Source organism: Streptomyces sp. NPDC001231 (assembly GCF_042896885.1).
Taxonomy (GTDB): domain Bacteria; phylum Actinomycetota; class Actinomycetes; order Streptomycetales; family Streptomycetaceae; genus Streptomyces.
Window position 1 is genome coordinate 1 of sequence record NZ_JBIAXS010000021.1, and the last position, 47,019, is coordinate 47,019.

A 47,019-nucleotide genomic window follows, 5' to 3' on the forward strand; every position below is an offset into this window, starting at 1 on the left:
GAGTCACACACTCCCAACGCCACACCGGCCCAGAAGGACACGCACCACCACACCCGACCTGACCAAGCCCTACTAGTGCTGTGACCGGAAAGGTTTGCCGGGAAGCTCGCGGCGTCCGGTGCGGTACATCGCAGGGCGGAGCATGACCCGCGTACTGGATGTACTCGGGTGATGCGCAACGCGGCGAGGTGCCGTGCCGGGCGTCGCGAGCCGGTGAACCTTTCCGGTCACAGCACTAGCAGGTCCTGTCGTCACCTCCTCTCACCGGTGCGTGGGCCGCGTCACAGGTCGGCTTCAGTCCCGCCGCGACAGCGTCCGCGATCCGTGTGTGTCCGTGGCGGCTCGTAGACTCGCCTGCGTGGATACGAGCCTTCAGGACCCTCTCGTCGGGCAGGTGCTCGACGGCCGTTATCGCGTCGACGCGCGGATCGCCGTCGGCGGGATGGCCACGGTCTACCGGGCCCTGGACACCCGCCTGGACCGGGTCCTCGCGCTCAAGGTGATGCACCCCTCGCTCGCGGCCGACGGCTCGTTCGTGGAGCGGTTCATCCGGGAGGCCAAGTCGGTCGCGCGGCTGGCCCACCCGAACGTCGTGCAGGTCTTCGACCAGGGCACGGACGGGTCGTACGTGTACCTGGCCATGGAGTACGTGGCCGGCTGCACCCTGCGCGACGTGCTGCGCGAGCGCGGGGCGCTCCAGCCGCGCGCGGCGCTGGACATCCTGGAGCCGGTGCTCGCCGCGCTGGGGGCCGCGCACCGGGCCGGGTTCGTGCACCGCGACATGAAGCCGGAGAACGTCCTGATAGGGGACGACGGCCGGGTCAAGGTCGCCGACTTCGGGTTGGTGCGGTCCGTGGACACGGTGACGAACACCACCGGTGCCGTCCTCGGCACCGTCTCCTACCTGGCGCCGGAGCAGATCGAGCGCGGCACCGCCGACCCCCGGGTCGACGTGTACGCGTGCGGGGTCGTGCTGTACGAGATGCTGACCGGCGGCAAGCCCCACCAGGGGGAGTCCCCCGCCCAGGTGCTGTACCAGCACCTCCACGAGGACGTACCGGCCCCGTCGGCCGTCGTGCCGGGACTCGCCTTCGAGCTGGACGAACTGGTCGCGGAGGCCACCGCGCGCACCCCGGACATCCGGCCGCACGACGCGGTCGCGCTGCTCGCGCGGGTCCGCGAGGCGCGGTCCGCGCTCGGCCAGGACCAGCTGGACGCACTGCCGCCGCAGGCCCTCACCGCGGAGCACGACAACGCGGAGGACCGTACGAGCGTCATCCCGCGCGCGCTGACGACGCGGATCCGCGGCGGGGACGGCGGGACCGGTGGGGACGGCGCGCGGTCCGAGGCCGCCCTCAACCGCACCAGCCGTCTTCAGGCTCCCCCGCCCCCACAGCCACCGGCCGGCGCGCCGCGTCCCGGGCGGCCCCGGCGCACGCTGCTCACGGTGGTCGTCGCCGTCCTGCTGGTCCTCGGGGCCGGCGGGGGCGTGTGGTACATCAACTCCGGCCAGTTCACGAAGGTCCCGCCGCTGCTGGCGAAGACCGAGGCGCAGGCCAGGGAGCAGCTCAAGGAGGCCGGTCTCGGCGTCGACCGGGTCGAGCACGCCTACAGCGACACGGTCGGGCGCGGCACGGTCATCAGCACCGACCCGCAGGCGGGCGCGCGGATCCGCAGCCACGACTCGGTGACGCTCACGGTCTCCGACGGGCCCGAGACCGTGCGGGTGCCCGATCTGAAGGGCCACCGGCTGGGCGAGGCGCGAACCCTGCTGAAGAAGGAGGGCCTGGAGCCGGGCATGGTGAGCCGGGAATTCAGCGACGACGTCCCCCGCGACGTCGTGATCGGCACGGACCCCGAGGCGGGCACCGAGCGGCGGGCCGGCTCGGCGATCGCGCTCACCGTCAGCAACGGCCGCGCGGTGGACGTGCCGGACGTCACCGGCGACGACCTGGACGAGGCACGGTCCGAGCTTCAGGACGCCGGCCTGAAGGTGCGGATCTCCTCGGAGCAGGTCAACTCCGATTACGACAAGGGCCGGGTCGCCCGGCAGAGCCCGGAGGGCGACAGCCAGGCCGCCAAGGGCGACACGGTCACGCTGACGCTGTCCAAGGGCCCGGTGATGGTCGAGGTGCCGGACGTGACCGGCAACAGCGTCGGCGACGCGAAGAACACCCTCCAGAAGGCCGGCTTCCAGGTGCGGGAGGACCGCGGGCTGCTCGGTCTGTTCGGCGACACCGTCAAGAAGCAGTCGGTGAAGGGCGGAGACCGGGCGCCGAAGGGCTCGACGATAACGATCACCATCCGGTGACGGCCGCCCGGCGGCCACCGGCCGCCGGGCACGTGACACCCTGAACGGGTGAGCAGTCAGCGGTCCCGCCCCCTCCCCGGCCCCTCCCGCAACCCGATCGGCGGCCATGTGCCCGTCGCCGGCGGGCTGCACTCCGTGGGCCTGTCCTACGCCCGTGACCTCGGCGCCGAGACCGTGCAGGTCTTCGTCGCCAATCCGCGCGGCTGGGCCACGCCCGCGGGCAACCCGCGGCAGGACGAGCAGTTCCGGGCGGCCTGCGCGGAGCAGTCGGTTCCGGCGTACGTCCACGCCCCGTACCTGATCAACTTCGGCTCGCACACCGAGGCGACCGTGGAGCGGTCGGTGGAGTCGCTGCGGCACTCGCTGCGGCGCGGCCGGGAGATCGGCGCGCTGGGCGTCGTCGTGCACACCGGGAGCGCGACCGGCGGCCGGGACCGGTCCGTCGCCCTGAAGCAGGTGCGGGAGCACATGCTGCCGCTGCTCGACGAGCTCACCCACGACGACGACCCGTATCTGCTCCTGGAGTCCACCGCCGGCCAGGGTGCCTCGCTGTGCTCGCGCACCTGGGACTTCGGGCCGTACTTCGAGGCGCTGGACGCCCACCCGAGGCTGGGCGTGTGCCTGGACACCTGCCACATATTCGCGGCCGGGCACGACCTGACCGGCCCGGACGGCATGCACCGGACGCTGGACCTGCTGGTGGAGACGGTCGGCGAGGGCCGGCTGCGGCTGATCCACGCCAACGACTCCAAGGACGTGGCCGGCGCGCACAAGGACCGGCACGAGAACATCGGCGCCGGCCACATCGGCGAGGACCCCTTCCGCGCCCTGATGACCCACCCCGCCACCGAGGGCGTCCCGCTGATCATCGAGACCCCGGGCGGCAAGGAGGGACACATGGCGGACGTGGAGCGCCTGAAGCGGCTCAGGGACGGATGACGAAGGTGTGAGCAGGCACCGGGACGGCCGCCGGGGCGGGCGTCAGAGTTCCGGCCCGTCTCCCGGTTCCTCCTGGTAGGAGTATCGCTGTTCCTTCCAGGGGTCGCCGAGGTTGTGGTAGCCGCGCTCCTCCCAGAAGCCGCGGCGGTCGGCGGTCATGTACTCCACGCCGCGGACCCACTTGGGGCCCTTCCAGGCGTACAGGTGGGGGACGATCAGGCGGAGCGGGAAGCCGTGCTCGGCGGTGAGCAGTTCGCCGTCCTTGTGGGTGGCGAAGAGGGTGTGCTCCGAGGTGAAGTCGGACAGGCGCAGATTGGAGCTGAACCCGTACTCCGCCCACACCATCACGTGGGTGACGTTCGCCGCGGGCGGGGCGATGTCCAGGACGGTGCGCGCGGGGATGCCGCCCCACTCTGCGCCGACCATGCTGTACTTCGTGACGCAGTGCAGGTCGGCCACCACGGTGGTGTACGGCAGGGCCGTGAACTCCTCGTGGGTCCAGCAGTGCTTCTCGCCGTCGGCGGTGGCGCCGAACACCCGGAAGTCCCAGCGCTCGGGCCGGAACTTGGGCACCGGCCCGTAGTGCGTGACCGGCCAGCCGCGCTGGAGCCGCTGTCCCGGCGGAAGTTCCGGCTGTGCCGCTCCCGTCGGCACTGCTCCAGACGCGTCCCCTGACGCGCGTTCCACCGGCTGACCCATGACTCCATCCTGACAGACCGGAGAGGGTGCACATGACCAACCGGGGGACCATTCGGACAACTCGTACTAAGCATGCACTTACTGGACGGCCGTGTGTGCCGGTGCAATCATGCGCGAGATCGGCCCAGAGACGTCCGGAAGGAGCCCCGCCGCCATGCAAGGCGACCCCGAGGTGATCGAACTGCTCAACGAGCAGCTGACCGCCGAGCTCACCGCGATCAACCAGTACTTCCTGCACTCCAAGATCCAGGACCACAAGGGCTGGACGAAGCTCGCCAAGTACACCCGCGACGAGTCGTTCGACGAGATGCGGCACGCGGAGCTCCTGACCGACCGGATCCTGCTGCTGGACGGCCTGCCGAACTACCAGCGCCTCTTCCACGTCCAGGTCGGGCAGACGGTGGCCGAGATGTTCCGGGCCGACCGGCAGATCGAGGTCGAGGCCATCGACCGGCTGCGCCGCGGCGTGGAACTGATGCGCGACAAGGACGACATCACGTCGGCGAACATCTTCGAGGCGATCCTCGCCGACGAGGAGCACCACATCGACTACCTGGACACCCAGCTGGAACTGGTCGACAAGCTGGGTGAGGCGCTCTACCTCTCGACCCTCGTCGAGCAGAGCCAGCCGGACCCGTCGGGCCCCGGAACGCACGGCTTCTCCAGCCCCTGAGGCGACCGCCGACGGCCTTCACACCCCTAGGCGGCGTCGCCCAGCTCCTTCGGGTGGGCGCCGGCAGCCCCGCCCGTGAGCGGCGCGAGCGCCGGGCCGCCCTGGTCGATCAGCTCGCGCCGCGGGCAGGTGCCGCGGCCGAGCAGCGCCTGGATGCGACGTACGCACCCGCCGCAGTCCGTGCCCGCCTTGCAGGCGGAGGCGATCTTGCGGGGAGTGCAGGCGCCGTTGTCCGCGTGCTGCTTGACCTGCTGCTCGGTGACACCGAAGCAACTGCACACGTACACGCGGTTCACCTCCCGCCGGGATCGGTTTCAGTAGTGCCGCCCCGACTTCTCGGTGAGGCAAACCTAACCTTACTCACCGCACGAATGCCCGAAAAGGGGATGGGGCGCGGATCCCATGTGATCCGCGCCCCACTTCGCGTTCACGCTCCCGCGAGGGGCGCGCGCCTCACTGGTCCCGGTACATCTCCGCGACCAGGAACGCCAGGTCCAGGGACTGGCTGCGGTTCAGACGCGGGTCGCAGGCCGTCTCGTAGCGCTGGTGCAGGTCGTCGACGAAGATCTCGTCGCCGCCGCCGACGCACTCGGTGACGTCGTCGCCGGTCAGCTCCACATGGATGCCGCCGGGGTGCGTGCCGAGCCCCTTGTGCACCTCGAAGAAGCCCTTGACCTCGTCGAGCACGTCGTCGAAGCGGCGGGTCTTGTGACCGGAGGCCGCCTCGAAGGTGTTGCCGTGCATCGGGTCGGTCACCCAGGCCACCACCGCGCCCGAGGCCGTGACCTTCTCCACCAGCTCCGGGAGCCGGTCGCGGATCTTGTCGGCGCCCATGCGGACGATGAACGTCAGCCGGCCCGGCTCCCGCTCGGGGTCGAGGCGGTCGATGTACCGCAGCGCCTCCTCGGGCGTGGTCGTCGGGCCCAGCTTGATGCCGATCGGGTTGCGGATGCGCGAGGCGAACTCGATGTGCGCGTGGTCCAGCTGCCGGGTGCGCTCGCCGATCCACACCATGTGCCCGGAGACGTCGTACAGCTGCCCGGTGCGCGAGTCGACTCGGGTCAGCGCCGACTCGTAGTCGAGCAGCAGCGCCTCGTGCGAGGAGAAGAACTCGACGGTCTTGAACTCCTCCGGGTCCGTGCCGCAGGCCCGCATGAAGTTCAGCGCGTTGTCGATCTCGCGCGCGAGCTGCTCGTAGCGCTGGCCGGACGGGGAGGACTTCACGAAGTCCTGGTTCCAGGCGTGCACCTGGCGCAGGTCGGCGTAGCCGCCGGTGGTGAAGGCGCGCACCAGGTTCAGCGTGGAGGCGGACGCGTGGTACATCCGCTTCAGCCGCTCGGGGTCCGGGACGCGGTCGGCCTCGGTGAACTCGAAGCCGTTGACGGAGTCGCCGCGGTAGGTCGGCAGGGTCACGCCGTCGCGGGTCTCGGTCGGCTTGGAGCGCGGCTTGGAGTACTGGCCGGCGATCCGGCCGACCTTGACCACCGGCACCGAGGCGGCGTACGTCAGCACGGCGCCCATCTGGAGCAGGGTCTTGAGCTTGTTGCGGATGTGGTCGGCGGACACCGCGTCGAACGCCTCGGCGCAGTCGCCGCCCTGGAGGAGGAACGCCTCTCCCTTGGCGACGGCCGCCATCCGGGCGCGCAGCTGGTCGCACTCGCCCGCGAAGACGAGCGGCGGATACGACTCGAGGTCCGCGATCACTGCGCGCAGAGCCTCGGTGTCGGGGTACTCGGGCTGCTGCGCCGCGGGCAGGTCTCGCCAGGTGTTGCCAGCGCTCGCGCTGGTCTTAGCGTTCACGGTCACCCCACCAAGATTACGGGGTCGCCAGGCGGGTCCCTTTCTCCGTTCATCCAATGAGACGGACGGCGCCCGGTCGCGGGACGTCCCGCCCGGCGCCGTTCAGGCGCCGGTGCCGACGTCCAGCTGGTCGCGGTCGATGTTGATGGTCACCGCGCCGTAGGTCTCGGTCCTGTTGCCCGCGTACTGGTGGATGCGCTGGTGACCGGCCCACAGGTCGGCCGGGATGGCGGTGTGGTGGGTGGTGTTCTCGCCGTTCCAGTGCGCGAAGTGGATCACGTCGGGCAGGGTGACCTTCCCGGCGTTGCCGACCAGGTCGGCGACCAGGGACGAGACGCTGCCGTACGCGCCGGACCGGTAGCCCAGTTCGTGCAGCCGCTCGGTCCAGGCCTCCAGATAGCCGAGTACGCGCGTGGTGAGGGTGCCGCCCGTCGCGTACTGCTCCAGGTCGTTGTAGAGCACCGACCCCTCGGCGAAGCCGAGCGCCACCGCCTGGGCGACCGCGTCCTCCGCGGCCTCCTTGCCCTGCGGCACCGGATCGGTGATCGACGCGCAGGAGTTCCGGCAGCTGCCGGCGCCGGAGGAGGGCTGCGGGCCGACGTAGAGCGGGAAGAAGCGCCACCCGTTCGCGTACTGCGTGCGCACCCACTCGGAGGTCAGCCTCGCCTGGGCACAGGCGCGGTTGACCCCGCCGATGTAGACGCCGACAGCCCCGTACGGCGAGCCGGTCCTCCAGGCGTTCATGGCCGTCCGGCTCGGGGCTGTGCAGGTGTCGAAGCCCCTGCCCCGGTACGCGGTCGCGTCGGCGGGCACGGCGCCCGCGGTCGGCGCCCGGGCGGGCTCCCCGACGCGGGCGGTGGCGACGGGCAGTCCGGCGCTGCGCAGCACCCGCTGGATCTCCGCGCGGTCCTCGCCGTACGGGGCCGTGATGGAGACTCCCTCGTTGGTGGCGGTCGCCCGGTAGACGCGGGACGTGCGGTCCTCGGTCACCAAGGACTTCGTCGCCACCGCGGGCTGTACCCAGAGACCCTCGGTGCGCCCGACGGCACGGGCCGGGCAGTCCTGCTGCTCGCCGGGGGTGCCGAGGTAGACGGCGTGCCGGTCGAAGCGGACGCAGGCGGTCGGCTCCTGGTCGAGGTCGACGACGGGCCAGCCGGCCGGGACGGTGAACGTGTGACCGCGGTAGCTGACGGTCTTCGTCGCGTCGTCGGCCACCGGCCGCGCGGCGGCCGGCGCGGCGGCGGCGAGCACCGCGCAGGCGCTCAGCGCGGTCAGCGCACGCCTCATGCGGGGGCGGGGCCGCGCCGGGTGGGGCGATCGTGGTGCGGGAATGGCGTACTCCTCGTTCGGGCACGAGCGCGCGGCGAACGCCGGGCCCGAGCGGCACACGGTCGACGCGGACCCTCTTTCCACCCCGCACGGCCGCCGGAAACCGGCCTGTGCTGCGTACGGGCGACACGGCCGCGAGGGCCGGACGGGGCCGCGTGGCGGCCCGATGCGGTAGGGTGCCGGGCATGTTCGCGCACTCGACCCAGAACCAGAACTGGTGGTGGACCGCTCCTCCGGCGGCCCGCTGACTGCGCGTATCCCACACTTCGCGAAGGCCGCCCGAGGGGCGGCCTTCGGCGTTTCCGGCGCCTTGGCCGTTCCTCACCGACATCGACCGCTATCCACCGGCATCGACCGGCATCGACGGAAGAGGAACCCATGGACCTGGCACGGCTGCTGCACGACCCCCGCCCCTTCGCCCTGCTGCGCCGCCGTACCCCGGGGCACGACCAGGACCTGGTCGAGGTGCTGCTCGGCCCGGTGACCGCCCGCGACCGCCTGGCCGACCTGCCCGACGAGGGCCTGGCGCTCGTACCGTTCCGGCAGATCCGCGAGCGCGGCTTCGACGTCCGCGACGACGGCACCCCGCTGCTGGTGCTGACGCCCGAGGAGACGGGCACGGTCCCGCTCGCCGAGGCCCTGGCGCAGCTCCCCGCGCACCAGGTGCGCGTCGAGGGCGGCACCTTCGACGTCGGCGACGAGGAGTACGCGGAGATCGTCGGGCGGGTGCTGCGCGAGGAGATCGGCGCGGGCGAGGGCGCGAACTTCGTGATCCGGCGGACGTACGAGGGGGCGGTCCCGGGCTTCGGGCGGGCCGACGCGCTGGCGCTGTTCCGGCGGCTGCTGGAGGGCGAGCGGGGGGCGTACTGGACGTTCGTCGTGCACACCGGGGACCGGACACTGGTGGGCGCCAGCCCCGAGGTGCACGTGCGCATGTCCGGCGGGACGGTCGTGATGAACCCGATCAGCGGGACGTACCGCTACCCGGCCGAGGGGCCGACGCCCGAGCACCTGCTGGGCTTCCTCGCCGACGGCAAGGAGATCGAGGAGCTGTCGATGGTCGTCGACGAGGAGCTCAAGATGATGTGCACCGTCGGCGACATGGGCGGGGTGGTCGTCGGCCCGCGCCTGAAGGAGATGGCGCACCTCGCGCACACCGAGTACGAGTTGCGCGGCCGGTCCTCCCTGGACGTGCGCGAGGTGCTCAAGGAGACCATGTTCGCCGCGACCGTCACCGGGTCGCCGGTGCAGAACGCCTGCCGGGTCGTCGAACGCCACGAGACCGGCGGGCGCGGCTACTACGCCGGCGCCCTCGCCCTCCTCGGCCGCGACTCCGGCGGCGCCCAGACCCTGGACTCCCCCATCCTCATCCGCACGGCCGACATCGACGCCGGCGGTCGGCTGCGCGTGCCGGTCGGCGCCACCCTCGTCCGCGGCTCGGACCCGGCGGGCGAGGTCGCCGAGACGCACGCGAAGGCGGCGGGCGTGCTGGCGGCGCTGGGCGTACGGCCCGCACGGCCGCGCGCGGAGCGGTCGCGGCCCCGGCTCGCCGACGACCCCCGGGTGCGGGCGGCGCTGGACGGGCGGCGCGCCCTGCTCGCGCCGTTCTGGCTGCGGATGCAGAACGGGGTCTCCGCCGCACAGACGCGGTCGGAGGCCGGGGGAAGCGCGCCGGGACTCACCGGGCACACCCTGGTCGTGGACGGCGAGGACACCTTCACCGCGATGCTCGCGCACGTGCTGCGGTCGTCGGGGCTGACCGTCACCGTGCGTCGCTACGACGAGCCCGGACTGCGCGCGGCCGTGCTCGCGCACCAGGGGCCGGTCGTCCTCGGCCCGGGTCCCGGCGACCCGTGCGATCCGGACGACCCGAAGATGCGGCTGCTGCGCGCGCTGACCGCGGAGGTGCTCACCGGGCACCGGCACGGCGTTCTCGGGGTCTGCCTCGGGCACGAGCTGATCGCGGCCGAACTCGGCCTGGACATCGTCCGCAAGGAGGTGCCCCACCAGGGCGCCCAGACCGGGATCGACCTGTTCGGCCGGGCCGAGACCGTGGGCTTCTACAACAGCTACGTGGCGCGCTGCGACGACGAGGCGCACGCCGAGCTGTCGGCGCACGGAATCGAGGTCAGCCGGAGCGCGTCCGGTGAGGTGCACGCGTTGCGCTCCGCGAGGTTCGCGTCGGTGCAGTTCCACCCCGAGTCCGTGCTGACGCTGAACGGCCAGGCGATCGTCCGCGCGCTGCTGGCCGAGCAGTTGCGCGGCACCGGCACGCGCTCCGAGCCGCGGCCCGTCCGGTAGCCGGGTACGCGCGCGCCGAGGGCGCCGCCGGTCAGGTCGACGGCGCCCTCGGTGCGGTCCGCGGGAGGCCGGTGGCGGGTCAGCCGAAGAAGACCCCGACCTCCTCGTACAGCTTCGGGTCGACCGTCTTCAGCTTGACGGTGGCCTCCGCGATCGGGACGCGGACGATGTCGGTGCCGCGCAGGGCGACCATCTTGCCGAAGTCGCCGTCGCGGACGCAGTCGACGGCGTGCAGCCCGAACCGGGTGGCCAGCCAGCGGTCGAAGGCGCTGGGCGTGCCGCCGCGCTGGATGTGCCCGAGAACGGTGGTCCGGGCCTCCTTCCCGGTGCGTGCCTCGATCTCCTTGGCCAGCCACTCGCCGACCCCGGACAGCCGCACATGCCCGAAGGAGTCGAGCGAGGCGTCCTTCAGGACCATGTCGCCGTCCTTGGGCATGGCGCCCTCGGCGACGACGACGATCGGGGCGTACGACGCCTTGAAACGGGAGGTGATCCAGGCGCACACCTGGTCGACGTCGAAACGCTGCTCGGGGATGAGGATGACGTTCGCGCCGCCGGCGAGGCCGGAGTGCAGGGCGATCCAGCCGGCGTGACGGCCCATCACCTCGCAGACCAGGACCCGCATATGGGACTCGGCGGTGGTGTGCAGCCGGTCGATCGCCTCGGTGGCGATGCCGACCGCGGTGTCGAAGCCGAAGGTGTAGTCGGTGGCCGACAGGTCGTTGTCGATGGTCTTGGGCACGCCCACACAGGGCACGCCGTACTCGTCGCTCAGCCGCGCGGCCACGCCGAGGGTGTCCTCGCCGCCGATCGCGACGAGCGCCTCGACCTCCTGCTTGGCGAGATTGTCCTTGATCCGCCGGATGCCGTCCTCCTGCTTGAGGGGGTTGGTCCGCGAGGAGCCGAGGATGGTGCCGCCGCGGGGCAGGATGCCGCGCACCGCGGGGATGTCGAGACGGATGGCGTCGTTCTCGAGTGGGCCCCGCCAGCCGTCCCGGAAGCCGACGAAGTCATAGCCGTACTCCTGCACGCCCTTGCGGACGATGCCCCGGATGACGGCGTTGAGCCCGGGGCAGTCGCCGCCTCCGGTCAGTACTCCGACCCGCATGGAAAAGTCCCTTCGCCGCGGTTGCCTGGTGAAGGTCACGCTAATGGTGACGCACGTCACTTCGGCATGGGGCGGAGAGTCAATTCCACTGAATTGTCGGGTAGTTGATCAAGGCGAATCCACCCGAAAGGGTGGTTGCCGCACGTACGCGGGTTTACTCGCCGTCGAGCCCGCGCTCGATGGCGTACCGCACCAGCTCCACCCGGTTGTGCAACTGGAGCTTGCCCAGGGTGTTCTGAACGTGGTTCTGGACCGTGCGGTGGGAGATCACCAGGCGCTCGGCGATCTGCTTGTAGCTCAGGCCCTTGGCGACCAGGCGCAGTACCTCGGTCTCGCGGTCGGTGAGCCGGGGCGCCTTCGGCTCACCGGCGTCCGTGGTGGGCGCGGGCTCGGCGGCCAGCCGCCGGTACTCGCCGAGCACCAGGCCCGCGAGCCCCGGTGTGAACACCGGGTCGCCCACGGCCGTGCGGCGCACCGCGTCCAGCAGTTCCCCCGTCGAGGCCGACTTCAGCAGGTAGCCCGTCGCGCCCGACTTCACGGCCTCCAGCACATCGGCGTGCTCACCGCTCGCGGACAGCACCAGCACGCGCAACGCCGGGTTGGCGCCGACGAGTTCCTTGCAGACCTGGACCCCGGGCTTCGCGGGCAGGTTCAGGTCGAGCACGAGCACGTCGGGCGCGGCGGCCCGGGCGCGGCGCACCGCCTGCTCGCCGTCGCCCGCGGTGGCGACCACCTCGAAGCCGGACTCGGCCAGGTCGCGGGCCACGGCGTCGCGCCACATCGGGTGGTCGTCGACCACCATCACCTTGATCGGGCCCTGCTCCGCGCTCATCGGCTCTCTGCCTTCCCCCGCGTCCACGGCGCGCCCTTCGCGCTCTTCGTGTGCTCGCTGTCGTTCGTGGTGTTCGTGTTCTTGGGCACGTTCAGTTCGACCTCCGTGCCCTGACCGGGCACCGAGATCAGCTCGGCGGTGCCGCCGATGTCGCGCAGCCGGCCCCGGATCGACAGGGCCACACCGAGCCGGCCCTCGCCCTCGGCCTGGGCGAGCCGCCCCTCGGGGATGCCGGGACCGTCGTCCCGCACGGTCACGATCACCGACTCCGGCTCGTCCTCGACCAGGATCCAGGCCCGCGCGTCCTCGCCCGCGTGCCGGCGGACGTTGTCCAGCGCGGCCCCGACGGCGGCGGCCACCTCGTGGGCGGCGGCGGGCCGCAGCAGCACCGGGGCCCCCGGTTCGGCGAGGCCGACCCGGGCACCGGCGTACGGGGCGAGCAGCGCGCGCAGATCCACGGGCCCGTCGGCGTCGTCGTCCGTGTCCTCGTCGCCGGTCCGGACGACCGCGCCCCCGGCCGTATCTCCGGACGTGTCCCTCGACGCCCCGGGGAGCGGGACCAGCCCGCCGGAGACCAGGGTGCGCAGCGCCACCTCCTGCTCGCCCGCCAGCCGGCCCAGTTCGGCGGCCTCGCCCCCGATGACCGCGCCGCGCCGCTGCACCATGGCCAGCACCTGGAGCACGCCGTCGTGGATGTCCCGGGCCAGGCGCTCCCGTTCGCGGGTGGCCGCCTCGATCTCCAGGGCGCGGGCGAGGGTGCGCTCGGAGGCGCGGGCGACCTCGACGACGTAGCCGATGGCGATGGAGGCGACCCAGACCAGGATCACGTTGTGCACGGTGTCGCGGGCCGGGGAGCCGCGCTCGACCAGGTTGGCGAGGGCGACGGCGGTGGAGGCGACGGCGGCCCAGCGCCAGCCGCCCTTGACGGCGAAGGCCAGGACGGAGCCGGCGGTCCAGATCGACGGCAGGGTCGGGCCGCCGTCCGCGATCCGCGCCGGGGCGTCGGCGACGGGGGTGAGGAGGATGCCGGTCAGCGCCAGGGCGAGGTCGGCGGCCAGGAAGCGCTTGGTGCAGCTCGCGGCGTTCGCGACCTTGGGCAGCGTGGCCAGGGTCCACACGGACAGCACGCAGTAGTAGGCGATGGCGACCCAGGGGCGCGGGAACCGGCCGTAGCCGGTGGTGAACAGGCCGACCGCGTAGAGCATGGTCAGCACCCGGTATCCGGCGAGCGCGCGCCACAGCGGCTGCTCGACCGACATCCTCATCACGCGTTGCCGCTTCGGCATGTCCCCCCCTTGGCGGTTCGCCCTACTCCGCCCGCTTCTCCTTCTCGGCCTCTTCCGTCCCGGCCGGCCCGGGCGACGCCTTCGCCGCCTTCCGGGCCTCGTCGGCCGCCTTTCCCGCCGCCTTCCCCGCTTCCTTCTCGGCCTTGGCCGCCTCCGCGATCTGCCGCTTGGCCGCGGTCGCGTAGATGTCGACGTACTCCTGGCCGGAAAGGTTCATGATCTCGTACATGACCTCGTCCGTCACCGCCCGCAGCACGAAACGGTCGTGCGCGAGGCCCTGGTAGCGGCTGAAGTCCAGGGGCTTGCCGATGCGTATGCCCGGGCGCATCAGCTTGGGGACGACCTTCCCGGGAGGCTGGATCTTCTCCGTGTCGATCATGGCGACCGGGATGACGGGCGCTCCGGTGGCCAGGGCGACGCGGGCCAGGCCGCCCGGCTTGCCGCGGTAGAGGCGGCCGTCGGGCGAGCGGGTGCCCTCCGGGTAGATGCCGAACAGCTCGCCGCGCTCCAGCACCTCTATGCCGCTCTTCACCGCCGCCTCACCCGCGCCGCGCGACCCGGAGCGGTCCACGGGGAGCTGGCCCACACCCTTGAAGAACGCGGCCGTCAGCCGGCCCTTCACACCGGGTGTGGTGAAGTACTCGGCCTTCGCGATGAAGGTGACCTTGCGGTGGAGCACCGACGGCAGGAAGAAGGAGTCCGAGAAGGACAGGTGATTGCTCGCCAGTATGGCGGGGCCCTCGGCCGGGATGTTCTCCAGGCCTTCCACCCAGGGCCGGAAGGCGAGCTTCAGCGGCCCCCCGATGGCGACCTTCATCGTGCCGTAGAACAACCGAGTGCCTTCCTGTGTGTGTCGATCAGACGATACCGCCGGGTACGGCCTGTGGGCCCGACGGCCCTGGTCGGTGTCAGTGCGGTCGCGTACGGTGAAGTACCTGCAATCGACGACCACAGGAGAGCAACGTGCCGGTGCTCCCCGGAGCCGAACCGTTCCGCCACGAGGGCGGGGAGGTCGGCGTCCTCCTCTGCCACGGCTTCACCGGTTCCCCCCAGTCCCTGCGCCCCTGGGGGCGGTACCTCGCCGAACGCGGTCTGACCGTCTCGCTCCCGCTGCTGCCCGGGCACGGCACGCGCTGGGAGGACATGCAGCTCACCGGCTGGCCGGACTGGTACGCGGAGGTGGACCGCGAGCTGCGTGTCCTGCGCGAGTCCTGCGCGCAGGTGTTCGTGGCCGGACTGTCCATGGGCGGCGCGCTGGCGCTGCGGCTGGCCGCCCGGCACGGGGACGCGGTCGCGGGCGTCGTGGTCGTCAACCCGGCCAACAAGGTGCACGGACTGTCCGCGTACGCCCTGCCGGTGGCCCGCCATGTCGTACGGACCACGAAGGGCATCGCGAGCGACATCGCGCTGGAGGGCGCCGCCGAGCTGGGGTACGACCGGGTGCCGCTGCACGCCGCGCACTCGCTCAGGAACTTCTTCCGGATGGTCGACGGCGAGCTGCCGCAGGTCACCCAGCCGCTGCTGCTTCTGCGCAGCCCGCAGGACCATGTGGTGCCGCCGGTCGACTCGGCCCGGATCCTCGGCCGGATCTCCTCCACGGACGTCACCGAGGTCCTCCTGGAACACAGCTACCACGTCGCGACGTTGGACCACGACGCGGACCGGATCTTCGAGGAGAGCTACGCCTTCGTCGGCCGGCTCGCACCCAGTGTCGGCAAGGAAGGGACGACGGCAGGTGGCTGAGCACGACTCCGACCGCGAGAACCTCGACGGCCGCGAGCCGGTGGAGCCGGCCGAACCGGTCACGCCGGCCGAGCCCGTCGGGCCGGCCGAGCCCGTCGGACCGGCCGAGCAGCGCGCCGAGCCCGGTGTACCCGCCGGGAAGGAAGGCGTCGCCTTCGACGAGGCGGCCGCGTGGGCGGCGATCGTCGCCGGGTACGGCGAGGAGCCGCCGGACCCGCCGGGCTCCAGGCCGTTCCGGCCGATCGAGGACCTGGCGCTGCCGCCGGACCCCGGGACGCCCGACGAGAAGCTGTGGAAGGAGAGGAAGGACAGCAAGGCCGAGGACGCCAAGGGCGACACGAACGACGAGAGCGGCAAGGACGGCGAGAGCACGGAGGGCCCGGCCGGCCGGCTGGGCAGCTCGGTCTCCTTCGCTCCCGGTGTCGGCAAGTCCGCTGCGGGGCCGCGCGACTACTCGCTCGCCGAACCGTCCGACGAAGACTTCGACGAGGGCGACGAGGGCCATTTCGTCCCGCCGGAGCCGCCCCCGCTGCCGTCCGCCGACCCGACCGCGAAGTTCGCCTGGCTCGCGGTGATCGGCGGGCCCGTCCTGCTCCTGCTGGCCGTCCTGTTCGGCTGGGACATGACGTGGTGGCTCACCATACTCGGCATCGGCGGCTTCCTGGGCGGCTTCGCGACGCTGGTGATGCGTATGAAGCCGGGCGACGACGACGAAGACGACCCGGGCCGCGGGGCGGTGGTCTGAGCCCGGGGCCGGCGGCCGGCCGGCCGCCGGCCCCGCGAACCGGACCCCGGCCCCAGAACCGGCTTCCGGCCCTAGGCGAGCGCCGGGATCCTGAGGGCGGCCAGCACCGGCAGGTGGTCCGTGGCCGCCCTCAGGTCCGCCTCGATCACGCCGGGCGTGCCGAGGGGCACCCCGCAGCCGAGGACCTCGACGCCGCGGGTGGCGAAGACCGCGTCGATGCGCCGGTGCGGATCGGCGGACGTCCAGGTGTCCTCCGCGCCCCAGGGGGCGGTGGCCCAGCCGTCCTGGAGCGAGCCGGCCAGCCGCCGGAACGCCGGTCCGTCCGGGCGCTCGTTGAGGTCGCCGCCCGCCACCGCGTGCTCCACGCCCATCCCGGCCAGCCGGTCCAGGAGCACACCGGCCTGCTCGTACCGCTCGTCCGCGTCGAGCGAGAGGTGGCAGCTGACGACGCCGAGCCGGGCACCCCCGAACCGGACGACCGCCGTCGCGAGGCCCCGCCGGTGCAGTCCGGGGGTGAGCGGCAGCAGCACGTCCTCGGTGCGCTCCACGACGGCCCGGAGCGAGCAGAGGATCGCCGGGCCCGCGGCCGTCGCGCCGCCGGTGAGGATCACCAGGTCGCAGGCCGCCGCGAGCCGGGCCAGCTTCTTGCGCCAGCGGAAGAAGCGCGGCGCCTCCTGGACGAGGACGAGATCGGGCGCACAGGCGCGGATCACCCGGGCCAGCGCCTCGGTGTCGTCCCGCATCGACCGGATGTTGTGGCTCAGGACGCGGATGACGGCGGAACCGTCGGGCTCCGTACGGGAGTTGGGCAGCAGCATGACGATCAACATACGCCGCGGCCGGCTCGGAGCCGGTACGGCGGCGCCCACCGGTCCCGGCCGGACGGGGACGGTGGGCGCGCTCGGGTGCGACCGGCACTACATGATCGGGTCGGGCTCCCGGGCGAGGTCCGCGGCGCCCACCAGACCGGCCTTGTTGCCGAGCTGGGCGGCGAGGACCTCGGCGACCGGACGCCAGTTGCCGCCGACCAGCCAGCGCTTGTAGGACTTGCGGATCGGCTCCAGGACCAACTCGCCCTCGTCGGAGAGACCGCCGCCGACGATGAACGCGGACGGGTCGAACAGCGAGGCCAGGTCGGCCAGGCCGGCGCCCACCCAGCGGGCCAGCTCGCGGTAGGAGTCGACGGCCACCGGGCAGCCCTGGCGGGCGGCCATGGAGATGTGCTTGCCCTCGATGCCGTCAGGGGTGCCGTCACCGAGGGCGAGCAGCACCTCCGCGCTCTCGGGGGCGGCGTTGGCGCGCTGCTTGGCGTACCGCACCAGGGCGCGCCCGGAGGCGTACTGCTCCCAGCAGCCCTGCGAGCCGCAGCCGCACAGCAGGCCGTCCGGGACCATCCGGATGTGGCCGAACTCGGCGGCCACGCCGAAGTGGCCGCGGCGCAGCTTGTTGCCGATGACGATGCCGCCGCCCAGGCCGGTGCCGAGCGTGATGCAGATGACGTTGCGGTGGCCCTTGCCGGCGCCGAACTTGTACTCGCCCCAGGCCGCGGCGTTGGCGTCGTTCTCCACGACGACCGGCAGGCCGACGCGCGCCTCGACCTCCTCCTTCAGCGGCTCGTTGCGCCAGTCGATGTTGGGCGCGAAGTAGACCGTGGAGCGCTGCCGGTTGACGTATCCGGCGGCGCCGATGCCCACACCGACGATCTCGTGCCCCGCGCGTGCGCCCTCCACCGCCGAGGCGATGGCGTCCACGATGGCCTCCGGCGTAGTGGGGGTCGGCACCTTGAAGGTCGAGAGGATGTTGCCTTCCTCGTCGACCACGCCGGCCGCGATCTTCGTGCCGCCGATGTCGACGCCGATGGTGAGTCCCATGAATCCCTCAGTTCCGGTCGAGCCCCGCTACGGCCAACCGTACCCGAGGCCCTGCCGTCGAATTCGCGTCGTCCGGACGGTGGTCCAAGTCGTCCGGCCGGTCAGTCCAAGTCGATGCGCTCGCCGCCGCCGGTGCCCTCACCGGGGTCGCGGCGGCCGTCGGAGCGGGTGTCCGGCTCGCCGGGTTCGTCCCGCGGGGACTCGCCCGTGCCGGACGACGTCCAGCGGCGCTCGTGGGACTCGACGGCCGAGCGGTACGCGGCGAGGAGTTCGCCACCGGCCGCCGCCAGGTGTTCGAAGACCTCGGGGTTGCGCTCCACGACCGGCTCGACGGCCGCCTTGGCCTGCTGGACCATCTGCCGCACCACCTGCTCGGCAGCGGGTCCGGCGAGAGCGCCGAGCAGCGGTGCCTGGAGCGACGACAGCTTGTCGGCGACGGTGTCGACGAACTTGCGCAGTTCCTCGGCGGCCGAGCCCGGCGGCGGGCCGTACCGCTCGCGGCGGCGGGCCTGCTCCGCGGCGAGGTCCTCGGCGCAGGCCGTGGACCAGGCGTCGGCGTCCGTGGCGCGCCGCTCCCCCGGCTTCTCGGCCTCGCTCGAACGGGGGGTGTCCCCACGGCCGCCGGGCTCCTCCTGAGCGGCGTCGTCCCGAGCGGCGTCGGACGGTGTGCGCTCTTCGCTCATGGCGGACTCCTGACTACGGTTCGTCCCTACGACGTTACCCGAACGGGGGTACGCGGTTCATCTCTCGCGGGGCCACAGCGCGGGGTCCGGCGCGAACCGGATCCGCAGCTCGCCGTCGCGCAGGGCGGCCCCGTCGACGGTGCACCGGCGCAGGGCCGAGGGCAGCGGTACGACACGGCGGAACGGCCCGGCGGTGACCGCGAGTTCGTCGCCGAGCCGGATGAGGTCCAGCTCCTCGCGTATGGCGCCGGGCAGCGGGATGTGCCACACGAGGACCCCGTCCTCGGCGAGCCGGTCGGTCACGGGCCACTCGACCGGCGCGCTCGCCGGGTTCGCGCCGGGCACGGCGAGGGCGGCGAGATCGTCCAGGCCGCGCGGGTCCCGGCCCAGGTGGGCGGCCGGGTGGACGGCGTACGCCTCCCGCCACTCGTCGAGGGTCTTGCGCTGCTGTGCGACCGGGCCGGCCAGCCAGGAGTCCGCGGCGGTCTCCGGCAGGACCCGGCCGGCGACCAGGCACTCCACGGCCAGTCCGCGCACGGCCAAGCCCAGGGCGGCGCTCCGGACGGCGTCGGCGCCGGCCGGGCCGGGCTCGGCGACCAGGCGTACGCGGGTGCCGCGGTCGGCGAGGACCGCGGCCACGGCGGCGAGTTCGACGTCCCAGCGTGCCGCCGTCTCGTACAGCCACTCGGCCGGCATGGGGACGCCGGCGAGGCGGCCGAGCACCGGCCGCAGGGCGCGGGCCGCCTGCCGCTCGGGCGGGAGCAGCCGGCGCAGATAGCGGCGCAGTTCCTCGGGCAGCGCGAGCAGGGCGAGTGCCTGCGGCGCCGGGGGCAGGTCGACGACCAGCAGTTCGAACCGCTCCGACAGGGCCGCGTCGCGCAGCGCGCGCAGCAGGGCGAGTTCCTCGGCGCCCGGCAGCGGCGTGACCTCCTCGGTGTCCAGGCGGGAGGCCCCGAGGAGGTCCAGTACGTTGCCCGCGCGGTCCTGGAAGGCGGTGAGGTCGGCCCGGAAGCCGGCCGCCGCGTCGGGGCGCCAGGCGGTCAGCCGCGGCGCGACGGGCACCGGCTCCGCACCCGTCGGCACCCCGAGCGCCGCGCCGAGGGAGTCCGTGCGGTCGGCGCTGAGCACGAGGGTGTCGACGCCGTCACGGGCGGCGGTCAGGGCGGTGGCGGCGGAAACGGTCGTACGGCCGCTGCCGCCCGGGCCCGTGATCAGGAGGGTGCGCATGAGGTTGAACGGTAGCTGGCTTTGACGGCCCGGTCGCCCACGGGCGCCCTCCGCCGGTGTCGGCGGCGCGCCCTCCGCCTCCGTCGCGGCCGGCGCCCGGCGACGCGTGTCGCGGGTGGGCCCGCGCCGTCGGTCCGGGACCGCCCGCAGGCCGGGCGGGCCTTACTTCTCGCCCGACTCCACGCGCTTCTTCAGGCCCGCGAGGGCGCGGTCGATGATGACCTTCTCGGCCTTGCGCTTGATCATGCCGAGCATGGGGATCTTGACGTCGACGGTGAGGCGGTAGGTCACCTCGGTGGCGTACACGCCCGCGGGCCTGAGGACGTAGGAGCCGTCCAGGGAGCGCAGCATCTGGGACTTCACCAGGGTCCACGAGACCTCGTGGTCGCCGGTCCAGGTGTACGCGAGGGTCTGGTCGTCCTTGATGGCGCCCGCGTCCATGACGAGGCGGACCTGATGGGCACGGCCCTGGTCGTCGGTCTTGAGGACGTCGGCCTCCTTCACCTCGCCGGTCCAGTCGGGGTAGCGGGCGAAGTCGGCGATCACCCCCATGACCTCGGCCGGTGGCGCCTCGATCGTGATGCTCGAGCTGGTGTGTTCCGCCATCGCCGTGGCTCCTCCAGATGCGGGCCGGTAGTGCGGCCGGGTGAGGCCGGGGGTGCGCTCCTCGTGCGCACGTGTGTGCAGCGTGAAGGCTACCGCGCGCCCGACCGCCGGACTCCACCCCCACCTGCGCGATCGGCCGGAATGCTCACCATTCGAGCACCCAGGGCCGGCCGCTCCCGGCGAAGTGCCCCACGTTCACGCATTCGGTCGCGCCGATCCGCATCCGACGGACCAGCGGCTGGTGGACATGGCCGAAGAGGGCGTACCGGGGCCGGGTGCGGCGGATGGCCTCCAGCAGGGCGCGGCTGCCCCGTTCGAAGCGGCGCGCGACGGTGTCGTAGACGAGTTCCGGCACCTCGGGCGGGATGTGCGTGCACAGTACGTCGACCTCGCCGACCGCCTCGATCTTCGCCGCGTACTCCTCGTCGCCGATCTCGAACGGGGTGCGCATGGGGGTGCGCAGGCCGCCGCCGACGAAGCCGAAGACACGGCCGCCGATCTCGACCCGCTGCCCGTCGAGCACGGTGGTGCCCTCGCGGGCGTACTCCTGCCACAGGGCCGGCATGTCGACGTTGCCGTAGGTGGCGTACGTCGGGGTGGGGAACGCGGCGAAGAGTTCCGCGTACTGCTTGCGCACCGCCTGCTCCATCACCGTGGCCCGGTCGCCGTCGATGCCCGCCCACAGCCGGGCGCCGAACTCGCGCGCCTCGGTGAAGCGGCGGGCGGTGCGCAGCGCGACGATGCGGTCGGCGTTCTCCACGCCGAACAGGTCGGGGAAGATCCCGCGCGAGTGGTCGGCGTAGTCGAGGAAGAGGATCAGGTCGCCGAGGCACACCAGGGCGTCGGCGCCGTCTCCGGCTCGGGCCAGGTCGCGCGCGTTGCCGTGCACGTCGCTGACCACGTGGATGCGCGTTCTGCCGTGACGGGCCGGTGTGGGTGCCATGACGATCAAGCGTAGGCGGGCGTGGCATACGTGAACAGTGGCGGCCGGAAACGGCGTTACTGGCCGGTCATTCGGCGGGTCGACTACTGTGCGCAGGGGAACATCGATCCGTGTGACGCAGCGAACATCTCGCCGGGTCCCCCTGTCGAAGAAGCATACCGGCGGGTAACGTCCGGCCCGTCAAGTCGTTTCTGGATTTCAACAACGTCGTGGCGCCGGCGCCCTATGAGGAGCAGCAGTCTTGCGCGAGTTCAGCCTTCCGGCTCTGTACGAGGTCCCTGCGGACGGGAATCTGACCGACATCGTCCGCAGAAACGCCGCGCAGCATCCCGACGTCGCCGTCATCGCGCGCAAGGTGGACGGCGCCTGGCGGGACGTCACGGCACGGGCCTTCCTCGCCGAGGTGCACGCCGCCGCCAAGGGGCTGATCGCCTCCGGCATCCAGCCCGGCGACCGGGTGGGCCTGATGTCCCGTACGCGCTACGAGTGGACGCTGCTGGACTTCGCGATCTGGAGCGCGGGCGCGATCACCGTGCCGGTGTACGAGACCAGTTCGCCGGAGCAGGTGCGGTGGATCCTCGGCGACTCGGGCGCGACCGCCTGCGTCGTGGAGCTGGACCAGCACGCCGCCGCCGTCGACGCGGTGCGCGACACGCTGCCCGCGCTGAAGAACGTCTGGCAGATCGAGGACGGCGCGATCGAGGAGCTCGGCCGGGCCGGGCGGGACATCAGCGACGCCATGGTGGAGGAGCGCGGCTCGCTGGCGAAGGCCGACGACCCGGCGACCATCGTGTACACCAGCGGCACCACCGGCCGGCCCAAGGGCTGCGTGCTCACCCACCGCGCCTTCTTCGCCGAGTGCGGCAACGTCGTGGAGCGGCTGCGCCCGCTGTTCCGCACCGGCGAGTGCTCGGTGCTGCTCTTCCTGCCGCTGGCGCACGTCTTCGGCCGGCTGGTCCAGGTCGCCCCCATGATGGCGCCGATCAAGCTGGGCTGCGTCCCGGACATCAAGAACCTCACCGACGAGCTGGCCGCCTTCCGCCCCACGCTGATCCTCGGTGTCCCACGGGTCTTCGAGAAGGTCTACAACGGGGCGCGCGCCAAGGCGCAGGGGGACGGCAAGGGCCGGATCTTCGACAAGGCGGCCGACACGGCGATCGCCTACAGCAAGGAGCTGGACAGCCCCTCGGGCCCCTCGCTCGGGCTGCGGATCAAGCACAAGGTGTTCGACAAGCTGGTCTACAGCAAGCTGCGCGCGGTGCTCGGCGGGCGCGGCGAGTACGCCATCTCCGGCGGCGCCCCGCTCGGCGAGCGCCTCGGGCACTTCTACCGCGGTATCGGCTTCACGGTCCTGGAGGGCTACGGCCTGACCGAGTCGTGCGCGGCGACCGCCTTCAACCCCTGGGACCGGCAGAAGATCGGCACGGTCGGCCAGCCGCTGCCCGGCTCGGTGATCCGCATCGCCGACGACGGGGAGGTGCTGCTGCACGGCGAGCACCTGTTCAAGGAGTACTGGAACAACCCCGGCGCGACCCGGGAGGCGCTGGCCGACGGCTGGTTCCACACCGGTGACATCGGCACCCTCGACGAGGACGGCTACCTCAGGATCACCGGCCGCAAGAAGGAGATCATCGTCACCGCCGGCGGCAAGAACGTCGCGCCGGCCGTGATCGAGGACCGTATCCGAGCGCACGCGCTGGTCGCGGAGTGCATGGTGGTGGGCGACGGGCGGCCGTTCGTGGGCGCGCTGGTCACCCTCGACGAGGAGTTCCTGCGCCGCTGGTGCGCCGAGCACGGCAAGCCGGCGGACTCCACGGCGGAGGCGCTGCGCGACGACCCGGACCTGAACGCGGCGATCCAGGCGGCGATCGACGACGGCAACGCCGCGGTGTCGAAGGCGGAGTCGGTGCGGAAGTTCCGCATCCTGCCCTCCCAGCTCACGGAGGACTCGGGTCATCTCACCCCGTCGCTGAAGCTCAAGCGGAACGTGGTGGCGCAGGACTTCGCGGACGAGATCGAGGCGCTCTACGCCAAGTAGCGCGCCGTTCCGCTACAGCAGTTCCCTGAGCCGCTGGGCCAGCAGGTCCCACCGCCACTTCTCCTCGACCCAGGAGCGTCCGCGCTCCCCCATGCGGCGGCGCAGCGCGGCGTCCCCCAGGAGCGTGACGACGCGCTCGGCGGTCTCCTCGGAGGAGTCGCCGCGCACGACCCAGCCGGTCTCGCCGTCGAGCACCGCGTCGGGGGCGCCGCCGGAGTCCCCGGCGACGACGGGCAGCCCGGTCGCCGACGCCTCCAGGTAGACGATGCCGAGCCCCTCGACGTCGAGTCCGCCGCGCCGGGTGCGGCAGGGCATGGCGAAGACGTCGCCGGCGCCGTAGTGCGCGGGCAGCTCGGCCCAGGGCACCGCGCCCGTGAAGCGCACGGACCCGGCCACCCCGGTGCGCTCCGCCAGGGCACGCAGCTCCTTCTCGTACGGGCCACCGCCGACGATCAGCAGCACGGTGTCCGGTTCGGCGGCCAGGATCCGGGGCATGGCCCGGATCAGCGTGTCCTGCCCCTTGCGCCTGACCAGCCGTGAGACGCACACGACGACCGGCCGGTCGGTGAGCCCGAGCCGGGCCCGCACCTCGTCACCGCCCGAACCGGGGTGGAACGTCTTCTCGTCCACGCCCGGAGGCAGTTGCACCATCCGGCCGGCCGCCTCGGGCGTCAGCGCGGTGGCGATCCAGGAGCGGGTGTACTCGCCGAGGTAGGTGATCGTGTCCGTCGACTCCCCGACGCGGCGCAGGAGTCCGCGCGCCGCGGGCAGTTGCGCCCACGCCGCCTCGTGCCCGTGGGTGGTGGCCACCAGCCGCTCGGCGCCCGCCCTCCGCAGGGCCGGAGCCATCAGCCCGAGCGGCGCCGCCGCCCCGAACCACACCGCGGTGCAACCGTGTTCGCGCAGCAGCCCGACCGCGCGCCGGGTCGCGCCCGGCGTCGGCAGCAGCATCGTCGTGCGGTCGCGTACGACGGTGAAGGGCTGCTCCGCGTCGAACGCGGCCGTCGCCTCGGCCCCCTCCCGGCCCCGCTTCCAGGTGGAGGCGTAGACCACCAGCCGCTCCGGATCCAGCCGCAGCGCCATGTTGTGCAGAAACGCCTGGATCCCACCCGGCCGGGGCGGAAAGTCGTTGGTCACGATGAGGGTCTTGCGCACACCGGCCGACCCTACCGAACCCAACCGGGACACCCGGCCGCGGCCATGCCACCCGCCCCTCACCGGCCCCCCGGGAGATCATGTGCCCCGCACCACGAACCGCGCGGACCGGTCGGACTCGCGGGTGCCGCCAGCGAGTGACGGGGGCCACGGCCGCCTTCGGCCGGCTGCTGCGGCGGCTGCGGGCCCGCCGCTTCCGCCCGCACACGGCCGCCCGGGCCGCGTTCACGGCCGTACTGCTGTTCACGGTCACCAGCCGGGTCCTCAGCCCCCAGCACGTGGTGTGGCCGATCGGGCCGGCCGCCGTCTGCCTGTGCTTCCGGGACGACGGCATGCGGCTGCCGGCCGGCCTCGTCCTGGCGGCCGCCCCGGTGACGGCCCTGGAGTTCCCGGTGTACTTCGCGCACGTCGTCGCGAGCGACCGCCTCGGCGTCAGCCTCCTGCTGCTGCGCAACGGCCTGCTGGTGGCCGCGTGCGTGACCGCCTGCCGGGTCCTGTGGCGCTCGACGGTCACCGCCGCGCCACGGACACGGCCGCCGCACCGGGCCGCCCGGCCCACCGCCCGGCTCGATCAGCCCAGCTGACGTCCGAGATACGCACGCCACTGCTCGGTGAACCGGTCCAGGGTGGTGCCGAGGACCTTCTGCAGGGCGTCCTCGACCGCGCCCTCGCGGGTGCCGTGCGCGCCGACGGAGCGGTAGAAGTCGTCGAGGCGCCGCTCGCCCCACTGGTCGGCGATCATGCGGCAGGCCATCCAGCCGCTCTCGTAGGCCCGGGCGAGCCGGGCCGGGTCCCCGGCGAAGCCGAAGTCCTCGTCGGACGGCAGCGCGGCGGGAACCTCCCCGTCGGTCACGGCGCGCCGCAGTTCGGGCGCGACCTGGTCCGGGGGGCGGCCGGTGCCGCGGTAGCCGACCCAGTCGGCGTAGCCCTCGGAGAGCCACAGCGGGGTGGCGGCGTTGGTGTGGGCGCGGGTGGCGACATGGGTCGTCTCGTGAGTGAGGACGACCTGCTTGCCGAGCGACCCGAGCATGCCGTAGGCGGCGGGGTTGACGATGATCCGGTCCGCGGGCGCCCGGCCCGTGCCCCCTGTCTCGCCCGTGGTGACGGCGGCGATCCCGCGGTAGTTGGAGGCGGGCGAGCCGAGCAGTCCGGCCATGCCCTCCAGGGACTCGGGGACCAGCAGGACGACGTGCCGGCCCCAGTCGGTGCCCCACGCGTCCGACACCGCGGGTATCGCGCGGTCGGCCAGGCCCGCGTAGCCGCGCAGGACCGCGTCGCCGTGTCCGACGCCGAGCACGAGGCTGCGCAGCCCGTGCACCACCGAGACCGTGCCCTGGTCCCACAACTGCTCGGCGGCCTTCTTCTGCGGCCGGTCGGAGTCGACGTACCACTTCCCGTCGGCGCCGGTGGACAGGGTCAGCGTGCGGCCCGCGGTGACGGGCGCCCTGTCGTACCCGGTGACCCGGTAGCGCAGTTCGGCCTGCGCGACCGCGGTGTCGCCGCTGCGGCGCAGGCTCTTCAGCCGGTAGGACCAGTCCGTCAGCGGGACGGCTCGCAGTCGCGCGTACGGGGCCCGGTCCCCGGTGGCGGCGTACGCCGCCGGGTCGTGGTGCAGGACCGCCGCCGCCCGCCGGTCGAGCACCCGCTGCACCTCGGCCTTCGCGGTGTCGGCCGCGGACGGCCCGCCGCAAGCCGTCAGAGACGCGAGCAGCAGGCACACCACCGTCACCGAGGATTTCGACGCCCGCCCACGACCAGCCATTTCCCGATCGTACGGCGGCACCGGGACGGCCGTCAGACCCTGGTGACCGACGAGACCGGCATCATGTTCACCGGGTCGTAACGCACCGGAGCACCCGGATGGGGCGCGTGGATCACCCGGCCGTTGCCCGCGTACATCGCGACATGGCCGGCGTCGGAGCGGTAGACGATCAGGTCGCCGGGCCTGGCCTGGGACAGCGGGATCCGCCGGCCCGCGTTGCGCTGCTCCTGCGAGGTGCGCGGCAGATGCACTCCGGCCTGCGCGTACGACCACTGCATCAAGCCCGAACAGTCGAATCCCGTGGGTCCGTTGGCGCCCCAGACGTAAGGGCGGCCGAGGGCGGAGCGGGCGGCGGCGAGGGCGGCGGCCGCGCGGACCGAGGCGGCCGGTCCGGCGTCGAGGCCGGGAAGGAAGTCCTCGCGGCCGGAGCGCGAGGCCCGGTCGTAGGCCTCGCGCTCCGACGGGGACAGGGAGCCGAGGAGTTGGCGGGCCCTGGCGAGCTTCTGCTCGACCGTCCGCTTGTGGGTCGCGACCGCCTTGCGGTTCTTGTCCAGTTCGGCGAGGGCGCGGGTGGCCTCGGCGCGGTCCTGGGAGAGTTCGCGCAGCACCCGCCGCAGGTCCTTCAGTTCGCCGGCCTGGTGGGCGGTGATCCGGTCGAGCGTGGCGGCCTTGTCGAGGTAGTCGGCCGGGTCGCGGGAGAACAGCAGGGCGATCGACGGGTCGAAGCCGGAGCGGTACTGGGCCCCGGCCAGCGAACCCAGCGACTCCCTGAGGTCGTTGACGCGCTGCTGCCGCCGGGCGATGCGGTCCTGGAAGTCCCGCACCCGGGTGCGCAGGAGGTCGGCGCGCTCGCCGGCCTTGTCGAAGGCCTCGGTCGCCTTCTCGGCCTCCTGGTAGAGGCGGTCGACCTCGGACCGGGCGTCGCCGTGCGGAGCGGCGACGGCCGAGGTGGCCGGAACGGCGCCGAGGGCGGCGGCCGCGGCGGACAGAACGCAGAACGCGGCGCCCGCGCCCCGGTCGAACCCGGACGGTGCTGGGCGGCGATGAGACCCCACGGGAAGCCGTACTCCCTCCACTGGCGGACACTGACCGCTTCCCGGGGCCGGGGCGCCGAGCGCCCGGCCTGTGGGAAACGCGCCAGACAGTAACCGCGCGGACACACGGCGACCAAAGCCGCGGAGAGGGCACCGAACACGGGCGCCCCGCCTCTGACGCAGGTCATAGGCGGGGCGCGGGGTCACCGTGGGGTGCCGCGATTCGCCCGTTCGGGCGAGTACGAGGCGTGCTCCCGGGAGGCGTCAGATACGGACGCCGAACTGGAAGGGCATGTTGTTGATCGACTCGTAGCGCACGACGGTGCCGGTGCGCGGGGCGTGCAGCACCTGGCCGTTGCCCGCGTAGAAGCCCACGTGGTGCAGGTCGCCGTAGAAGATGACCAGGTCGCCGACCTGGAGCTGGCTCTGCGAGTAGATCCGGGTGCCCGCGTTGGCCTGCGCCTGGGAGGTGCGCGGGATGCTGACACCGGCCTGGGCGTACGCCCAGGAGGTCAGACCCGAGCAGTCGAAGGACGACGGGCCGGTGGCGCCGTAGACGTAGGGCGAGCCGATCTTGCTCTGGGCGGCGGAGTAGGCGGAGGAGGTCCGGCCCGTGGCGGGGGCGGAGTTGCCCATCTGGACGCGGTCGGCGGAGGCCCGGCTGGCCCTGGCCTGCTCGTCGGCGAGCGCGGCCTTCTCCGCGGCGGTGAGGCTGTTCAGGAGCCGCTGCGCCTCGGCGAGCTTGCCCTGGACTTCCTTCTTCTTTTTGCCCAGCTCGGTGCGCGTGGCGGCGAGGTCCTTGAGCTTCGAGGAGGCCTCGGACCGCTCCTGGGTGAGCTCGCGCTGCTTGTCCTGGATCTTCTTCAGCGCCTCGACCTGCTGGCCGCTCAACTGGTCGAGCGTGGAGGCCTTGTCGAGGTAGTCGTCCGGGTCGGCGGACAGGAAGAGCTGGAGCGAGGGGTCTATCCCGCCGGTGCGGTACTGGCCGGCGGCCATCGAACCGAGGCCGTCGCGGAGCTTGTTGAGCTCCTGCTGGCCGCGGGCGACGTTGTCCTGGATGGTGGAGATCTCCTTCTGGAGCTTCTCCTGCTTCTCCTTGGCCCCGTTGTACTTCTCGGTGGCCTGCTCCGCCTGCTCGTAGAGCTCGTCGACCTTGGACTTGACTTCGTCCTTGCTCGGCTTCGCGCTCGGGGCGGCATTGGCGGCCTGGGCACTGATGGCTACGGCCGCTGCCGCCGCGGTGGTGAGCACAGTCACGCGCGCACGGCTGGGTTGTTTGGGTCGACGGTGGGACGCCACGGAAGCGAGCTCCTTCTTCTGAGTGATCACCCGCTCGGAGGTTCGAGGCTCGACCCTAGTGACCTCATCGTGATGAATTCAAATCCTGGGGCGGAAAATCCCACCACTCGCTTCATTCTTTGCCCATAACTCACCGGCAGTGAGGACCACTTGACCCTGCGTCGCGTGACGCTTCCGGTGAATTCGGGAATGCTGCCCGTATGTTGCGCTTGAGGCTTACGTGGCCCTACGTCCGGTTTCAGCCGCGCGAGAGCCGCTTCAGCAGCACCGCCGAGGCCACCGGCCGCGCCCCCGCCTTCGCGATCCCGTCGGCGACCTCGCGGTCGGTCGAGGCGACGATCACCGGACGGCCGGGCGGCTCGGCCCGCACCAGCTGACGGATCAGCTCGTCCGCCGTGACCCCCGGCTTGGAGAACAGCACCCGCACACCGCGCGGCGGCGCGAGGAGCACCGGCGCGACCAGCTCGGCCCCGTCGAAGACACAGGTGACCTCGGCGCCGGTCTGCGCGGCGAGCTGCGAGAGCTGCCCCAGCAGCCTCAGCCGCTGCTTCTCCAGCGGCATCTGCGGATAGCCGGTCTTGGTGACGTTGTAGCCGTCGACGACCAGATGGGCCTGCGGCAGCGCGAGCAACTGGTCGAGGATCGCCGGGTCGTGCTCGGACAGCGCGCGGGCGGCGATGTCCTTGGGGGTCATCCGGCCCGGCTCGACCGCGTCCACGGTCTCCGCCGGCCGCACCGACACCGGGGGCAGCGCCAGCTCCCGGCGCAGCCCCTGGGCCGCGTCCAGGACGGTGTCCAGCAGCAGCCGCACCCGCATGTCCTCCACGCTGCGCCCCTCGCGGGCCGCCCTGCGGGCGGCCTCCAGCGCGGCCTCCGCCTCCCCCAGCCGTGCCTTGAGCCGCCGGGCCTCGCTCTCGGCGGACGACACCTGCGCCTGCCCCTCGGCGCGCATGGCCTCGATGTCGCCCCGCGCTTTGCGCAGCGCGGCCTCACCGCGCTTGACGTCGCTGTGCGCGGCCCGCAGCTTGCGGTGCAGCGACTCGGTCTCTTTCCTGGCGGCGTCCAGCTCGGCCCGCAGCCGCTCGGTGTCGGCGCGGCTCTGCTCGCGGGCCGCCGCCAGCTCGGCGCGCAGCCGCTCCAGTTCGGCGCGGCTCTCCTCGTCGGCGCGCTCGGCGTCCGCCCGCTGGGCCTCCTCGCCCGCGGCGGCGACCAGCTTCACCCAGCCCGACGGGCGCAGTACATAGGCCGCGGCCGCCACGTCGAGCGGATCCGCGGCCGGGGGCGGCGTGCCGGAGTCGAGGGCACCCGACAGCTCCGGCTGGTCCTCTTTGAACTTCTCGCCGATGCGCTGGCGGAACAGCGGATCGGTCTCCAGCGCGGCAGCCATCGCGTTGCCCGCGAACTTCGCCCGGCGGCTGGGAGTGAACCGGGCGTACTGCCGCAGCTGCGCCGGCAGCTCGGCGAACGTCAGCGTGCCGAAGGAGTCGGAGACGATCTGGACGACCCGGCGGCGCACTCCGTCGGGCAGGGGACGGTCGAGCACCTCGGCGGCGCCGTCGCCCGGCCCCCCGCCTTGTGTCTCCACCATCCGTCACCCCAATGCCTCTACGCCTCTGTGCTTCGCGGACCCCCGCGGGGGTCGCCTGTGCGGGCCCGCTCCGCTCAGGAGCCGACGCCCGGCCTGTCCACGAGTTCCACCTGGTCCACGGCGTTGCACCAGCGGCAACGCACCGACTCGATCGTCTCACTGACCACCTCGCGCTCCTCGACCTGCGGCTCTCCGGCCAGGTCGAGGTGGACGTACTCGACGACCTTCGACGAGCGGGTCACGTCGAAACGGGTGAGATTGCCGCACAGGGTGCAACGCCACCGGGTCGTGGCGGTCGGCAGGGGAACCGTCATCGTGACTGTTCGCTTCCTTCTGTGTCCGTGACGCGCCAGCTTCCCTGGGCGTGTGGCACGTAACCCTACGGCCTGGCGGCGACTCGGCGCCGGTCCGTCCATGGCGGCGAGGCGGTCTGTGCGCTTGCGTCCGGTTACGCCATGCTCTGTGCACATGATCGGCAACAGGCACACGGTGGCCGCCCGGACGATCAGGGCGGCCAGGGCGGTACGGAGCATGCAGGCGCCGGTGACGTGCGCCCTGATCGTCCTGTGCTGTCTGATCTTCGTGGCCGGCCCGGCGGCAGGCCTCAATCCCTCCTACGGCACGGGGGACGCGCTGCTGCTCGCCCAGCGGGCCTACTTCCGGCGGTGGGGCGTGATCCCCGCCGATTTGTTCACCGGCTCGCTCCGGGCCGCCCTCACCCCCGCGACGGCCCTGTTCGTGCACGGCAGCTGGGTGCACCTGCTCGGCAACATGCTCTTCCTCTACGTCTTCGGGGCGATGACCGAGGAGCGCATGGGCCGCGTCCGCTTCACGCTGTTCTACGTCGGCTGCGGCTACCTGGCCCTGGTGGGCTACGCGGCCGCCAACGCCGCCTCCGGGCAGAGCCTGGTCGGGGCCTCGGGCGCGATCTCGGCGGTCCTCGGCGCCTTTCTCTACCTCTTCCCCAGCGCCCGGGTGACCAGTCTCTTCCCGTTCCTGTTCTTCCTGCCGCTGCGCTTTCCCGCGTGGGTGGTGCTGCCCTTCTGGGCGGCCCTCCAGTGGCTGGCCGCAGGGCGCGCCGCCGAGGGGCCGCAGGTCGCCTACCTGGCCCATGTGGTGGGCTTCGCCCTGGGCTTCGCCTGCGCGTGGGCCTGGTTCGGACGGAAGACTAGAGTGAAGGCCGCCCCTGCTCCGGCCCCCGAGGGAGAGAACCAGCCGTGATCACCGCGATCGTCCTCATCAAGACCAGCGTGGACCGGATCCCCGAGATCGCCGAGCGGATCGCCTCACTGGACTCGGTCAGCGAGGTCTTCTCCGTCACCGGCACGTACGACCTGATCGCCATGGTCCGGGTGCGGCAGCACGAGGACCTGGCGGAGGTCATCCCGGGGCGGATCAGCAAGATCCCGGGCGTCGAGGGGACGGACACGCACGTGGCCTTCCGCACCTACTCGCAGCACGACCTGGAGGCGGCGTTCGCCATCGGGCTGGACTCCTGACCGCCCCGGGCTCCTGAGCGGGCGGATCACACCGCGGGCACGCAGCGGCCGTCCTCCGTGCGGTACGTCCACTTCGCGCCGTCCCTGACCAGCTCCCGCACCGCCGCCACGAAGCGGTCCACGTGCTCGTCGGGCGTGCCCGCGCCGAAGCTCACGCGGATGGCGTTGAGGGACTTCTCGCCCGGGGCGGCCTCGGGCGCACCGCACTCGCCCTGGCTCTGCGGATCGCCGCCCAGCAGGGTGCGGACCAGGGGGTGGGCGCAGAAGAGGCCGTCGCGGACGCCGATGCCGTACTCGGCGGAGAGGGCGGCTGCGAAGTGGGAGCTGTTCCAGCCCGCCACGACGAAGGAGATCACGCCGACCCGCGGGGCGTCGTCGCCGAACAGGGACAGCACCCTGACCTCGGGCACCTCGGCGAGACCCGCCCGCACCTTGCGGATCAGGTACCGCTCACGCGCGACGAGGTCGCCGAAACCGGCCTCGGTCAGCGCCGTGCAGGCCGAGGCGACGGCGTAGGCGCCGATGACGTTCGGGGACCCGGCCTCGTGGCGGGCGGACGACTCGTGCCACCGCACGTCCACGGAGCCGTCGGCGCGCCGCGCCACCGTACGGCTCGCGCCGCCGCCCGCGAGGTACGGCTCGGCCTCGCGCAGCCAGTCGGCGCGGCCGGCCAGGACGCCGGAGCCGAAGGGGGCGTACAGCTTGTGGCCGGAGAAGGCGACCCAGTCGACGTCGAGGTCGCGGACGGACACCGGGTGGTGCGGGGCGAGCTGGGCGGCGTCCAGGACGATCCGGGCGCCGTGCGCGTGGGCGGCGGCGGCCAGCTCCCGTACGGGCCACAGCTCGCCGGTGACGTTGGAGGCGCCGGTGACGCAGACCAGGGCAGGGCCGTGGGGGTCGCGGCCGGCGAGGGCCCGCTCCAGGGTCGCCACGGCCCGCTCCGGGGTGCGCGGGGCGTCGAGGCAGGTCACCCGCGCGTCCCGCCACGGAAGCAGCGAGGCGTGGTGCTCGGTCTCGAAGACGAAGACCTCGCAGTCCGCGGGCAGCGCGCGGGCGAGCAGGTTGAGGGAGTCGGTGGTGGACCGGGTGAAGACCACCTGGTCCTCCGCACGGCAGTCCAGGAACTCCGCGACCGTCTTCCGGGCGTTCTCGAACAGGTCGGTGGAGAGCTGGGAGAGGTAGCCGGCGCCGCGGTGGACGCTGCCGTAGTACGGCGCGTACGCCGCCACGTCGTCCCAGACGCGCTGGAGGGCGGGCGCGCTGGCCGCGTAGTCGAGCGCCGCGTAGGTGACCTCCCCGCCGGTGACGAGCGGAACGGTGACGTCCCGGCCCAGCACGGGCAGCGGGGCACGGACGGACTGGTCGGCGGCGACGGCGACGGTGGGGTCGGCGGAAACGGACATGGGCGAACTCCCGTGAAAGCAGGCGAAATCACCACGCGAGCGGGCACGGCTCAAGCGTGGAGAAGGGGGGAAAGGGTGATGCGGAGGCGGGGCTCTACGCCCTAACGCATTCGCTTGCTCACGGGAGGCTCCCTCGTACGACCAGGACCCCTGGTGACGCGAGGGGTCCGCGCTTGCCGTAGACCTCGCTGCCTACGGCCTGGTCTTCACCCGGGGCACCCCGCCACGGACGGAGGGTTGCCGGACAGCCGGCCGGGGCCACATGGCTGTCACTCATGACCTGGTTCAGCATCCTGCCACACGATCTTCCACGCGCAAGGCGCAGTCCGGATCGTGGACTGCGCCTTGCGACGGGAGGTTCGGGTATCAGGCGTTGCTGACGGCCACCCAGCGCTCCAGCGTGTGCTTGGCGGACCCGGAGTCGATCGACTCCGCCGCGCGGTCCATCCCGGCCCGGATCTGTTCGACGAGGGTGCCCGGGCCCGGCCGCAGAGCCACCAGCGCCGCCGCGGAGTTCAGCAGGACGGCGTCCCGTACGGGCCCCTTCTCTCCGTCCAGCAGGCGCCGGGCCACCTCGGCGTTGTACGAGGCGTCACCGCCCCTCAGCGCCTCCACGGGCACCAGTTCGATGCCGACGTCCCGCGGGTCGAAGCGCTCCTGGGTCACCTTGCCGTCCCGGACGATCCAGACCTGCGAGGTGGCGGTCGTGGTGAGCTCGTCGAGGCCGTCGTCGCCCCGGAAGACCAGGGAGGAGTGGCCGCGCTCGGCGAAGACACCGGCGACGACCGGTGCCATGCGCGGGTCCGCGACCCCGACGGCCTGGGCCCGCACCCTGGCCGGGTTGGTCAGCGGGCCCAGCACGTTGAAGACCGTGCGGATGGCCAACTGGCCGCGGGCGGCGCCCGCGTGGCGCAGCGCCGGATGGAACTTGATCGCGAAGCAGAAGGTGATTCCGGCCTCCTGCGCGACCTCGGCCACCCGCCGCGGCGTCAGCTCCAGATTGACGCCGAGCTTCTCCAGTACGTCGGAGGCCCCGGAGGCGGAGGACGCGGCCCGGTTGCCGTGCTTGACGACGCCGGCGCCCGTACCGGCCACGACGATCGAGGACATGGTGGAGATGTTCACGGTCTTGGCGCCGTCGCCGCCGGTGCCGACGATGTCGACGGTCTCGCCGGGCACCTCGATCACATTGGCGTGCTCGTACATCGTCCGGACCAGGCCGGTGATCTCCTCCACCGTCTCGCCCTTGGCCCGCAGGGCCACCACGAACCCGGCGATCTGCGCGTCGGTCGCCTCGCCGCGCATGATCAGGTCCATCGCCCAGGCGGTCTCGTCGGCGGTGAGGTTCCGGCCATCCAGCAGGCCGTTCAGCAGGGCGGGCCAGGAGCGGCCCGCCGCGGTGTTGCCTCCAGCGGGGGTCACAGCGTTCATATGCCGCTCCTGGGTCGGTGTCCCGTATGCGGGACGCGAGTCTCGAACAGGTCCACCCTATCCAGCCCCGGGCATGGCGAAGGGCCCCGTCCGGGGATCGGACGGGGCCCTTCGACCGTGGCGTGGCGACGCTCAGCGGTCAGTGATCAGTGGTGGCCGTGGCCGCTCGTGATCTCCTTGTACTCCTCGACGGTCGGCTTCGGGATCTGGTTGTCCTCGCCGTAGTACGCGTTGCTGAGCTTGGCGCGCAGCTTCTGCGAGCCCTTGATCTTGCGCTCGACGCCGTTCTCGTCGACCGCCGGGCCGATCTCCGCCGGCTCGTACTGGTCGTGCGCCGTGAGCGTGTAGAGCTGCTCCTGGCTGAGCGGCTCGTGGACCTCGATGAACTCACCGTGCGGCAGGCGCTTGATGATGCCGGTCTCGCGACCGTGCAGCACCTTCTCCTTGTCGCGGCGCTGGAGGCCGAGGCAGATCCGCTTGGTGGCGACGAACGCGATGATCGGTCCGACGAAGAAGCCGATCCGGACGAACCAGGTGACCGCGTTGATCGACAGGTGGAAGTGCGTGGCCCACAGGTCGTTGCCGCCGCCGACCAGCGTGATCATGTACATCGTGATCCAGGCGACACCGAATGCGGTACGCGTCGGGGCGTTGCGCGGGCGGTCCAGGATGTGGTGCTCGCGCTTGTCGCCGGTGATCCAGGACTCGATGAACGGGTAGACCGCCAGCGCCGCCAGGACCAGGCCGAAGAGGACCAGCGGGATGAACACGCCCAGGACGAGCGTGTGGCCCCAGAAGTTGACCTCCCAGCCCGGCATGAAGCGGACAAGGCCCTCGGCGAAGCCCATGTACCAGTCGGGCTGGGCGCCGGTGGACACCTGGTCCGGACGGTACGGGCCGATCACCCAGATCGCGTTGATCTCGAAGAGCGCCGCGATGATCGCGAGCACACCGAAGACCAGGAAGAAGAAGCCTCCGGCCTTGGCCATGTACACCGGCAGCAACGGCATGCCGACGACGTTCTTGTTGCTCTTGCCGGGGCCCGCGAACTGCGTGTGCTTGTGGTAGAAGACCAGGATCAGGTGGGCGACCACCAGGCCCAGCATGATGCCCGGCAGCAGCAGGATGTGGATCGAGTAGAACCGCGCCACGAAGTCGTGACCGGGGAACTCGCCGCCGAAGAGGAAGTACGAGATGTACGTGCCGACGATCGGCATGGACAGGATCGCACCCTGCGTGAAGCGGACACCGGTGCCGGAGAGCAGGTCGTCCGGGAGCGAGTAACCGGTGAAGCCGGTGAACATGCCCAGGGCGAACAGCAGGAAGCCGAACAGCCAGTTGATCTCACGCGGCTTGCGGAACGCGCCGGTGAAGAACACGCGCATCATGTGCACGAACATGCCGGCGAGGAAGATCAACGCGGCCCAGTGGTGGATCTGCCGGATGAGCAGACCACCGCGCACCTCGAAAGAGATGTGCATGGTCGAGTTGAAGGCCTCACTGACCAGCTGTCCCTGCATCGGGACGTACGCCCCGTTGTACACCACCTCGCTCATCGAGGGGTGGAAGAACAGCGTCAGGTACACACCCGTGAGGATGATGATGATGAAGCTGTAGAGGCAGACCTCGCCCAACATGAACGACCAGTGGTCGGGGAAGATCTTGCGCATGTTGGCCTTGGCCAGGGAGTAGATCCCGAGCCTGCCATCGGCCCAGTCGGCGAGCCTCTCGCCGGCCGGTGCCTGCCCGCGAGAGCGGGACTCGTTGGCTGCTGATGTACTCATCCGCGCTCCCAGAATGCAGGACCGACAGGCTCCGCGAAGTCGCCGAGCGCCTGGAGGTAACCCTCGCTGTCCACGCCGATACGCAGCTGCGGCAGAGCGTGGCCGGCGGGGCCGAAGATCACTCGGGCACCGTCGGAGAGGTCGAAGGTGGACTGGTGGCACGGGCACAGCGCGTGGTGCGTCTGCTGCTCGTACAGGGAGATCGGGCAACCCACGTGGGTGCAGATCTTCGAGAAGGCGACGATGCCCTCGTGGCCCCAGTCGAGCTCGCGCTTGTCCTTGATGTCGGCCGGCTCGAGCCGGATGATCATCAGGGCCGCCTTGGCGATCTCGTTCTGGAAGTCCTCGTCCGTCTCCTTCAGCCCGTCGGGCATCGCGAAGGTGAGCGAGCCGACCGTGACGTCCTCGGGGCGCAGCGGCAGGTTGGTGTTCATGTTGACCAGGCGCTTGCCCTTGGCCCACAGCGTGTGCCGCAGGCTGGTCCCGGGCAGCGGGCCGAGGTCGCGCAGCAGCATGACGCCGGACAGCGGCACCAGCGTGAGCGCGCCGAGCATCGTGTTGCGGATCAGCTTGCGACGGCCGATCGCCGACTCCTTGGCGCCCTGCTTGAAGTCCGCGTGGACCTTGGCACGGACGTCGGGGGACGCCGCGATCGGGTGACGCTCGTCGGCGACCTCGACGTCGGACATCAGGGTGCGGGCCCAGTGGACCGCGCCCGCGCCGATCGCGAACAGCGCCACGCCCAGCGTCAGGCCGAGCGCGAAGTTGAGCGCGTTGATGCGCCCGAGCGTGAAGACGAAGATCGACTTGTCGTGCGGGATCGCCACGTACGAGGCGATGAAGCCGATGGTGGCCAGCATCGACACCGTGAACATCAGGGCGACGGTGCGCTCCGACCGCTTGGCGGCCCGCTCGTCGATGTCCTGGATCCGGTGCTCGTGGGGCGGCAGGCCCGGGTCGGCGAACGGGTTCCGCTCGTCCGCCACGGAGACCGCGCCGCGCCCGGGCTCGTGGGTTGCCTGCGCTGCGGGCAGGTTCTCTTCAGGAATGTCTTGGCTACTCATGACTTCTTGGCCTTTGCGGTCCGAGCGGCGACCCAGACGGCGACCGCGACAAGGGCACCCAGCCCGAAGATCCAGGCGAACAGACCCTCAGCGACCGGTCCGAGGCCGCCCAGTTCGTTGCCGCCCGGGGTCGTGGTCTCTTCACCGTTGACCGCGTCGAGGTACGCGATGATCTCCTTCTTGTTCTTCTCCGTCAGCAGCGTGTCGGGGAAGGAAGGCATGTTCTGCGGGCCGGTCTGCATGGCCTCGTAGATGTGCTTGTTGCTCACACCCGTGAGGTCCGGGGCGTACTTGCCGTGCGTCAGCGCACCGCCCTTGCCGGTGAAGTTGTGGCACTGGGCGCAGTTGGTGCGGAACAGCTCACCGCCCTTGGCGGCATCCGCGCCCTCGGGGCTGTACTGGTTCTTCGTCGGCACGTTGGGACCAGCACCCAGGGACGCGATGTACGCGGCGAGCTGGTCGATCTCGGCCTGGTTGTAGATGACCTTCTTGCGCGGGACCTGCGCGCCCGGCTGCTGGGCCGGCATACGGCCGGTGCCCACCTGGAAGTCGACCGCCGCCGCGCCCACACCCACCAGGCTGGGACCGTCAGTGGTGCCCTGCCCACCGGTGCCGTGGCAGCTGGCGCAGCCGACCAGGTAGAGCTTCCTGCCCTCCTCGATGGTGAGGGACTGGGCGGTGTCCTCGGCCTTCGCCTTGCTCGCGGGCGCGAACGCGGTGTACAGCCCCCCAGTGGCCGCCAGCGCGAAGAGTAGGACGACGACCGCCGCCAGCGGATGGCGTCGTCGTGCGGAGAGCTTTTTCACGGATTACCCCGGTGTCAGGATCTTCTGCGTCGATGCTTGCGGACTTGGATCGGTTCGTCGGCTACTTGATCAGGTAGATCGTGGCGAAGAGTCCGATCCAGACGACATCGACGAAGTGCCAGTAGTAGGACACGACGATGGCCGCGGTCGCCTGCTCATGGGTGAACCTCCTGGCCGCGTAGGTGCGGCCGAGGACCAGCAGGAAGGCGATGAGACCGCCCGTCACATGCAGCCCGTGGAAGCCGGTGGTCAGGTAGAACACCGAGCCGTACGGGTCCGAGGACAGGGAGATCCCCTCGTGCTTCACCAGCTCGGTGTACTCGAAGATCTGACCGCCGATGAAGATCGCACCCATGATGAAGGTGACGATGAACCAGCCCCTGAGCTTCTTCACGTCACCGCGCTCGGCGGCGAAGACGCCGAGCTGGCAGGTGAGTGAGGAGAGCACCAGGATCGTGGTGTTCACCGACGAGAAGGGGACGTTCAGAGCGCCCGCCATCTCCTTCCAATACGCCGGACCCGTCACCGAGCGCAGGGTGAAGTACATCGCGAAGAGGGCCGCGAAGAACATCAGCTCGGAACTCAACCAGATGATGGTTCCGACGCTGGTGAGGTTCGGTCGATTGACCGACGGGTGCGCGTGCCCGGTTTCTACTGTCGTTGCTGTCGCCACGCCGACATTATGTCGGTCGCTTATCCCGCCCTCACCCCGGGGGGTGCCGTTCGGAGTGTCCCGGGGGTGTGCCTTGCCCGAACGGCCCCCTCGAAGGGCTGTTCCGACCGCTGTCTACCAGGAGTTGAAGGGGGTAGCATCCGCGCCATCGGTACCCGGAAGTTCCCGACAGTTCCCGACGGGGTTTTCCCGACCAACGACGCGGAGGAACAATGCAGGCGACCGCCACGGTGCTGGTCTACAGCGACGACGCCAACACCCGGGAGCAGGTGCGGCTGGCGAGCGGCCGCCGGCCGGCTCCGGACGCCCCCGTGGTGGAGTTCCTGGAGTGCGCCACGCCCGCCGCGGTCCTCAAGGAGCTGGACCGGGGCGGCATCGACGTCTGTGTCCTGGACGGCGAGGCCGTGCCCATGGGCGGCATGGGGATGTGTCGGCAGATCAAGGACGAGGTCTTCAACTGCCCACCGGTGCTGCTGCTCATCGGGCGGCCGCAGGACGCGTGGCTGGCCACGTGGAGCCGGGCGGACGCCGCGGTCACGCTTCCGGTGGAACCGGTGGAGTTCGCCGCCGCTCTGGCCTCCCTGCTGCGCAAGAAGGCGCTGAGCGGCGTCTGAGGCACTCGGACGGGGCCCGGCGGACGGCCCGGCCCCGTCCTGTGCGGCCGCGGGCCGTCCGTGCCCCCGTCCGGGTCCTGCCGTCCCGCGTCTCAGACGCTCTGCGGGGTCAGCCGCGCCTTGTTCTGCGTCCCGGCGCCGTCGGCGGCGCCGGCGATGGCGCTGCCCTGAACCCACTTCTGCCAGGGCATGTTCCAGTCGCCGAAGCCGTTGTCGAAGAGCTCCATGTTGTGGCCGGACGAGTTGACGACCTGGACCAGGTCGCCCTCGTGGATGATGTTGAAGAACCAGGAGGCGTTGGGGGTGCTCATGCCGGTGCAGCCGTGGCTGACGTTGGCCGCTCCCTGGGAGCCGACGGACCATGGGGCGGCGTGGACGTACTCGCCGCTCCAGGTCACGCGGGTGGCGTAGTACACCGGCAGGTCGTACGAATCGCTGGAGCCCGCGGCGATGCCGACGGTGGAGCTCTTCATCTGGACGTAGTACTGCTTGGCCAGGACGACCTTGATCCCGTTGCGGGTCGCGAAGCCGGGCTTGCCGGTGGTGATGGGGATCTCCTTGATCTTCTCGTCGTTCCTGTAGACCGTCATCAGGTGCTTGGCCGCGTCCGTGACCGCCACGATGCGGTCACCCGTGGTGATCTTCAGCGGCTTGGCCGCGCCGCCCCGCAGCTTGTCACTGATCTTGATGTTCTCCAGGTTGCTGTGCGCCTCGACGGTGGCGTTGGCGGGCCAGTAGTCCTGCGGGCGGTAGTGGAGCTCCTTGTCGTTCACCCAGTACCAGGAGCCCTGCACGGCGGGCTTGGAGTCGACCCTGAGGGCACGCTCGACGACGGTCCGCTGGGCCTTGTCCTTGATGGGCTGGTCGAGTTCGGCCGTGATGGGCTGGCCGACACCGTAGGTGCCCGCCTCCGGCCCGAACTTGACGTTCAGGAGCTGCCGGCCCGTGGGCTTGTTCGTGTCGAACGTGAGGACCTTGCGGCCGGGCCTTCCGTCCTCGTCCTCGGTGCTCACGCGGACCGTGTAGTGGGCGCCCCCGGCGAGTGGTGAGGTGCTGTGCCAGCGGCTGCCGTCGGCGGCCAGCTCGCCGGAGACCTGGCGCCCCGTGGCGTCCACGGCCGTGACGTCCGTGATGCGCCCGTCCTCGCCCTGAGTGGTGACTTCCAGGGGCTTGTCCGGGTCGGCCTTCTTCCCGGCGTCCGTGGGGCCGCTGAAGGAGATCTGGTCCGCCGCGTCGTACGGGTAGGCAGCCAGCGGATTGCCGTCCGAACCGCAGGCGGTGGCACTTGTGCCGAGGGCGGCGACCAGCAGGACGGCTCCCGCTCCGCGGGAAATCACAGTGGTGCTCATGACCCTCACGCTAGGTAGCTTCGTCACCTCCGGCACGGTGACTCACCCGTTCGAGGGAATTTTCGAGGGGACAAGTCAGCCAAAAGAGGGAGTCCGGACTCTCCAGGTGGAGAGTCCGGACTCCCTGGTGTTCAGCGATGCTCGGCGCTGGTTACTGGGTGCGGTTCTCGCCGCGGTAGTACTCGAAGACCCAGCCCCATACGGAGATCATGATGATCGGCGCCGCGAAGTACACGAGCCACCAGCCGACCGCGATGCCGAGGAAGGCCAGCGCGCCACCGATGCCGAGGCCGAGCGGCTGCCAGCTGTGCGGGCTGAAGAAGCCCAGCTCGCCGGCGTCGTCCGCGACATCGGCCTCCTTGTCGTCCTGGGCGCCCACGTCGACACGCCGGGCCGTGAAGCCCAGGTAGAAGCCGATCATGATGGACAGTCCGAAGGCCATGAAGAGCGCCGTCGCGCCGACCGCTTCCTTCGACCACACGCCGTAGACGATGGCGGTGATGAGCAGGAAGACGCTCAGCCACATGAACATCTTGCCCTGGATCTTCACTTGCCGGCCTCCTTGCTGCCAGCGAGGGCTGCCTTCCCGGAGTCCCCGTGACCGGCGTTCTCAAGCTGGTCGAGCGCGGCGATCTCGGGGTGGTGCAGGTCGAACGCCGGGGATTCGCTGCGGATCCGCGGCAGGGTGAGGAAGTTGTGGCGCGGCGGCGGGCAGGAGGTCGCCCACTCCAGGGAGCGGCCGTAGCCCCACGGGTCGTCGACGCCGACCGGCTTGCCGTACTTGGCCGTCTTCCACACGTTGTAGAAGAACGGCAGGACCGACAGGCCGAGCACGAACGAGAAGATCGTCGACAGCGTGTTCAGCGCGGTGAAGCCGTCGGCCGCCAGGTAGTCGGAGTACCGGCGCGGCATGCCCTCGACACCCAGCCAGTGCTGGACCAGGAAGGTGCCGTGGAAGCCGATGAACAGCAGCCAGAAGGTGATCTTGCCGAGCCGCTCGTCGAGCATCTTGCCGGTGAACTTCGGCCACCAGAAGTGGAAGCCGGCGAACATCGCGAACACCACGGTGCCGAAGACGACGTAGTGGAAGTGCGCCACCACGAAGTACGAGTCCGAGATGTGGAAGTCCAGCGGCGGCGCGGCCAGGATCACACCGGTCAGACCACCGAAGACGAAGGTGATCAGGAAGCCGGTCGCCCACAGCATCGGCGTCTCGAAGGAGAGGCTGCCCTTCCACATGGTGCCGACCCAGTTGAAGAACTTCACACCGGTCGGGACCGCGATCAGGAAGGTCATGAAGGAGAAGAACGGCAGCAGCACGCCACCGGTGACGTACATGTGGTGCGCCCACACCGTCACCGACAGACCGGCGATGGCGATCGTCGCGCCGATCAGACCCATGTAGCCGAACATCGGCTTACGGGAGAAGACCGGGATGATCTCACTGACGATGCCGAAGAACGGCAGCGCGATGATGTACACCTCGGGGTGCCCGAAGAACCAGAACAGGTGCTGCCACAGCAGCGCGCCGCCGTTGGACGCCTCGAAGATCTGGGCACCGAACTTGCGGTCCGCCTCCAGCGCGAGCAGCGCCGCCGCCAGCACCGGGAAGGCCAGCAGGACCAGCACGGCGGTCAGCAGCACGTTCCAGACGAAGATCGGCATGCGGAACATGGTCATGCCGGGCGCGCGCATGCAGATGATCGTGGTGATGAAGTTGACCGAGCCGAGGATGGTGCCGAAGCCGGACAGGGCCAGACCCATGATCCACAGGTCGCCGCCGAGGCCCGGCGAGTGCACCGCGTCCGACAGCGGGGTGTAGCCGAACCAGCCGAAGTCGGCGGCACCCTGCGGGGTGAGGAAACCGCCCACCGCGATCAGCGAGCCGAACAGGTACAGCCAGTAGGCGAACATGTTCAGCCGCGGGAAGGCCACGTCCGGGGCGCCGATCTGAAGCGGCATGATCCAGTTCGTGAAGCCGGCGAACAGCGGCGTCGCGAACATCAGCAGCATGATCGTGCCGTGCATCGTGAACGCCTGGTTGAACTGCTCGTTCGACATGATCTGCAGGCCCGGACGGGCCAGCTCGGCGCGCATGAGGAGCGCCATCACGCCGCCGATGCAGAAGAACGCGAACGACGTCGCCAGGTACAGCGTTCCGATCGTCTTGTGGTCGGTGGTCGTCAGCCACTTCACCGCGAGATTGCCCGGTTGCCTGCGCCGGACCGGCAGCTCGCTCTCGTAAGAGTCCTCAGCTGCCGCGGCACCCTGAGGTTCGTTGAGGATGCTCACAGCTTGTTCGTCTCCCGGTTCTTCTCGTGGCTCGTCTGCGCGATGCCTGCGGGAACGTAACCGGTCTGCCCCTTCTTGGCGAGGTCCTTGAGGTGCTGCTCATAGCGCTCGGGCGAGACGACCTTCACGTTGAACAGCATCCGGGAGTGGTCCTGGCCGCAGAGCTCGGCGCACTTGCCCCGGAAGGTGCCCTCCATGGTGGGGGTCACCTGGAAGGAGTTGGTGTGGCCGGGGATGACGTCCTGCTTCATCAGGAACGGCAGCACCCAGAACGAGTGGATGACGTCGCGCGAGGTGAGGACGAAGCGGACGGTCTTGCCCTTGGGCAGCCACATGGTCGGACCGGGGTTGCCGTTCTGCGGGTTCCGCGTGCTCGGAATGCCGTAGTCGTAGACACCGCCGGCGTTCGCCGGGAAGTCCGCCTTGAACCGGTCCGGAATCGCGTTCAGGTTCTTGTCGGTCTTCGCGTCGCCCGACGAACCGGGGACGGGCTCGATGTAGTTGAAGGCCCAGCTCCACTGGTAGCCGACGACGTTCACCGTGACGTCCGGCTTCTTGGAGATGTCCAGGAGCTTGGACTCGTCGCGGGCCGTGAAGTAGAAGAGCACCGAGACGATGACGAGGGGGACCACCGTGTACAGCGCCTCGATGGGCATGTTGTACCGGGTCTGCGGAGGAACCTCCACCTTGGTGCGGCTGCGCCGGTGGAAGAAAGCACTCCACAGGATCAGACCCCACACCAGGCAGCCGACGGCGAGCGCGGCCGCCCAGGACCCCTGCCACAGCGAGAGGATCCGGGGAGCCTCCTCCGTGGTCGGAGTGGGCATACCCAGCCGGGGAAAGTCCTTGTATGTGCAACCGGTTGCGGTCGCCAGGACCAGGCCCGCAGTCAGTGCCTGCAGCAGCTTCCGCCGCATCGGGCGCCGCGGCGAGCGGTCGGAGCCGTTGGGACTCACGTAGCGCCTTCCCGAGAGTCTCGCCCGCGCTGTTCGGCTGCGGCCTTCTCGCTGGTCGGTCGCGGCCCCGCGTCGGGCAGGGGTTTGGATGTTTATGCGGACCAAACCCTACTGGACGCGTTCCGGCGGGTCGCGGGGAGGGTGCCATACGCGCCGCGGGTCAGCCCGAAGGGGTGGGATACCCCTGCGTGGGCCGGTTTGTGAGGGGGGTTCGGGGCGCCCGATGAGGCATGTATGCGCCCTTTGTCGTGGCTGCGGGCGGGTTGTGGTCTCCCGTGCCGGGCGGCGAAGCCGCACCTCGGCGCTGTCCCGTGTCCCTTCGGAACGCTTAGCGTTGACGTGTGGCCTACTTCGACGCTGCTTCCAGCGCTCCCCTTCATCCCGTCGCCCGGCAGGCTCTGCTGGCCGCCCTCGACGAGGGGTGGGCCGACCCCGCTCGCCTCTACCGGGAGGGGCGGCGGGCCCGGTTGCTGCTGGACGCGGCCCGGGAGGCGGCCGCGGAGGCGGTGGGGTGCCGGGCCGACGAGCTGACGTTCACCTCGTCCGGGACGCGGGCGGTGCACAGCGGGATCGCTGGGGCGCTGGCGGGCCGCCGCCGCGTCGGACGCCACCTGATCGTGTCAGAGGTCGAACACTCTTCGGTCCTCCATTCCGCCGAGGCGCACGAGGCGGACGGCGGGTCGGTCACGCGGGTGCCGGTCGACCGGCAGGGCACGGTGGCCGTGGACTCGTACCGGGCGGCGCTGCGCGAGGACACCGCGCTGGCCTGTCTTCAGTCGGCCAACCACGAGGTGGGCACCGAGCAGCCGGTCGCCGAGGTTGCCGCGGTGTGCCGGGCGGCGGGCGTTCCGCTGCTGGTGGACGCGGCGCAGTCGCTGGGCTGGGGTCCGGTCGGCGGCGACTGGTCGCTGCTGACCGCGAGCGCCCACAAGTGGGGCGGGCCGTCCGGGACCGGGCTGCTCGTCGTGCGCAAGGGGGTGCGGTTCGCGCCGCGCGGGCCGGTGGACGAGCGGGAGTCGGGCCGGGCGGCCGGGTTCGAGAACATCCCGGCGATCGTGGCGGCGGCGGCCGCGCTGCGGGCGGTACGGGCGGAGGCGGCCGAGGGGGCGGTACGGCTGCGGGAGTTGACGGAGCGGATCCGGGCGAGGGTGCCGCGGCTGGTGCCGGACGTGGAGGTCGTGGGCGACCCGGTCCGCCGGCTGCCGGGAGTCGTCACCTTCTCCTGTCTCTATGTCGACGGGGAGACATTGCTGCACGAGCTGGACCGCGAGGGCTTCTCCGTCTCCTCCGGTTCGTCCTGCACGAGCAGCACGCTGACGCCGAGCCATGTCCTCCGCGCGATGGGCGTGCTGAGCGAGGGCAACGTGCGGGTGTCGCTGCCGGCCGGGACGCCGGAGGAGGAGGTCGAGCGGTTCCTGGCCGTCCTGCCGGGCGTGGTGGCGGGGGTGCGGGAGAAGCTCGGGGCGCCGGCCGGGACGGCACCGGCCGGCGTGCGGGAGGACGCGCTGGTCGTGGACGCCCTCGGCAGGCGCTGCCCGATCCCGGTGATCGAGCTGGCCAAGGTCTTCGGGGACGTACCGGTCGGCGGCACGGTGCGCGTCCTGTCCGACGACGAGGCGGCGCGGCTGGACATCCCGGCGTGGTGCCAGATGCGCGGGCAGGAGTACGTGGGCGAGGAGCCGGCGGACGAGGGATCGGCCTACGTCGTCCGCCGGGTCTCCTAGGTTCCTCTGCGGTTCCTCTGCGGTTCCTCTGCGGTTCCTCTGCGGTTCCTCTGCGGTTCCTTCAGGTTCCGCAGGGTTCCGTGGGCTTCGCCGGGTTCCACCGGGTTTCACCGGGTTTCACCGGGGTCCGCCCGACACTCCGTCAGGCTCAGGCGAGGTGGGCGCGGACCTCGCGGGCCGCGTCGTCGCCGTAGGCCTTGGTGAAGCGCTCCATGAAGTGGGCGCGGCGCAGCTGGTACTCCTGGGTACCCACGGTCTCGATCACCAGGGTGGCCAACATGCAGCCGACCTGGGCGGCGCGGTCCAGGGAGACGCCCCAGGCCAGGCCGGAGAGGAACCCGGCGCGGAAGGCGTCGCCCACGCCCGTCGGGTCGGCCTTGCGCTCCTCGTCCGGGCAGCCGACCTCGACCGGGTCCGCGCCGGTCCGCTCGATGCGCACGCCGCGCGAGCCGAGGGTGGTGACGCGGTGGCCGACCCTGGAGAGGATCTCGGCGTCGTCCCAGCCGGTCTTGGACTCGATGAGGCCCTTCTCGTACTCGTTGGAGAACAGGTACGTCGCCCCGTCCAGCAGTATCCGGATCTCGTCGCCGTTCATCCGGGCGATCTGCTGGGAGAAGTCGGCGGCGAACGGGATGGCCCGCGAGCGGCACTCCTCGGTGTGCCGGAGCATCGCCTCCGGGTCGTCCGCGCCGATCAGGACCAGGTCGAGACCGCCGACGCGGTCGGCGACGGTCTTGAGCTCGATGAGGCGGGCCTCGCTCATCGCGCCCGTGTAGAAGGAGCCGATCTGGTTGTGGTCGGCGTCGGTGGTGCACACGAACCGGGCGGTGTGCAGGGTCTCGGAGATACGGACCGAGGAGGTGTCGACGCCGTGCCGGTCCAGCCAGGCCCGGTACTCGCCGAAGTCCGGTCCGGCGGCGCCCACCAGGACCGGTCTGGTACCGAGCTGGCCCATGCCGAAGGCGATGTTGGCGCCGACCCCGCCGCGCCGGACGTCCAGCTGGTCGACCAGGAAGGAGAGCGAGACCGTGTGCAGCTGATCCGCGACGAGCTGGTCGGCGAAGCGGCCGGGGAAGGTCATGAGGTGGTCGGTGGCGATGGAGCCGGTGACTGCGATGCGCACGGCGTGGATGCTCCTGGAGTCAGGGGGATTGACAGTTCACGCTACCCGCTCCCGCGGCCGGCGCCCACGTCGCCGCTCGCCGGTCCGGAACCGCGACCGGACATCCCCCACCGGACGGCACCCGACCGGGGCACGGTCCCACCGGACGGCACCCGACCGGGGCACGGTCCCACCGTCCGGGACGACCGGGCCGCCGTCCAACCTCCGCGACCCCGCCGGGTCACCGTCCGACCTCCGGGACGACCGGGCCGCCGTCCAACCCCCCGGACCCCGCCGGGCCGCCGTCCGCACCATCCGGGACGACCGGGCCGCCGTCCAACCTCCGCGAC

Annotated in this window: 43 protein-coding genes and 1 riboswitch; of the genes, 12 read left to right on the plus strand and 31 right to left on the minus strand. The window is 71.4% G+C overall.

Going from position 1 to position 47,019, the window contains the following annotated elements:
• Positions 1 to 358: 358 nt before the first annotated feature.
• Both pknB and ACFY3J_RS24455 read left to right on the plus strand, forming a co-directional pair.
• The gene (gene pknB / locus ACFY3J_RS24450; protein WP_390841745.1) at positions 359 to 2,311 is read left to right on the plus strand and encodes a Stk1 family PASTA domain-containing Ser/Thr kinase; all 1,953 of its coding nucleotides are present in this window, start codon (positions 359 to 361) and stop codon (positions 2,309 to 2,311) included.
• 48 nt (positions 2,312 to 2,359) lie between these two features.
• Positions 2,360 to 3,250 (plus strand): deoxyribonuclease IV, encoded by an 891-nt coding sequence (locus ACFY3J_RS24455; protein ID WP_384180184.1) that lies wholly within the window; start codon positions 2,360 to 2,362, stop codon positions 3,248 to 3,250.
• A 42-nt stretch (positions 3,251 to 3,292) separates the two neighbouring features.
• On the opposite strand, the gene ACFY3J_RS24460 is transcribed toward ACFY3J_RS24455, so the two are convergent.
• Complete coding sequence (locus ACFY3J_RS24460) at positions 3,293 to 3,949, minus strand: sulfite oxidase-like oxidoreductase (protein WP_384180182.1); 657 nt, start codon at positions 3,947 to 3,949, stop codon at positions 3,293 to 3,295.
• Positions 3,950 to 4,103: 154 nt separating this feature from the next.
• On the opposite strand from ACFY3J_RS24460, the gene bfr reads away from it, so the two are divergent.
• Positions 4,104 to 4,622: a bacterioferritin gene (bfr, locus tag ACFY3J_RS24465; protein ID WP_384180179.1), complete on the plus strand. Its 519-nt coding sequence runs from the start codon at positions 4,104 to 4,106 to the stop codon at positions 4,620 to 4,622.
• Between the two features lie 26 nt (positions 4,623 to 4,648).
• Here bfr and ACFY3J_RS24470 read toward each other — a convergent pair whose 3' ends face one another.
• The 3 genes from ACFY3J_RS24470 to ACFY3J_RS24480 all read right to left on the minus strand — a co-directional run bounded on the left by ACFY3J_RS24470 (position 4,649) and on the right by ACFY3J_RS24480 (position 7,709).
• Positions 4,649 to 4,909 carry a bacterioferritin-associated ferredoxin gene (locus ACFY3J_RS24470; RefSeq protein WP_384180177.1) on the minus strand — a complete coding sequence of 87 codons (261 nt, stop codon included), beginning with the start codon at positions 4,907 to 4,909 and terminating at the stop codon, positions 4,649 to 4,651.
• 166 nt (positions 4,910 to 5,075) lie between these two features.
• Positions 5,076 to 6,428: a class II 3-deoxy-7-phosphoheptulonate synthase gene (locus tag ACFY3J_RS24475; protein ID WP_384180174.1), complete on the minus strand. Its 1,353-nt coding sequence runs from the start codon at positions 6,426 to 6,428 to the stop codon at positions 5,076 to 5,078.
• A 96-nt stretch (positions 6,429 to 6,524) separates the two neighbouring features.
• The gene (locus tag ACFY3J_RS24480; protein WP_384180172.1) at positions 6,525 to 7,709 is read right to left on the minus strand and encodes a glycoside hydrolase domain-containing protein; all 1,185 of its coding nucleotides are present in this window, start codon (positions 7,707 to 7,709) and stop codon (positions 6,525 to 6,527) included.
• Positions 7,710 to 8,129: 420 nt separating this feature from the next.
• On the opposite strand from ACFY3J_RS24480, the gene ACFY3J_RS24485 reads away from it, so the two are divergent.
• Positions 8,130 to 10,052 carry an anthranilate synthase family protein gene (locus tag ACFY3J_RS24485; RefSeq protein ID WP_390841747.1) on the plus strand — a complete coding sequence of 641 codons (1,923 nt, stop codon included), beginning with the start codon at positions 8,130 to 8,132 and terminating at the stop codon, positions 10,050 to 10,052.
• A 79-nt stretch (positions 10,053 to 10,131) separates the two neighbouring features.
• Here the strand turns inward: ACFY3J_RS24485 and ACFY3J_RS24490 are convergent, their stop codons facing one another.
• The 4 genes from ACFY3J_RS24490 to ACFY3J_RS24505 all read right to left on the minus strand — a co-directional run bounded on the left by ACFY3J_RS24490 (position 10,132) and on the right by ACFY3J_RS24505 (position 14,095).
• On the minus strand, positions 10,132 to 11,160 hold the full coding sequence (locus tag ACFY3J_RS24490; protein WP_384180168.1) for a 6-phosphofructokinase: 1,029 nt from the start codon (positions 11,158 to 11,160) through the stop codon (positions 10,132 to 10,134).
• Positions 11,161 to 11,314: 154 nt separating this feature from the next.
• Entirely contained in the window at positions 11,315 to 11,992 is a 678-nt protein-coding gene (locus tag ACFY3J_RS24495) for a response regulator (RefSeq protein WP_384180166.1), read from the minus strand.
• Positions 11,989 to 13,278 (minus strand): MacS family sensor histidine kinase, encoded by a 1,290-nt coding sequence (gene macS, locus ACFY3J_RS24500; RefSeq protein WP_384180164.1) that lies wholly within the window; start codon positions 13,276 to 13,278, stop codon positions 11,989 to 11,991. Before macS ends, ACFY3J_RS24495 begins: the two co-directional genes overlap by 4 nt.
• A 22-nt stretch (positions 13,279 to 13,300) precedes the next feature.
• Positions 13,301 to 14,095 carry a lysophospholipid acyltransferase family protein gene (locus ACFY3J_RS24505; RefSeq protein ID WP_384180501.1) on the minus strand — a complete coding sequence of 265 codons (795 nt, stop codon included), beginning with the start codon at positions 14,093 to 14,095 and terminating at the stop codon, positions 13,301 to 13,303.
• 146 nt (positions 14,096 to 14,241) lie between these two features.
• Here ACFY3J_RS24505 and ACFY3J_RS24510 point away from each other — a divergent pair, with 146 nt between their 5' ends.
• Together ACFY3J_RS24510 and ACFY3J_RS24515 are read left to right on the plus strand one after the other, a co-directional pair.
• Complete coding sequence (locus ACFY3J_RS24510; protein WP_390841748.1) at positions 14,242 to 15,021, plus strand: alpha/beta hydrolase; 780 nt, start codon at positions 14,242 to 14,244, stop codon at positions 15,019 to 15,021.
• Entirely contained in the window at positions 15,014 to 15,766 is a 753-nt protein-coding gene (locus ACFY3J_RS24515) for a hypothetical protein (protein ID WP_390841749.1), read from the plus strand. The genes ACFY3J_RS24510 and ACFY3J_RS24515 overlap by 8 nt, the downstream gene beginning before the upstream one ends.
• 71 nt (positions 15,767 to 15,837) lie before the next feature.
• On the opposite strand, the gene ACFY3J_RS24520 is transcribed toward ACFY3J_RS24515, so the two are convergent.
• The 6 genes from ACFY3J_RS24520 to ACFY3J_RS24545 form a co-directional block, all read right to left on the minus strand.
• Entirely contained in the window at positions 15,838 to 16,596 is a 759-nt protein-coding gene (locus tag ACFY3J_RS24520; protein ID WP_384180158.1) for an endonuclease/exonuclease/phosphatase family protein, read from the minus strand.
• A gap of 87 nt (positions 16,597 to 16,683) precedes the next feature.
• Entirely contained in the window at positions 16,684 to 17,637 is a 954-nt protein-coding gene (locus tag ACFY3J_RS24525; RefSeq protein ID WP_384180155.1) for an ROK family glucokinase, read from the minus strand.
• A gap of 101 nt (positions 17,638 to 17,738) precedes the next feature.
• The gene (locus tag ACFY3J_RS24530; protein ID WP_390841750.1) at positions 17,739 to 18,320 is read right to left on the minus strand and encodes a DUF5304 domain-containing protein; all 582 of its coding nucleotides are present in this window, start codon (positions 18,318 to 18,320) and stop codon (positions 17,739 to 17,741) included.
• A 57-nt stretch (positions 18,321 to 18,377) separates the two neighbouring features.
• On the minus strand, positions 18,378 to 19,547 hold the full coding sequence (locus tag ACFY3J_RS24535) for an ArsA family ATPase (RefSeq protein ID WP_384180151.1): 1,170 nt from the start codon (positions 19,545 to 19,547) through the stop codon (positions 18,378 to 18,380).
• A gap of 162 nt (positions 19,548 to 19,709) precedes the next feature.
• Positions 19,710 to 20,153: an SRPBCC family protein gene (locus tag ACFY3J_RS24540; RefSeq protein ID WP_390841751.1), complete on the minus strand. Its 444-nt coding sequence runs from the start codon at positions 20,151 to 20,153 to the stop codon at positions 19,710 to 19,712.
• A 145-nt stretch (positions 20,154 to 20,298) separates the two neighbouring features.
• On the minus strand, positions 20,299 to 21,096 hold the full coding sequence (locus tag ACFY3J_RS24545; protein ID WP_384180146.1) for a metallophosphoesterase: 798 nt from the start codon (positions 21,094 to 21,096) through the stop codon (positions 20,299 to 20,301).
• 241 nt (positions 21,097 to 21,337) lie between these two features.
• Here ACFY3J_RS24545 and ACFY3J_RS24550 point away from each other — a divergent pair, with 241 nt between their 5' ends.
• Positions 21,338 to 23,134: an AMP-dependent synthetase/ligase gene (locus ACFY3J_RS24550; protein WP_390841752.1), complete on the plus strand. Its 1,797-nt coding sequence runs from the start codon at positions 21,338 to 21,340 to the stop codon at positions 23,132 to 23,134.
• A 12-nt stretch (positions 23,135 to 23,146) separates the two neighbouring features.
• On the opposite strand, the gene ACFY3J_RS24555 is transcribed toward ACFY3J_RS24550, so the two are convergent.
• Positions 23,147 to 24,289 (minus strand): glycosyltransferase family 4 protein, encoded by a 1,143-nt coding sequence (locus ACFY3J_RS24555; protein ID WP_390841753.1) that lies wholly within the window; start codon positions 24,287 to 24,289, stop codon positions 23,147 to 23,149.
• Between the two features lie 137 nt (positions 24,290 to 24,426).
• On the opposite strand from ACFY3J_RS24555, the gene ACFY3J_RS24560 reads away from it, so the two are divergent.
• Positions 24,427 to 24,873, plus strand: a complete 447-nt coding sequence (locus ACFY3J_RS24560) for a hypothetical protein (RefSeq protein WP_390841754.1) — start codon at positions 24,427 to 24,429, stop codon at positions 24,871 to 24,873.
• Here the strand turns inward: ACFY3J_RS24560 and ACFY3J_RS24565 are convergent.
• The 5 genes from ACFY3J_RS24565 to ACFY3J_RS24585 all read right to left on the minus strand — a co-directional run bounded on the left by ACFY3J_RS24565 (position 24,861) and on the right by ACFY3J_RS24585 (position 30,286).
• A complete protein-coding gene (locus tag ACFY3J_RS24565) occupies positions 24,861 to 26,051 on the minus strand; it encodes a hypothetical protein (protein WP_390841755.1) in 1,191 nt (396 codons plus the stop codon). The genes ACFY3J_RS24560 and ACFY3J_RS24565 overlap by 13 nt on opposite strands.
• 32 nt (positions 26,052 to 26,083) lie before the next feature.
• Positions 26,084 to 27,106, minus strand: coding sequence for an NlpC/P60 family protein (locus ACFY3J_RS24570; RefSeq protein ID WP_384180138.1), 1,023 nt, complete (start codon positions 27,104 to 27,106; stop codon positions 26,084 to 26,086).
• 243 nt (positions 27,107 to 27,349) lie between these two features.
• Complete coding sequence (locus ACFY3J_RS24575; RefSeq protein ID WP_384180136.1) at positions 27,350 to 28,384, minus strand: NlpC/P60 family protein; 1,035 nt, start codon at positions 28,382 to 28,384, stop codon at positions 27,350 to 27,352.
• A 238-nt stretch (positions 28,385 to 28,622) separates the two neighbouring features.
• A complete protein-coding gene (locus ACFY3J_RS24580; RefSeq protein ID WP_384180134.1) occupies positions 28,623 to 29,972 on the minus strand; it encodes an NYN domain-containing protein in 1,350 nt (449 codons plus the stop codon).
• Between the two features lie 74 nt (positions 29,973 to 30,046).
• Positions 30,047 to 30,286 (minus strand): hypothetical protein, encoded by a 240-nt coding sequence (locus ACFY3J_RS24585; protein ID WP_384180132.1) that lies wholly within the window; start codon positions 30,284 to 30,286, stop codon positions 30,047 to 30,049.
• A 154-nt stretch (positions 30,287 to 30,440) separates the two neighbouring features.
• On the opposite strand from ACFY3J_RS24585, the gene ACFY3J_RS24590 reads away from it, so the two are divergent.
• Together ACFY3J_RS24590 and ACFY3J_RS24595 are read left to right on the plus strand one after the other, a co-directional pair.
• Positions 30,441 to 31,193, plus strand: a complete 753-nt coding sequence (locus tag ACFY3J_RS24590) for a rhomboid family intramembrane serine protease (protein WP_390841756.1) — start codon at positions 30,441 to 30,443, stop codon at positions 31,191 to 31,193.
• Positions 31,190 to 31,471: an Lrp/AsnC family transcriptional regulator gene (locus ACFY3J_RS24595; RefSeq protein WP_141361622.1), complete on the plus strand. Its 282-nt coding sequence runs from the start codon at positions 31,190 to 31,192 to the stop codon at positions 31,469 to 31,471. Before ACFY3J_RS24590 ends, ACFY3J_RS24595 begins: the two co-directional genes overlap by 4 nt.
• Positions 31,472 to 31,497: 26 nt before the next feature.
• Here the strand turns inward: ACFY3J_RS24595 and ACFY3J_RS24600 are convergent, their stop codons facing one another.
• The 6 genes from ACFY3J_RS24600 to ACFY3J_RS24625 all read right to left on the minus strand — a co-directional run bounded on the left by ACFY3J_RS24600 (position 31,498) and on the right by ACFY3J_RS24625 (position 38,632).
• Positions 31,498 to 32,874 carry an aminotransferase class V-fold PLP-dependent enzyme gene (locus ACFY3J_RS24600; RefSeq protein ID WP_390841757.1) on the minus strand — a complete coding sequence of 459 codons (1,377 nt, stop codon included), beginning with the start codon at positions 32,872 to 32,874 and terminating at the stop codon, positions 31,498 to 31,500.
• A gap of 164 nt (positions 32,875 to 33,038) precedes the next feature.
• A riboswitch (SAM riboswitch) is annotated at positions 33,039 to 33,155 on the minus strand.
• A gap of 85 nt (positions 33,156 to 33,240) precedes the next feature.
• Complete coding sequence (trpD, locus tag ACFY3J_RS24605) at positions 33,241 to 34,305, minus strand: anthranilate phosphoribosyltransferase (RefSeq protein ID WP_384180126.1); 1,065 nt, start codon at positions 34,303 to 34,305, stop codon at positions 33,241 to 33,243.
• Between the two features lie 146 nt (positions 34,306 to 34,451).
• Complete coding sequence (locus ACFY3J_RS24610) at positions 34,452 to 36,089, minus strand: cytochrome bc complex cytochrome b subunit (RefSeq protein ID WP_384180124.1); 1,638 nt, start codon at positions 36,087 to 36,089, stop codon at positions 34,452 to 34,454.
• Positions 36,086 to 37,153, minus strand: coding sequence for a Rieske 2Fe-2S domain-containing protein (locus tag ACFY3J_RS24615; protein WP_384180121.1), 1,068 nt, complete (start codon positions 37,151 to 37,153; stop codon positions 36,086 to 36,088). The genes ACFY3J_RS24610 and ACFY3J_RS24615 overlap by 4 nt, the downstream gene beginning before the upstream one ends.
• A complete protein-coding gene (locus tag ACFY3J_RS24620) occupies positions 37,150 to 37,959 on the minus strand; it encodes a c-type cytochrome (protein ID WP_384180119.1) in 810 nt (269 codons plus the stop codon). The genes ACFY3J_RS24615 and ACFY3J_RS24620 overlap by 4 nt, the downstream gene beginning before the upstream one ends.
• A 61-nt stretch (positions 37,960 to 38,020) precedes the next feature.
• Positions 38,021 to 38,632, minus strand: a complete 612-nt coding sequence (locus ACFY3J_RS24625; RefSeq protein WP_384180117.1) for a heme-copper oxidase subunit III — start codon at positions 38,630 to 38,632, stop codon at positions 38,021 to 38,023.
• A 212-nt stretch (positions 38,633 to 38,844) separates the two neighbouring features.
• Here ACFY3J_RS24625 and ACFY3J_RS24630 point away from each other — a divergent pair, with 212 nt between their 5' ends.
• Positions 38,845 to 39,246: a hypothetical protein gene (locus ACFY3J_RS24630; RefSeq protein WP_225074338.1), complete on the plus strand. Its 402-nt coding sequence runs from the start codon at positions 38,845 to 38,847 to the stop codon at positions 39,244 to 39,246.
• 92 nt (positions 39,247 to 39,338) lie between these two features.
• Here ACFY3J_RS24630 and ACFY3J_RS24635 read toward each other — a convergent pair whose 3' ends face one another.
• The 4 genes from ACFY3J_RS24635 to coxB all read right to left on the minus strand — a co-directional run bounded on the left by ACFY3J_RS24635 (position 39,339) and on the right by coxB (position 43,843).
• Positions 39,339 to 40,595, minus strand: coding sequence for an Ig-like domain-containing protein (locus ACFY3J_RS24635; protein ID WP_384180115.1), 1,257 nt, complete (start codon positions 40,593 to 40,595; stop codon positions 39,339 to 39,341).
• A gap of 151 nt (positions 40,596 to 40,746) precedes the next feature.
• Entirely contained in the window at positions 40,747 to 41,145 is a 399-nt protein-coding gene (locus ACFY3J_RS24640; protein WP_141361606.1) for a cytochrome c oxidase subunit 4, read from the minus strand.
• Positions 41,142 to 42,887, minus strand: a complete 1,746-nt coding sequence (ctaD, locus tag ACFY3J_RS24645) for a cytochrome c oxidase subunit I (RefSeq protein WP_384180112.1) — start codon at positions 42,885 to 42,887, stop codon at positions 41,142 to 41,144. Before ctaD ends, ACFY3J_RS24640 begins: the two co-directional genes overlap by 4 nt.
• Positions 42,884 to 43,843 carry a cytochrome c oxidase subunit II gene (gene coxB, locus ACFY3J_RS24650; RefSeq protein ID WP_384180110.1) on the minus strand — a complete coding sequence of 320 codons (960 nt, stop codon included), beginning with the start codon at positions 43,841 to 43,843 and terminating at the stop codon, positions 42,884 to 42,886. The genes ctaD and coxB overlap by 4 nt, the downstream gene beginning before the upstream one ends.
• 341 nt (positions 43,844 to 44,184) lie before the next feature.
• Here coxB and ACFY3J_RS24655 point away from each other — a divergent pair, with 341 nt between their 5' ends.
• Positions 44,185 to 45,567, plus strand: a complete 1,383-nt coding sequence (locus tag ACFY3J_RS24655) for a cysteine desulfurase/sulfurtransferase TusA family protein (RefSeq protein WP_390841758.1) — start codon at positions 44,185 to 44,187, stop codon at positions 45,565 to 45,567.
• Between the two features lie 148 nt (positions 45,568 to 45,715).
• Here ACFY3J_RS24655 and ACFY3J_RS24660 read toward each other — a convergent pair whose 3' ends face one another.
• Entirely contained in the window at positions 45,716 to 46,690 is a 975-nt protein-coding gene (locus ACFY3J_RS24660; RefSeq protein ID WP_384180106.1) for a carbohydrate kinase family protein, read from the minus strand.
• Positions 46,691 to 47,019: the final 329 nt, after the last annotated feature.

Bases quoted from the DNA above. Each gene is read 5' to 3' on its own strand.
- ACFY3J_RS24460 (WP_384180182.1), bottom strand. From the start codon at position 3,949: ATGGGTCAGCCGGTGGAACGCGCGTCAGGGGACGCGTCTGGAGCAGTG.
- bfr (WP_384180179.1), top strand. From the start codon at position 4,104: ATGCAAGGCGACCCCGAGGTGATCGAACTGCTCAACGAGCAGCTGACC.
- ACFY3J_RS24480 (WP_384180172.1), bottom strand. From the start codon at position 7,709: ATGAGGCGTGCGCTGACCGCGCTGAGCGCCTGCGCGGTGCTCGCCGCC.
- ACFY3J_RS24485 (WP_390841747.1), top strand. From the start codon at position 8,130: ATGGACCTGGCACGGCTGCTGCACGACCCCCGCCCCTTCGCCCTGCTG.
- ACFY3J_RS24490 (WP_384180168.1), bottom strand. From the start codon at position 11,160: ATGCGGGTCGGAGTACTGACCGGAGGCGGCGACTGCCCCGGGCTCAAC.
- ACFY3J_RS24495 (WP_384180166.1), bottom strand. From the start codon at position 11,992: ATGAGCGCGGAGCAGGGCCCGATCAAGGTGATGGTGGTCGACGACCAC.
- macS (WP_384180164.1), bottom strand. From the start codon at position 13,278: ATGCCGAAGCGGCAACGCGTGATGAGGATGTCGGTCGAGCAGCCGCTG.
- ACFY3J_RS24505 (WP_384180501.1), bottom strand. From the start codon at position 14,095: ATGAAGGTCGCCATCGGGGGGCCGCTGAAGCTCGCCTTCCGGCCCTGG.
- ACFY3J_RS24520 (WP_384180158.1), bottom strand. From the start codon at position 16,596: ATGTTGATCGTCATGCTGCTGCCCAACTCCCGTACGGAGCCCGACGGT.
- ACFY3J_RS24525 (WP_384180155.1), bottom strand. From the start codon at position 17,637: ATGGGACTCACCATCGGCGTCGACATCGGCGGCACGAAGATCGCGGCC.
- ACFY3J_RS24530 (WP_390841750.1), bottom strand. From the start codon at position 18,320: ATGAGCGAAGAGCGCACACCGTCCGACGCCGCTCGGGACGACGCCGCT.
- ACFY3J_RS24535 (WP_384180151.1), bottom strand. From the start codon at position 19,547: ATGCGCACCCTCCTGATCACGGGCCCGGGCGGCAGCGGCCGTACGACC.
- ACFY3J_RS24540 (WP_390841751.1), bottom strand. From the start codon at position 20,153: ATGGCGGAACACACCAGCTCGAGCATCACGATCGAGGCGCCACCGGCC.
- ACFY3J_RS24545 (WP_384180146.1), bottom strand. From the start codon at position 21,096: ATGGCACCCACACCGGCCCGTCACGGCAGAACGCGCATCCACGTGGTC.
- ACFY3J_RS24565 (WP_390841755.1), bottom strand. From the start codon at position 26,051: ATGGCTGGTCGTGGGCGGGCGTCGAAATCCTCGGTGACGGTGGTGTGC.
- ACFY3J_RS24580 (WP_384180134.1), bottom strand. From the start codon at position 29,972: ATGGTGGAGACACAAGGCGGGGGGCCGGGCGACGGCGCCGCCGAGGTG.
- ACFY3J_RS24585 (WP_384180132.1), bottom strand. From the start codon at position 30,286: ATGACGGTTCCCCTGCCGACCGCCACGACCCGGTGGCGTTGCACCCTG.
- ACFY3J_RS24590 (WP_390841756.1), top strand. From the start codon at position 30,441: ATGATCGGCAACAGGCACACGGTGGCCGCCCGGACGATCAGGGCGGCC.
- ACFY3J_RS24600 (WP_390841757.1), bottom strand. From the start codon at position 32,874: ATGTCCGTTTCCGCCGACCCCACCGTCGCCGTCGCCGCCGACCAGTCC.
- trpD (WP_384180126.1), bottom strand. From the start codon at position 34,305: ATGAACGCTGTGACCCCCGCTGGAGGCAACACCGCGGCGGGCCGCTCC.
- ACFY3J_RS24610 (WP_384180124.1), bottom strand. From the start codon at position 36,089: ATGAGTACATCAGCAGCCAACGAGTCCCGCTCTCGCGGGCAGGCACCG.
- ACFY3J_RS24615 (WP_384180121.1), bottom strand. From the start codon at position 37,153: ATGAGTAGCCAAGACATTCCTGAAGAGAACCTGCCCGCAGCGCAGGCA.
- ACFY3J_RS24630 (WP_225074338.1), top strand. From the start codon at position 38,845: ATGCAGGCGACCGCCACGGTGCTGGTCTACAGCGACGACGCCAACACC.
- ACFY3J_RS24635 (WP_384180115.1), bottom strand. From the start codon at position 40,595: ATGAGCACCACTGTGATTTCCCGCGGAGCGGGAGCCGTCCTGCTGGTC.